Annotated in this window: 52 protein-coding genes and 1 tRNA gene; 21 read left to right on the plus strand and 32 right to left on the minus strand. The window is 61.9% G+C overall.

Going from position 1 to position 41,861, the window contains the following annotated elements:
- The 17 genes from C1A35_RS34190 to C1A35_RS34265 all read left to right on the plus strand — a co-directional run.
- On the plus strand, positions 1–350 hold a 350-nt coding region (locus C1A35_RS34190), incomplete at its 5' end, for a pentapeptide repeat-containing protein (protein ID WP_199773101.1).
- Positions 347–634, plus strand: coding sequence for a hypothetical protein (locus C1A35_RS34195; protein WP_104668677.1), 288 nt, complete (start codon positions 347–349; stop codon positions 632–634). The genes C1A35_RS34190 and C1A35_RS34195, both read left to right, overlap by 4 nt.
- On the plus strand, positions 631–792 hold the full coding sequence (locus C1A35_RS36215; RefSeq protein ID WP_158665245.1) for a hypothetical protein: 162 nt from the start codon (positions 631–633) through the stop codon (positions 790–792). Before C1A35_RS34195 ends, C1A35_RS36215 begins: the two co-directional genes overlap by 4 nt.
- 5 nt (positions 793–797) lie before the next feature.
- Positions 798–1,208, plus strand: coding sequence for a hypothetical protein (locus tag C1A35_RS34200; RefSeq protein ID WP_104668678.1), 411 nt, complete (start codon positions 798–800; stop codon positions 1,206–1,208).
- Positions 1,205–1,684, plus strand: a complete 480-nt coding sequence (locus tag C1A35_RS34205; RefSeq protein ID WP_104668679.1) for a hypothetical protein — start codon at positions 1,205–1,207, stop codon at positions 1,682–1,684. The genes C1A35_RS34200 and C1A35_RS34205 overlap by 4 nt, the downstream gene beginning before the upstream one ends.
- Positions 1,675–2,343 (plus strand): hypothetical protein, encoded by a 669-nt coding sequence (locus C1A35_RS34210; RefSeq protein ID WP_158665246.1) that lies wholly within the window; start codon positions 1,675–1,677, stop codon positions 2,341–2,343. Before C1A35_RS34205 ends, C1A35_RS34210 begins: the two co-directional genes overlap by 10 nt.
- Before the next feature lie 142 nt (positions 2,344–2,485).
- Positions 2,486–2,809 (plus strand): DUF6378 domain-containing protein, encoded by a 324-nt coding sequence (locus C1A35_RS34215; protein WP_234823119.1) that lies wholly within the window; start codon positions 2,486–2,488, stop codon positions 2,807–2,809.
- Complete coding sequence (locus C1A35_RS34220) at positions 2,806–4,188, plus strand: DEAD/DEAH box helicase (protein WP_104668681.1); 1,383 nt, start codon at positions 2,806–2,808, stop codon at positions 4,186–4,188. The genes C1A35_RS34215 and C1A35_RS34220 overlap by 4 nt, the downstream gene beginning before the upstream one ends.
- A 70-nt stretch (positions 4,189–4,258) precedes the next feature.
- A complete protein-coding gene (locus tag C1A35_RS34225) occupies positions 4,259–4,765 on the plus strand; it encodes a hypothetical protein (RefSeq protein WP_104668682.1) in 507 nt (168 codons plus the stop codon).
- Positions 4,762–5,016 carry a DUF2800 domain-containing protein gene (locus C1A35_RS37155; RefSeq protein WP_199773102.1) on the plus strand — a complete coding sequence of 85 codons (255 nt, stop codon included), beginning with the start codon at positions 4,762–4,764 and terminating at the stop codon, positions 5,014–5,016. The genes C1A35_RS34225 and C1A35_RS37155 overlap by 4 nt, the downstream gene beginning before the upstream one ends.
- Positions 5,006–5,914, plus strand: a complete 909-nt coding sequence (locus C1A35_RS34235) for a DUF2800 domain-containing protein (RefSeq protein WP_158665247.1) — start codon at positions 5,006–5,008, stop codon at positions 5,912–5,914. The genes C1A35_RS37155 and C1A35_RS34235 overlap by 11 nt, the downstream gene beginning before the upstream one ends.
- A 24-nt stretch (positions 5,915–5,938) precedes the next feature.
- Positions 5,939–6,493, plus strand: a complete 555-nt coding sequence (locus C1A35_RS34240; RefSeq protein WP_158665248.1) for an ssDNA-binding protein — start codon at positions 5,939–5,941, stop codon at positions 6,491–6,493.
- A 171-nt stretch (positions 6,494–6,664) separates the two neighbouring features.
- A complete protein-coding gene (locus tag C1A35_RS34245) occupies positions 6,665–8,722 on the plus strand; it encodes a DNA polymerase (protein ID WP_104668685.1) in 2,058 nt (685 codons plus the stop codon).
- Positions 8,723–8,740: 18 nt separating this feature from the next.
- Complete coding sequence (locus C1A35_RS34250; RefSeq protein ID WP_104668686.1) at positions 8,741–8,947, plus strand: hypothetical protein; 207 nt, start codon at positions 8,741–8,743, stop codon at positions 8,945–8,947.
- Between the two features lies 1 nt (position 8,948).
- Positions 8,949–11,126, plus strand: coding sequence for a bifunctional DNA primase/polymerase (locus tag C1A35_RS34255; RefSeq protein WP_104668687.1), 2,178 nt, complete (start codon positions 8,949–8,951; stop codon positions 11,124–11,126).
- A complete protein-coding gene (locus C1A35_RS34260; RefSeq protein ID WP_104668688.1) occupies positions 11,123–11,305 on the plus strand; it encodes a helix-turn-helix transcriptional regulator in 183 nt (60 codons plus the stop codon). The genes C1A35_RS34255 and C1A35_RS34260 overlap by 4 nt, the downstream gene beginning before the upstream one ends.
- Before the next feature lie 381 nt (positions 11,306–11,686).
- Positions 11,687–12,796, plus strand: a complete 1,110-nt coding sequence (locus C1A35_RS34265) for a site-specific integrase (RefSeq protein WP_158665249.1) — start codon at positions 11,687–11,689, stop codon at positions 12,794–12,796.
- Between the two features lie 136 nt (positions 12,797–12,932).
- Here C1A35_RS34265 and C1A35_RS36220 read toward each other — a convergent pair whose 3' ends face one another.
- From C1A35_RS36220 to C1A35_RS34400, 31 genes are all read right to left on the minus strand, one after another.
- Positions 12,933–13,331, minus strand: coding sequence for a hypothetical protein (locus C1A35_RS36220; protein ID WP_158665250.1), 399 nt, complete (start codon positions 13,329–13,331; stop codon positions 12,933–12,935).
- 9 nt (positions 13,332–13,340) lie between these two features.
- Complete coding sequence (locus tag C1A35_RS34270) at positions 13,341–14,831, minus strand: hypothetical protein (RefSeq protein ID WP_158665251.1); 1,491 nt, start codon at positions 14,829–14,831, stop codon at positions 13,341–13,343.
- 8 nt (positions 14,832–14,839) lie between these two features.
- The gene (locus tag C1A35_RS34275) at positions 14,840–15,364 is read right to left on the minus strand and encodes a DUF2514 family protein (RefSeq protein ID WP_199773103.1); all 525 of its coding nucleotides are present in this window, start codon (positions 15,362–15,364) and stop codon (positions 14,840–14,842) included.
- On the minus strand, positions 15,361–15,873 hold the full coding sequence (locus C1A35_RS34280) for a glycoside hydrolase family protein (RefSeq protein WP_104668691.1): 513 nt from the start codon (positions 15,871–15,873) through the stop codon (positions 15,361–15,363). The genes C1A35_RS34275 and C1A35_RS34280 overlap by 4 nt, the downstream gene beginning before the upstream one ends.
- Positions 15,857–16,069 carry a hypothetical protein gene (locus tag C1A35_RS34285; RefSeq protein WP_158665252.1) on the minus strand — a complete coding sequence of 71 codons (213 nt, stop codon included), beginning with the start codon at positions 16,067–16,069 and terminating at the stop codon, positions 15,857–15,859. The genes C1A35_RS34280 and C1A35_RS34285 overlap by 17 nt, the downstream gene beginning before the upstream one ends.
- Positions 16,070–16,071: 2 nt before the next feature.
- Positions 16,072–16,455 (minus strand): hypothetical protein, encoded by a 384-nt coding sequence (locus C1A35_RS34290; RefSeq protein WP_158665253.1) that lies wholly within the window; start codon positions 16,453–16,455, stop codon positions 16,072–16,074.
- A gap of 39 nt (positions 16,456–16,494) precedes the next feature.
- Positions 16,495–18,795, minus strand: coding sequence for a glycosyl hydrolase family 28-related protein (locus C1A35_RS34295; RefSeq protein WP_104668694.1), 2,301 nt, complete (start codon positions 18,793–18,795; stop codon positions 16,495–16,497).
- Between the two features lie 90 nt (positions 18,796–18,885).
- Positions 18,886–21,363 carry a hypothetical protein gene (locus tag C1A35_RS34300; RefSeq protein WP_104668695.1) on the minus strand — a complete coding sequence of 826 codons (2,478 nt, stop codon included), beginning with the start codon at positions 21,361–21,363 and terminating at the stop codon, positions 18,886–18,888.
- Positions 21,360–22,835 (minus strand): hypothetical protein, encoded by a 1,476-nt coding sequence (locus C1A35_RS34305; RefSeq protein ID WP_104668696.1) that lies wholly within the window; start codon positions 22,833–22,835, stop codon positions 21,360–21,362. Before C1A35_RS34305 ends, C1A35_RS34300 begins: the two co-directional genes overlap by 4 nt.
- Positions 22,835–25,474 (minus strand): glycosyl hydrolase 108 family protein, encoded by a 2,640-nt coding sequence (locus C1A35_RS34310; protein WP_104668697.1) that lies wholly within the window; start codon positions 25,472–25,474, stop codon positions 22,835–22,837. The genes C1A35_RS34305 and C1A35_RS34310 overlap by 1 nt, the downstream gene beginning before the upstream one ends.
- Before the next feature lie 2 nt (positions 25,475–25,476).
- The gene (locus tag C1A35_RS34315; RefSeq protein ID WP_104668698.1) at positions 25,477–25,962 is read right to left on the minus strand and encodes a hypothetical protein; all 486 of its coding nucleotides are present in this window, start codon (positions 25,960–25,962) and stop codon (positions 25,477–25,479) included.
- Positions 25,963–26,385 carry a GNAT family acetyltransferase gene (locus C1A35_RS34320; RefSeq protein WP_104668699.1) on the minus strand — a complete coding sequence of 141 codons (423 nt, stop codon included), beginning with the start codon at positions 26,383–26,385 and terminating at the stop codon, positions 25,963–25,965.
- Positions 26,382–28,721, minus strand: coding sequence for a hypothetical protein (locus C1A35_RS34325; protein ID WP_104668700.1), 2,340 nt, complete (start codon positions 28,719–28,721; stop codon positions 26,382–26,384). The genes C1A35_RS34320 and C1A35_RS34325 overlap by 4 nt, the downstream gene beginning before the upstream one ends.
- A 2-nt stretch (positions 28,722–28,723) precedes the next feature.
- Positions 28,724–29,344, minus strand: coding sequence for a hypothetical protein (locus C1A35_RS34330; protein WP_104668701.1), 621 nt, complete (start codon positions 29,342–29,344; stop codon positions 28,724–28,726).
- Between the two features lie 6 nt (positions 29,345–29,350).
- Positions 29,351–29,671, minus strand: a complete 321-nt coding sequence (locus C1A35_RS34335; RefSeq protein WP_104668702.1) for a hypothetical protein — start codon at positions 29,669–29,671, stop codon at positions 29,351–29,353.
- Between the two features lie 3 nt (positions 29,672–29,674).
- Positions 29,675–29,866 carry a hypothetical protein gene (locus tag C1A35_RS34340; protein WP_104668703.1) on the minus strand — a complete coding sequence of 64 codons (192 nt, stop codon included), beginning with the start codon at positions 29,864–29,866 and terminating at the stop codon, positions 29,675–29,677.
- Positions 29,867–29,921: 55 nt separating this feature from the next.
- On the minus strand, positions 29,922–30,353 hold the full coding sequence (locus C1A35_RS34345) for a hypothetical protein (protein ID WP_104668704.1): 432 nt from the start codon (positions 30,351–30,353) through the stop codon (positions 29,922–29,924).
- Between the two features lie 12 nt (positions 30,354–30,365).
- Positions 30,366–31,268 carry a phage capsid protein gene (locus C1A35_RS34350; RefSeq protein WP_104668705.1) on the minus strand — a complete coding sequence of 301 codons (903 nt, stop codon included), beginning with the start codon at positions 31,266–31,268 and terminating at the stop codon, positions 30,366–30,368.
- Between the two features lie 116 nt (positions 31,269–31,384).
- Positions 31,385–31,600: a hypothetical protein gene (locus C1A35_RS34355; protein WP_104668706.1), complete on the minus strand. Its 216-nt coding sequence runs from the start codon at positions 31,598–31,600 to the stop codon at positions 31,385–31,387.
- Entirely contained in the window at positions 31,597–31,863 is a 267-nt protein-coding gene (locus C1A35_RS34360) for a hypothetical protein (RefSeq protein WP_104668707.1), read from the minus strand. The genes C1A35_RS34355 and C1A35_RS34360 overlap by 4 nt, the downstream gene beginning before the upstream one ends.
- 1 nt (position 31,864) lies before the next feature.
- Positions 31,865–32,752: a hypothetical protein gene (locus tag C1A35_RS36495; protein ID WP_199773104.1), complete on the minus strand. Its 888-nt coding sequence runs from the start codon at positions 32,750–32,752 to the stop codon at positions 31,865–31,867.
- A 3-nt stretch (positions 32,753–32,755) separates the two neighbouring features.
- A complete protein-coding gene (locus tag C1A35_RS36225; RefSeq protein ID WP_158665254.1) occupies positions 32,756–33,268 on the minus strand; it encodes a hypothetical protein in 513 nt (170 codons plus the stop codon).
- Positions 33,237–33,518 carry a Bbp19 family protein gene (locus C1A35_RS36230; RefSeq protein ID WP_158665255.1) on the minus strand — a complete coding sequence of 94 codons (282 nt, stop codon included), beginning with the start codon at positions 33,516–33,518 and terminating at the stop codon, positions 33,237–33,239. Before C1A35_RS36230 ends, C1A35_RS36225 begins: the two co-directional genes overlap by 32 nt.
- Complete coding sequence (locus tag C1A35_RS36235; protein WP_158665256.1) at positions 33,515–33,658, minus strand: hypothetical protein; 144 nt, start codon at positions 33,656–33,658, stop codon at positions 33,515–33,517. Before C1A35_RS36235 ends, C1A35_RS36230 begins: the two co-directional genes overlap by 4 nt.
- The gene (locus tag C1A35_RS34370; protein WP_104668708.1) at positions 33,655–35,349 is read right to left on the minus strand and encodes a portal protein; all 1,695 of its coding nucleotides are present in this window, start codon (positions 35,347–35,349) and stop codon (positions 33,655–33,657) included. The genes C1A35_RS36235 and C1A35_RS34370 overlap by 4 nt, the downstream gene beginning before the upstream one ends.
- Positions 35,349–35,804 (minus strand): HNH endonuclease, encoded by a 456-nt coding sequence (locus C1A35_RS34375; RefSeq protein ID WP_104668709.1) that lies wholly within the window; start codon positions 35,802–35,804, stop codon positions 35,349–35,351. The genes C1A35_RS34370 and C1A35_RS34375 overlap by 1 nt, the downstream gene beginning before the upstream one ends.
- 1 nt (position 35,805) lies before the next feature.
- Entirely contained in the window at positions 35,806–36,018 is a 213-nt protein-coding gene (locus tag C1A35_RS34380; protein ID WP_104668710.1) for a hypothetical protein, read from the minus strand.
- 94 nt (positions 36,019–36,112) lie between these two features.
- Positions 36,113–36,188: transfer RNA gene (locus C1A35_RS34385), tRNA-Asp, on the minus strand.
- Positions 36,189–36,235: 47 nt separating this feature from the next.
- Positions 36,236–37,738, minus strand: coding sequence for a terminase (locus C1A35_RS34390; protein ID WP_104668711.1), 1,503 nt, complete (start codon positions 37,736–37,738; stop codon positions 36,236–36,238).
- Between the two features lie 210 nt (positions 37,739–37,948).
- On the minus strand, positions 37,949–38,473 hold the full coding sequence (locus C1A35_RS34395) for an NUMOD4 motif-containing HNH endonuclease (RefSeq protein ID WP_158665257.1): 525 nt from the start codon (positions 38,471–38,473) through the stop codon (positions 37,949–37,951).
- 212 nt (positions 38,474–38,685) lie between these two features.
- Positions 38,686–39,249: a hypothetical protein gene (locus C1A35_RS34400; RefSeq protein WP_210202588.1), complete on the minus strand. Its 564-nt coding sequence runs from the start codon at positions 39,247–39,249 to the stop codon at positions 38,686–38,688.
- 120 nt (positions 39,250–39,369) lie between these two features.
- Here C1A35_RS34400 and C1A35_RS36240 point away from each other — a divergent pair, with 120 nt between their 5' ends.
- From C1A35_RS36240 to C1A35_RS34405, 4 genes are all read left to right on the plus strand, one after another.
- Positions 39,370–39,546, plus strand: coding sequence for a hypothetical protein (locus C1A35_RS36240; RefSeq protein WP_158665258.1), 177 nt, complete (start codon positions 39,370–39,372; stop codon positions 39,544–39,546).
- Positions 39,547–39,747: 201 nt separating this feature from the next.
- Positions 39,748–39,921, plus strand: a complete 174-nt coding sequence (locus tag C1A35_RS36245) for a hypothetical protein (protein ID WP_158665259.1) — start codon at positions 39,748–39,750, stop codon at positions 39,919–39,921.
- Complete coding sequence (locus C1A35_RS36250; RefSeq protein WP_158665260.1) at positions 39,918–40,091, plus strand: hypothetical protein; 174 nt, start codon at positions 39,918–39,920, stop codon at positions 40,089–40,091. Before C1A35_RS36245 ends, C1A35_RS36250 begins: the two co-directional genes overlap by 4 nt.
- Positions 40,092–40,461: 370 nt before the next feature.
- Positions 40,462–40,944, plus strand: a complete 483-nt coding sequence (locus tag C1A35_RS34405) for a hypothetical protein (RefSeq protein WP_104668714.1) — start codon at positions 40,462–40,464, stop codon at positions 40,942–40,944.
- A gap of 17 nt (positions 40,945–40,961) precedes the next feature.
- Here the strand turns inward: C1A35_RS34405 and C1A35_RS34410 are convergent, their stop codons facing one another.
- Positions 40,962–41,549, minus strand: a complete 588-nt coding sequence (locus C1A35_RS34410; RefSeq protein WP_104668715.1) for a helix-turn-helix domain-containing protein — start codon at positions 41,547–41,549, stop codon at positions 40,962–40,964.
- Positions 41,550–41,861: the final 312 nt, after the last annotated feature.

Raw genomic sequence — 41,861 nt, forward strand, 5'->3', positions numbered from 1 at the left:
TGCGCGGCGCGGACCTGAGCGGCGCGGACCTGCGCGGCGCGGACCTGCGCGGCGCGGACCTGAGCGGCGCGGACCTGCGCGGCGCGGACCTGGGCTGCGCGACAGGTAATCTGAAACAGGTCAAATCGATCCACACCGAACGCTGGATCGTGACGTACACCGACGACACGATGTTCATCGGCTGCCAAACTCACCCACTTACGGACTGGTGGGGTTTTGACGACCGCACGATCAACGCGATGGACGTGGGCGCGCTGAAGTGGTGGCGCAAATGGAAGCCGATCCTGCAGGCCATTATCGAAGCGCCGCCGGCCGAGCCGACGAAAACCAAAACCGAAGCAACGACATGACCAAACGCATCAAGGGCGCCGGCAAGCACGGCCGCCCGACCTACAACCAATCGGCCAAGATCATCGCCAAGTTCGGTGGGGAAGCCGCGCTCGCCCAGGCTATCGGCATCAGTCGCATCACCGCCTACAGGTGGGGATACGCGAGCCCTTATGGCACGAACGGCATCATCCCGGGGCCGATGGTTGACCGCATCGAAAAAGCCGCGCGTCTACACGGCGTGCTTCTGACTCCGGCGGACTGGCTGCCGGAGAAGACCAACTACGAAGAGAGGGAGGTGGTGTGACCATCTTCGAAACCATCGCGGCCTGCACCGCCCTCGTAATCGTTGCTGCTGGGCTCATTGGCGCACTGTTGGCCAAGCTGGGCGACGATTTTCACGACGATTTTCCCGACGATTTTCCCGACGATTTTCCCGACGATTTTCCCGACGATTTGGACTGACCGCCATGGACCGCCGCATCGTGAACGCCACTGCTGCGCCTGCCATCCTGCGCGCGTTGCTGCAAAAACAGCGCGCCACCACGTCGCAGCTCAACGAAATCCTGCAATACGACATGCCGCGGATTCTGCGCGCGCGGCTTCTCAAGCTGGTGGAAAAGGGCTTGGTGCGCCGGGAGCGCAATCTGGCACCCGGCAAGACGCGCTGTAGCCGCAGTAACCCGGACATCTGGAGCATCCCCAACGTTGCCCGCGTGCACGAGTGGTTGGCCGAGTACGACCAGGCCACCACAGGCGACACGACGTTTGGCGACAACCCATTCGAGCCACTGCAAGCCATCTTCGGCGGGGCAGCGCGCGTTCTCAACCATCTACCCGGCCGCCAGCACGCGCTTGGCGTCGGTGTGACTGAACTATGACCCTCATCATCGGAATCGACCCCGGCGTATCGGGCGCTTGGGCGGCAATGACAGAAGACTGCTCGATGGTCAACGATATGCCGACGCTAGCGGCAAAGCGCGGCAAAACAGCGCTCGACGTCGATGGCCAAATGCTTGGCGACGTGTTGCGCAAGTATCGCGGCTACGCCTCCGCAGCCTACGTCGAACAAGTCCAATCCCGCCCACGCCAGGCGGGTCAATTCGCCTTCGGCATGAACTACGGCCGCGTGCTCGGTGTTCTGGAAGCGCTCGGCATCCCGATCGTTCACGTGCCGGCGTCGAAATGGAAGCCGGCAATGGGTCTGCGCGGCCAGGATAAAGCCACCAGCGTCGCCCTGGCTGCGCAACTCTTTCCCCATCTCAAAGATCAGCTGTACGGCCCACGCGGCGCGCCTTTGGATGGTCGAGCCGAAGCCCTGCTGATCGCCTATTACGGGAGCAAGCAATGCAACTGAGTGAAAAACGAATCATGGAATTGGCCCGCTCGATTGCTGGAAACGAGCCATGGTCTATCGGCTGCGTGAAATTTGCTCGCCTGTTGGAAGAAGAAATCCTCCGCGCGCAGGCTGAGGCGAGGCCGGTGGCCGAACTCAAGGGCGGCGTGCAGAACAGAGCAGCGCCGGGGCTAGACATCAAGGCAGCAGCAGGCCGCTTGATGGGATGGCGTCTACCGGATGACTTCAGCCCAGACTGTTTCGTTGTGTTTGATCGCGTCAAGGCCAAGTTCAACAATAGCTGGCCAGTTGGAACGAATCTGCTCACGACGATCCAAGCGGAGGAGATGCTTCGATATGCATTTGCAGACCAACTCCCCCGCGCCAGCGCCGCGACTGTGGCCGAGCCGGGGGCGGGGGAGTGGAAGATGTGGGTTGACGCCTGGATGGGCCGCCAAGATATCGCGATGCGCATCGAGGCATACGACGAACTCATCGCTGCCCAGTCCGGCCAGCGGGCTGGCGTGGCGGAGGGGTGGAAGTTGGTGCCGCTTGAGCCTACCCCACAGATGCTGGAGCAGATCAAGTTCCTGGACGACATCACCGACCGAGCCATGACAGCGCGATACAAAGCCATGCTCGCCGCCGCCCCCACGCAGCAGGGGGGCGAGCAACCATGAAACTCCTACCCTTACTAGCGCTCCTGCTCATCACCGCATGCGGTGGCGGCGAGGACGACGCGCCTCAAACCCTGCAACCCCCTGAACGCGGCGTCTGCGCGACGACCGTGCCCATTCCACCTGACTGCAACCTGACGAAGAAATGATCCGCGACCCGAATACCGTTACCTCGATCCCTATGCCGACGCCCGATACGATCGACGCCACCCTCAACGAACGCGGCCAGCGCTATGGCAAGTTCACCGGCCACGCGGAAATCACGCAAAGCATGAAATGCGTGATGGCTACGTTCAAGCACGGCGAACCGTGGGAAGCGCTCACGCCCGACCAACGCGAAGCACTCGAAATGATCGCGCACAAGATCGGCCGCGTCCTGAATGGCGACCCCAACTACGCCGACAGTTGGGTCGATATCGCCGGCTACGCGAAGCTGGTGGCGGATCGGTTGGAGGGGGTGGAACGTTGATCGTTCCGCTCGAAACACCATTCCCGTACCAGCAGGTCGGCGCGCATTTCCTGAGCAACCACCGCCAGGCGCTGTTGGCCGACGAGATGGGGCTGGGCAAGAGCTGCCAAGCGGTGGTTGGCGCAGACATCATCGGCGCCAACAACATCCTGGTGCTCTGCCCAGCGGCGGTGCGCATCAACTGGGAGCGCGAGTTCACCCGGTTCAGCCCGCTCGATCGGCCGTGCACGGTGCTGCTGACCGGCAAGGATCGCGTGCCAACGTCAGGCGTGGTGGTGTGCAGCTACGACCTGTTGGCCAACGAGAAGACGCGCGAGCAGCTTAAGCGAATCCGTTGGTGCCTGTTGGTGCTGGACGAAGCGCACGCGCTCAAAGAGCGCAGCGCCAAACGCACGAAGGCGGTCTACGGCCATCGCTCGAATGCGCCGGGCCTGATGGTCAACGCCGTGCGCACGTGGCGCCTGACCGGGACACCCGCGCCTAACAACGCGAGCGAGCTTTATACCCATCTCAAGTCGGCCGGTCTAATCGAGATGCCGTACTGGGACTTTGTGTTCCGCTACTGCGATGGGTTCGACAACGGGTTCGGCTTCAAAATCACCGGCCACAAAAACGTGGACGAACTGAAACAACTGCTGGGGCGCTTCATGCTCCGGCGCAAGAAGGAAGAGGTCATGACTGAACTACCGCCCATCACATTCCAGGAAGTCACCGTCGAGCGCACGTCGGTGGACCTGCTTCCATTCACCGAGCAGCTGCGCGGCAAGACCACCGAGCAATTCATGGCCGAATTGAAGCTGGCCGACAGTACGCTCAAGGCTGCGTTCCTCGCCATCAAGGACAGCAAGACGCCGTTCCAGGATCGGCTCAAGGTGCTGGAGTCGATGGCCAACGGCAACATGACGACGCTGCGGCGCTACCTTGGCCTGGCCAAGCTGACTCGCATCGGCGACATCCTGGAGGAAGAATTGGCGACCGGCGCCGTGCAGAAGATTGTCATCTTCGGCATCCACAAAGACGCCATCGAAGGCTGCCGCAAGCGCTTCGCCAAGTACGGCGCGGTCACGCTTTATGGCGGCACGCCCGGCGAGAAACGCCAGGCCAACATCGACCGCTTTCAGAAAGACCCGAAGTGCCGCGTGTTCATCGGCAACATCCAGGCCGCTGGCACCGGCATCACGCTGACCGCCGCGCATGAGGTAGCGTTCATCGAAGCCGACTGGGTGCCCGCCAACAACGCGCAGGCGGCGATGCGATGCCACCGCATTGGTCAGGACAAACCTGTGCGCGTGCGATTTTTCTCCTGCGCCGGCAGCGTGGACGAAGAGGTCATGGATACCCTGCGCCGCAAGACGCGAGAACTGGCCAAACTCGACTGAAAAGTTTGGTCTTTTTGTTGTGAAAATCGTAACCCGTAGCTATACTCCCAACACCCTACTGGAGAACCAAATGGAACTGAAATTCAATCTGGACACGATGTCGTCGTCGCAACTCGGCTGGCTGATCGACTCGCTCGATGCCTACCGCGCGCGACGCGACGGCTTCACCCAACACGCCCAGCCGGAGGTGGCGCAAAACACCGGCAGCTCGGAGCCCGCGCCTCCTTTCACGGGTGATCCGGCCGGCCAACCGGAAAGCGCAGCGGAGGATTCGCCTCCCACATCCTCCGCTGCGCCGGCCGTTACCGAGCAGAAGCGCGGCCGCCCGCGCAAAGAAACCGCTCAAGAATCGACGGCACCTGCCGTTGAAGAACAGGCCCCGGCCGAGCCTGCAAAAGAATCGGCCCAACCCATCACGCTCGACGATCTGCGCGCCGCGCTCCAGGTGTTCACTGCCAAGAATGGTATCGAAGCCGGCATGCCGCTGCTCGCCCAGTACAACGCCCGCCGGATCAGCGAAATGGCAGAACAGCCGGAAGACGCCAAGGCCGCGTTCATCAAGGAGTGCCAAGCGTGAATCTCCCCGCCCACAGCAAGATCGGTGCTTCATCGATGAAGCGCTGGGCGGCGTGCCCGGGCAGCGTCAAGCTGTCCGAGGGCATCGAGTCGCGCTCCAGCGTATTCGCCGAAGAAGGCACCAAGGCCCATGAGTTGGGCGAGAAGTGGTTGAAGGAAGGCGAAACCGCCATCGCAGGCTACCCGGTCGATATGGTCGAGCACGTCAGCGTGTACGTGGATGCCGTTATGGAGCGTGTCAATGGAAAATGAACTTCTCGTTGAGCAGCGTTTCCATCTGCACGAACTCCACAGCGATCTGTTCGGCACCAGCGACGCCATTGTGTGGCAGCCAAGCATCGAGCGCCTGTCGGTCATCGATTTGAAGTACGGCGCGGGCGTGCCGGTGGAAGTCGAGGACAACCCGCAGCTGCAGTACTACGCGCTCGGTGCGCTGTTGGCCAACAAGCAGTGGAAGCCGCGCGAAGTGGAGGTCGTGATCGTGCAGCCGCGGTGCCCGCACCCCGATGGTCCGGTGCGCGCGCAGGTGCTGCAGGTCGTTGATCTGCTCGATTTCGCCGCTGATCTGGTGGAAGCGGTGAAACGGACGGAAGAAGCGAGCGCCGCGTGCTTGTGCGCTGACTCAGGACCGCTGGAAGCCCAGTGGCAACGCATGTACCTGCACGCCGGCGACCACTGCCGCTTCTGCCCGGCCGCTGCTATCTGCCCCGCGCAGAAGAACAAGGCGCAGCAGTTGGCCAAACAGGCGTTCGCGCCCGGCCTGCCGTACGACGCGCAGCAGCTGGCCGAGACGCTCGAATGGCTACCGGTGCTCGAAGCGTGGATCAAGAACACGCGTGAGTTCGCCTACGCCGAAGCCGAGAAGGGCCACGACATCCCGCGCCACAAGCTGGTGGAGAAGCGCGCGACACGGAAGTGGCGCAGTGAATCCGATGCGGCGGCCGTGATTGTGCCGATCATCGGCGCCGACGCAGCGTTCGAGCACAAGCTGATGAGCCCGGCGGCGATGGAGAAGTGCTTGCCCAAGGATCAACGCAAAATCCTTGACGACCTGTGCGTCAAGGAAAGTTCCGGCCACACGCTGGTTCACGAGAGTGACAAGCGCGAGGCCATCAAAGAGGACGCCAAGTCGGCGTTCGCCAGCGCGTAGTACCCAACGGAGAAAATGGAAATCATGGCAGACAACATCATCACCCCGGAATTCCGCGGCGCGTTCGTGTCCGTGTTCAAGGCCAGCGGCATGAAGGGCCAGCCCGACAGCGCGAAGAAGTTCAGCGTGCGCGCGGTGTTCATGCCCAACGCCGACCTGGCCACGATGAAAGCGCAGGCACAGGCCGCCGCGCAGGAGAAGTGGGGCAGCAACGTGCCGAAGACCCTGCGCAGCCCGTTCCGCCGCAACGAAGAACTGGACAACCCGGTGGTGGGTGTGCCGGACGATGCCATCGTCATGACGTTCAGCGCCAACGAATACCGCCGGCCCGGCGTGGTGGACGCCAACCTGCAGGACATCATCGACGAAGCCGAGTGCTACAGCGGCGCGTGGTATCGCGCGCAGGTGCGGGCCTTCGCGTACGAGCAGAGCGGCAACAAGGGCGTGAGCTTCGGCCTGCAGAACCTGCAGAAGCTGCGCGACGGTGAACCCTTGGGCGGCCGTATCCCGGCCAGCAAGGCATTCGACGCGGCGCCGAGCGAAGGCGGTAGCAAGACGGCCGGCGGGATGTTCGACTGAGCCCGGTGTTGTGAAAATCGAAAGCGGCCCTTCGGGGTCGCTTTTTAAGGACCACGAGGGAGCGATGAGTAACGTACTCCGAACAACGATCGACCTGGGCAAGATTCTGATGCTCGCGCAGATTCCCTTCATCCCGTTCTACGTCGCCACGCTGTGGGCGATGCTCGCGCAATGACCATCCTGCACATCGACTTTGAAACCTACAGCGCCTGCGAACTGCGCGACCGCGGGTTGCACAACTACGCCACCGATTCGACTACTGGCGTGCACTGCATGGCGTTTGCGTTCGACGACGAACCGGTGCAGCTTGTCACGCAAGATGATCTACCCGCGCTGAAAGACTGGCGCAACGTTCCTCAATTGCATCGGGCGCTTAATCGCGTCTATGACGGCGGCATCGTCTACGCCCACAACGCAGCGTTCGAGTTGGCCATCTGGAACAACATCTGCGCGCCGCGTTACGGCTGGCCCGAACTGAAGCCCGAGCAGGTCCGCTGCACGATGGCCATGTGCTACGCCATGGGCTTGCCTGGCGCGCTGGAGAACGCCGCGCCAGCGCTCGGGCTCGCGCAGCGCAAAGACGCCGCCGGCAAGCGCGTGATGCTGCAGCTGGCGAAGCCGCGCGCGGAGGGCGGGTTCTGGGCCCCCGAAACCGCACCCGAGAAATTCGAGCAGCTGTACGCCTACTGCAAGCAGGACGTGGAAGTCGAGCGCGCGCTGCATCACCGCCTGATGGAGTTGTCGGACGACGAGCAACGTATCTGGCAGCTGGACTATCGGATCAACCAACGCGGTATCCGGGTCGATCTGGAATCGATCGACAAAGCCATCGCCCTGGTCGAGCAGGAAAAGCGCCGGTTGGACGAAGAGATGCTGCGCGTGACGGGCGGCGTGGTGGGCAAATGCACCGAAGTGCAGGTGCTGGTGAAATGGATTCGCACCCAAGGCGTGGAGATGAACGGCTTGGCCAAGGCCGATGTGCTCGACGCGCTGGCTGGCGACCTGCCACCGGCCGTCGAAGCGGCGCTGCGTCTGCGCAAGGAAGCCGCCAAGTCGTCCACCGCCAAGCTGGTGGCCATGAAGGAACGCGCGAGCGCTGATGGGCGTGTGCGCGGGACGAAGCAGTTTCACGGTGCCGCTACTGGGCGCTGGGCGGGGCGCGGTATGCAGACGGACAACTATCCACGGCCACGAGTTCACTCGCAAGATGACGCCGAACAAGTGCGCGCGGTAGAAAACATTGGCGATCTGTTGCGCGAGCAGCGTTACAACGAGCTGGACATGTTTTACGGCCCGTTGATGGATGCCATCGCGGATAGCCTGCGAGGCATGATCGTAGCCGAACCAGGCAACGACTTGGTTGCAGTGGATTTTTCCGCCATTGAAGCGCGCGTGCTTGCTTGGCTGGCGGGGCAAGAAGACGTGTTGGACGTGTTTAGAAAGGGGACCGACATTTATTGCCACGCGGCAAGCGGAATCTACCACCGCGTCGTCACGAAGAAGGACAAGGCCGAGCGCCAGATCGGCAAGGTGGCCGTGCTGGCGCTTGGCTATGGCGGCGGTGTGGGCGCGTTTCAGTCGATGGCCCGTGTCTACAACGTGAAGGTGCCGGATGCCGAAGCCGACGAAATCAAGAGCGCTTGGCGCGCGGTGCATCCGGCGATCGTCAGCTATTGGTACGACCTGGAGCGCGCGGCTATCCGCGCGCTGACCGATGGTGGCGTGCAGGCAGTTGGCCCACGGGGGCGCGAGGTCAAGTTCCGCAAGGCGGGTTCGTTCCTGTGGCTGCAGCTGCCGAGCAAACGCGTGCTCTGCTACCCGTATCCCGAACTGCGCATCGTCGACACGCCGTGGGGTGAGCAGAAAGAAGCGCTGACCTACATGACGGAACTGGACAGCACCACGCGCAAGAAGCTGGGCAACAAGGTGCTGCCAGACCCGAATGCCAACGGCAACTGGTGCCGCATCTCCACGTACGGCGGGTCGCTCGCGGAGAACGTGACGCAGGCTGTAGCCGCCGATCTGTTGCGTTACAGCATGGAAACTTTGGAGAGCGCCGGGTATCCTGTGGTGATGCACGTCCACGATGAGGCTGTTGTGGAAATCGCATCGTCATGCGACGATCGCACGCTCGAACGAATCGAAGAACTGATGGCGCAGACGCCCGCCTGGGCCGCTGGCCTTCCTGTGTCCGCTGAGGGGTGGCGAGGCCCCCGGTACCGCAAATGATTTTCAAGTGAGGGGAGCATGGCCGATATCATCGACCAAGCGCAGGAGCAAGCCGAACGCATCCTGCAGGCAGAATTGAGCGCGCAACGAGCCGCGGGCCCGGAAGCCACCGGCTACTGTCTCGCATGCGGCGAAGCCGTGGCGCGCGGCATGCGCTGGTGCAACGTGATGTGCCGGGACGACTATCAACGGATGGAAGCCGCGCGCCGCCGCAACGGGAATTGACATGAGCCGGTTGGAACACGCGCTCCGCTTGGCGGAGAGGGGGTTTTACGTCTTTCCAGTCGCCCCGGACGGCAAGCTGCCGGCCATCAAGGACTGGGTGAACAAGGCCACGCGGGAGCCCGAGCAGATCAGCAAGTGGTGGTCGAACCGGGACTACAACATTGGGATTTCCACAACGCGTTTTGGCGACGACAAGGCGCTGTGCGTGGTGGATGTGGACACGAAGGATGGCAAAGATGGAGAACGATCGCTGCTGCAGCTGGAGCTGCAGGGCCAGGAACTGCCTGTCACGCTGGAGCAGGCGACTCCTTCGGGGGGCCGGCACTTGGTCTATCTGGTTGATGCGCCGCTGCGCCAAGGGGTGGACGTGCTCGGAAACGGGCTCGACATCCGCAGCCGCGGCGGATTCATCCTGGGCCCTGGGAGCGAAATCGGCGGCCGCAAGTACGCGCAGATCAACGGCCACGGTGTTCTCGCGTCTGCTCCTGGCTGGCTTGTTGACCGTTTGGGCCATGCTCCTGAGCGTCGCCCTGCCGTTACTGATCCTCTTGCTGGCGTTGACGCTAGCCGTGCGCAGGCTCGCGCGCGCGATTGGCTGATGACCCACGCGCCGCTGGCGCGTCAAGGCGACGGCGGCGACATCACCACTTACAAGGTGGCGGCGCAGTTGAAGGACTTTGGGCTCACGGAAGAGGATGCGTTCGGGTTGATGCTCGACACGTGGAACGAAGCCAACGAGCCGCCATGGAGCGCCGATGAGTTGGCTGACAAGGTGGCGCACGCGTTCCGCTACGGCAAGGATCAGCCAGGCATCGCCGCGCCCGAAGCTGTGTTCGCTGCAGCCGAGCCGCCGGCGCCGGCCGAAGGCGACGAGCAGCATCCGCTCGACAAGGTGAACGGCGAATATGCGTTCATTTTGGCCGGCGGTTCTGGCGCCATCCTGTGGGAAACCACCGACCAGCAGGGCCAGTTCACTTTCCACCTGCTGAACAAGGAAACGTTCAAGGACAAGTTGGCCGCCAAGAAGCTGCAGGTGGGCGATAAGGTGCGGCCCCTTGCGCAGGCGTGGATGGAATGGGACGGCCGCCGCAGCTTCGACGGCATGACGTTCCTGCCGGGCAAGGACGCCGGATCGCGCTGGTACAACATGTGGCGCGGGTTCACGGTGCAGCCGGCGGCGGATGCGGCCCATCCGATGGTTGCGCGCTGGTGCGAACACCTGCTGCAGAACGTGTGCAACGGTGACGCGAAACTGGCCGACTGGTTGACCAGCTGGTTCGCGCAACTTATCCAGCGCCCGTGGGAGAAGCCGCTGGTGGCCGTGTGTTTCCGCGGCTCCAAAGGCACAGGCAAGAACGCGCTGGTCGAGCGCGTGGGCAAGCTGCTCGGCAGCCATTCCATCGTCACGTCGCGCCGGCGCTACCTCGTCTCCAACTTCACGATGCACCTGCAGAAGTGTCTGATGTTCGTGCTCGATGAGGCGTTCTGGTCTGGGGACAAGGAAGCCGAAGGCGTCGTCAAAGACCTGATTACCGGCGATCGTCACCTGATCGAGCCCAAGGGCAAGGAAACGTACGAGGTCAAAAACCTCACGCGCGTGGTGGTGATCGGCAACGAGAAATGGCTGGTGCCTGCCACTGAGGACGAACGTCGCTGGGCGGTGTTTGATATTGGCGAAGGGCGTAAGCAGGACCGCCGTTACTTTGAAGAGATGCGCGTTGGCTTGGACGACCAGGGCGGAAACGCCCACCTGCTGCGCTACCTGCTCGACTACAAGATCAGTCAGGACGTCAACCAAGCGCCCAAGACCAGCGCGCTGACGGACCAGAAGCACGCCAGCCTGGAGCCGGTGGAGCAGTGGTGGTTCGACTGCCTGTCGCAAGGCGAGATTGGCGGCGGAGACTTCGGCGCGCAATGGCCGGAGCTGGTACCCACCAACCGTATGCGAGACGCGTTCGAGCGCTGGGCGCGCCGGCGGAATATCCGCAGCCGCTTGCCAGCCGATAACGTGTTCGGCGCCACGCTCAAGAAGGTGGCGCCGTCCATGGTGTCCAAGAAGATTCGGCCCGATACGCCGGGCGACGCAACGCGCGGCTACGTGGTGCCGGCGCTAAAAGCCGCGCGCAAGGATTGGGAAAAATTCATCGACGGTTTGGTCGATTGGGAGAACGACGAATGAACCTGCTACCGAAAGAGGCAGCCGAGCGCTTGCGCGTCCACGACAAGACGTTGGCGCGCTGGCGCGTCACCGGCGAGGGGCCGCGCTATATCAAGCACGGGCGGAAAGTGCTGTATCCGGTCGTCGAGATTGAAGCGTGGGAGCGCGATCGGTTGCGCGTGAATACCGCCGAATGCTGATCGTCCAATGTGCGACCAGCGCTACTACCGTTGGTCGCCGCCAACACTATAACCCGTTGATTTTATTGGTGAGCGCGCTGGGGCTCGAACCCAGGACCCCGTGATTAAAAGTCAAATTTGACAAGGTAGCGCACGGTAGTCTACAGTATCCCTTGTAACGTTTTCAGTAACTTAACGGAGCGAGGGGTATGACTCAACAATCGACGACTGCGGCCAGTGTGCGACCAGGCTGGAGATACGGTAGGACTGGCCGCGTGGTTTGCCGCGGATGCGGCCGGGGTTATGGAAGCGACTTCGATGGGCTGTGTATCTTCTGCCGAGGCTGCACAGGGTGGGAGGCTAGACGCAAAGCGTTGTCTCCGGCCGGGAGGGCTTTTGCGGATGTCTGACCTGAACGAACGCTCCGCCAAAGCCGCCCAGCCCGGCGACGTGCTCCGAGACACCAGCGTGCGCGGCCTGCACCTGCGCTGCTTCTGCGAGCGCAAGTCCTTCTACCTCTACTACCGAACCAAGGCCGGCCAGGAGCGCAAGCCGAAGCTGGGCGACTACGGTTCCATCACACTCACGCAGGCGCGCAAGATCGCGCAGGAGCTGCTGGCACGCGTGGCGGTGGGCGGCGACCCGCAGGCCGAGCGCGAAGCGGCGCGCGCCGAGCGCACGCTGGCCGAGCTGTGGGGCGAGTACTGGAAGCGCCACGGCAGCAAGAAGAAATCCGCCGACGCCGATCAGGGGATTTGGGATCGGTATCTGCGGGACAAGCTGGGCTCGCGCAAGCTGTCGGCCATTGCCTACACCGACATCGCCGATCTGCACGAGGGCATGGCCGACAAACCGATCATGGCCAACCGCGTGCTGGCGCTGGCCAGCAAAATGTTTTCGTTCGCTCACAAGCCGCTGGAGTGGACGGATGGCCGCAACCCCGCCAAGGGCGTGCAGCGGTACCGGGAGACGAAGCGCAAGCGCTACATGCGAGCCGAGGAAGCCGCGCGCATCGCCGCGGCGTTGGCGGCCGAGAGCACGGAGAATCCGGCGTCGGTCGCCTTCATTTATCTGCTGATCCTGACCGGCGCGCGCAAGGGGGAAATCGCCAGCGCGAAGTGGTCGCAGCTGGACGGCGCAAAGCTGGTGCTGCAGGAGCACAAGACGGACGCTACCGGCCACGATCGCGTCATCCACCTGCCGCCGCAGGCGATGGCCGTCATCGATCGCCTGCCGCGCACCAGCGGTACCATCACAGGTATCCAGTCGCCGCAGGCGCTGTGGGAGAAGGTGCGCGTGACCGCCGGCTGCCCGGACCTGCGGCTGCACGATCTGCGCCACAGCTTCGCCAGCGCTGCCATCGCCGCCGGCATGACGCTGGCGCAGATCGGCGAACTGCTCGGCCACACGTCCACACAGACCACCGCGCGCTACGCGCACCTGGTAGAAGAAGCGGCAGCCAAGGCCGCCGCTGAAACTGCAAACCGGATCGGCTCGACGATGGGGCTCTAGGCGTCGCGCCCTCGTCGGTCGACCCAGCCGTACGTCACCACCAACAGCGTGGTGCTGGCCGCGGCCTGAAGGCCGGGGTATCCCGCGCAATCTGATGACGCGCAATATACTGCGGTCTGCAAAACTAAGCAATAGATCAAGCCGGCTCGAAGATCTGGTACGCAACTACACCAGAATCGGTAATAACGCTAGATGTAATGGTAAACGAAGTACCGGCAGTTCTAGCAGATACACGCAAAACTCCGGTTGAATTATTGTCCTGAGCTGTGAGGAAAATACGGCTGTTCGCGGTCACAGATGTATTGCTTACCACTGCGACACCAGAACTGAGCGTAGCCACACCCTGTTTTGCGTTTGCCCCCTCCACAACACGATAACCAGCGCCCACTGCAGTGACTGAGACTGAACCATTAAACTGGCCCTGGGTACCGTTGTAGTCAGCCGGGAGGCCGGATAGCAGCTTTCCAGCGATGGCGTAGTTGCCGCTGTTGTCGAGTTGCTCTACCACCGTCGAGCCGATAGTGAGTTTTCGCATGCTCTCTCCTTACGCTAGCTCAGCACGCGACACGATGGCAGACCATTTCGTGCCAACTGCTGAATCAACACGTTGTTTGACCGTGATATTGAGCGCAGCACCGGTGCTGGCATTTATGCTCAGCGACACATCTACCGCATTGGCGCCAGCGCCGAGACCTGGATCCACATAAGAAAAGTCGACAGATTGCGCAACGATTACTGCCGGCGTGCCAGCAGCCAGTACTGCAGGAGCCTGCACTACCGCTGTGAGCGTCCACCATCCTCCGCGAATGTTGCCACCGCGTGCTTCTACGCGGATTTGATACGTCGTCATCGAACCGGCCGTCACCGGAATGTCAGTGGTGACGCCATCGACATGGTTTGGTAGGAGATGGGTGGATTGGTCCGAGAAGTATGCCCCCATGTATATGCGGTCGTCTTGGATCAGAGGATTGGTGCCAACCGACGAATCCCGATAGGCCCAGTTGACTGAGTTTCCAGCCATTACCGAACGCGCCTTATATCCACCCATAAGCGCGGAATAGGCATTGGAAGAATTGACAGTGCCAGTGTTTCCCAGGGCAATGCTGTTGTCTGACGACACCTTGTTGCCTTGGCCGATAGCGAGCGCGTTTGCGCCGCTTACGGTATGCCCACGGCCGAGCGCCACAGAAGCGGTTCCTGAAACTGTTTGACTCTGCCCAGAGGCGACGCCATAAGTTGCAGTGACCTTGCAGCGTTCCCCTGCGAGAACGGCAGCAGTGGTCCCAGAGACTTTGCTATACAGCCCCCCCAGAATCACTGAACCATTACCCGCGCCACTACGTATCTCGTTGCCCGTTCCACCCAGAATTGAGCTATAGGCGATATTGCCGGTGATGTAGTGTGCTGACCCACCGAAAATCATGGTATGGCCTGGCGTTCCATCTTGATCATCGATGTGCGAGTGCGCGCTTGATACAATATGGTTCATCAGGCCAGACTGGATGCTGTTGTCATAGCCGCCATGGATCGATCCATAGCTAGGTGCTTGACCACCAGTGGCGATAGCTGCGTATGGATCTTCCGCTCGGATATACTCGCCGCTATTCAGGGCCGTACCCAGCGTGATGGCCACAGCGCCACCACTGATAGCGCCGGTCCATTGCGTGCCTGTCGGCCCACTGGCAACATAAGTCAGCACTGCCACGGTGCCATCAGAAATCTTGCGCGTCAACTTCAGATCAGACACACTCCCGCTAACGGGAAGCGTATTGAACGTATAAGAACTGCCGGCGCCAAGGAAATATTGGGTGGCTTTGGTGTAGCCGATCAGTTGCGTATCCAATCCATCGCCGCCGCCTGTGATCGTGACAGAAGACGTGGTTGGAAGGATCGATGCAAACGCGGTGTTGGGCGCTACATTGTTTGCGCCAGCCGCCTGCACAAAAATAAGGGCGCTCTGATGATCTTGCAGCGCCGTGATCTGCGCGGCGGTGACGCCCTCAACCGTCATCCCTGCGGGTACTTGTTGTGTCATACGCCCCCCTATTTAGCGGCGGTCAATGAGTCGTAGGCGCGCTCGCAGGCTGTTCCGGCGACGCGGGCGGAGTCAGCATAAGCCGCCAAGTCTCCCGCTCGGCGGTCAGCGCGCGTGAGCACGTTGGCAAGCACATCGAGGGGATCGCCGGCTGCCGCGCCTGCGCTGGCAACGGCGGAATTGCGGGATGCTCGGGCGGCAGCGACAAGTTGGGCGACTCGTGCGCGCAGCCCATCAGCAGCAGTGTTGGCAGCAGCAGCGTCAGCGCGCGCTGCGTCAGCTTGTTTCGTGGCGTCATTGGCAATCTCCGCTTGAGCCTGGGCGCGTCGTTGTTCTTCCGCACGCGCCGCTTCCACATCGGCCAGGCGCTTCGCCTCAGCCGCTTCTTTTGCAGCGTCGAATTGCTTCTGCACGGCCGCTGCGCCCGCTTCGTACCCTTGCTTGTAGACGTGGTGGTGCAGGCCAATCGCGCCCATCACCAGCCCGAACACCACGGCAGCGATGCCGCCGAGTTTGATCCAGTCGAACGTCATGGCGTATCTCCAAGGCACGCGGCGCGTGCGGCGCGCCGGCGCTCCGCGATGCCGCGGCATTTGTTGGCCGGGTTGAAACAGTCCTTCGTGCCGCCGGCGACGAACCGCCATTGCAGGAACGCGTCGCACGCCGCCGGAAAATCCTTGGCGATGTACAGCCGACGCAGCGTCGAGCGCTCGTAGTTCTTGGGCCCGGCGTTGTAGGCGAAGTCCACCACGGCCACCTTCTGGCCATCGGTCAGGCTGTCAAACCCCGGCGTCATATCGCGCACGCGGGTGGCGTAGTCGGCCAGGCTGTCGGCCAGCATCTGCTTGCACTCAGGCAGCGTGTACCGGCGCATCTGCACGTTCGTCTCGCCGTAGCACACGGTCGCCAAGCCGTTGGCCAGGTGGTCGCTGTACGGCGTGAGCGACACGCCCTCGCGTGGCGCAGTGAACGCCACCAGCGCGGCCGCGGCGCTCGCGCCCATCACGGCCGCCAGCGACTTCTTCTTACGATCGAGGGCCATGCTTCGGCTCCTGCTTGATGATGCGCGCAACGCAATTGGCTGCGAAAAGCACAACGGTCAGAACCGCCAGATGCCGCGCCGGTAGCATGTCGCGCAGCTGGTCATAGAACATCACATACGCGCTGCCGATCGCCGCGCCTGCGGCGTTCACGCGCTGGCTGTATAGCCGGTGGCACGTTTTCCAGTCTTCGATCAATTTCATTTCTGCCCCACGTTCATGAGACGTTCGAGAATTGTCACGCGCGTGATTAGGTCGTAAAAACTCTGGTACTGCGTGGACGCCCAGCCTATGACGCCAAGGCACGCCAACAGGCCAGTGCCTACCAACTTCCACAGCCAGCCCTGATGCTTCACGTCCGTCTGCAGCTTGGCGATCTGGTCTTTGGTGTCGTCCGCAATCAGAGACAGGCGGGACGCTTTGCTGTCCACATGGCTGATCTTCTCTTGCATGGTCGCCATCACGATCAGCGCTGATTGCACTGCGCTGATCTGACCCTTCATTTCTTTCAGGTCATCGAGAGCATTGCCGACGCGCTCCGTCAGAACCTGGATAGCGGCATCAGTTGCCATCGGTTCGCTCACTGGTTGACCCCGTTTCATGTTTTTGTCATGGAGCGTTTGCTACGCCCCTTGGAACACCGTAAGTAAGAAGAAAGCGGGATCGGTGACCGCCAAAGCAGAATTGAGAAAGATAACGCTAAAGGAAGTCGCGGTTAAACCGGTGATGCTGAAATAGCATCCTTGGCTTCCAGACGTTACATTCACCATCGGCGTGCCAGCGCTACGCGCAAGAGTGACGTTGTAAGTTCCAGTGCCGCTTCGGACTATGGAAGCAATCCCGGAGTTACTAGACATCGCGCCGGTAGAACCCGTTACGTATGCTTGCGCCACGAGCTGCCCCATATCCCCCAGCCGAACGTCTTTCACCGGGTCGTAGCCAGGGGTTTCTGAGGAATCGGTATATACATTCCCTTCGTCATAGACGGTGAAAGAATTGTAATTAGCCCCGCGAATTAGGTTGACGTATCTACGTCCAGAATTTGCCGCGTACGACCCGGCTCGAAGGAACCCGTTTCCTCTGAAATGCAGCTTGAATGGCGATGTATTTGCTGCCAACGAAGAAGCATCGACCGCCACGTTATTTGTTACGAACTGCACGCTATCTATTCGATTGAAAGTATTCCCGTCGAAGATGGCCGTGCCCGTGCCGGCGACTGAGACGTACACATCCGCCGATCCTGCGTTGTGCTCAAAGTAAGACCCACGAACGATCAGCGACGCCGCGCCGTTGATACCGTTATTACTGAATGCAATACCGGTAGCTCCAGCTTGAACATTACCGCTGTTGTCTAAGCCGTTGGCTTCCGCTGTGCAAGCGTCGAACGTTACAGTCACGCCGTTTTGGATGACGCATCCGTTCTGGTAATTGCTATTGAAATAGCAGGCGCTAAACAACAGCGCGTTCGGGTAAGTGTTTGTGCCAAACCGGGCGACCACCCCATCGCTATTGTAGTTAAATACGCAGTTGTCGAATTTGCACGAATTGATATCTGTGCAAGCAAGCCCAGTCGTCATGCGAAACACGTTGACGTCTCGGACAACAGCGTTCACGGCGGAAACGATCTTTATGCCAACCCCGTTGCTGGTGACGCTTGCTTGGTCGGTGTGCTGTACTCGAAAGCCCTCCAATACAAGCCGATCAAAATAGTTTCCGGTGAACGTGAACAGCGTCGGGCCGGCGCTTCCAGAATAGATGAAAACCGTATTCCCAGGCCCGTCGCCAATCAGTTGCAAGCGCTTGCCGCCAGTGTTCAAGGACGTACCGTTGTTAAGCGTAGCGCTTACCCCGGCAGTCATTACGTAGACACCGGACGTAGCTCGCAACGTTTTGCCGTTCGTTGCCGCCCAACTCAAAGCCGCTTGAATGGCGGCGGTGTCATCCGTCACGCCGTCCCCTTTTGCGCCAAAATCATACAGAGTCGCCATGTCTCGCAGACGTGTTTGAACGTCTCGGGTAACGGCCCCTGTTGCGCCTAAGCCAAAGGACAGCTTTGTTGCTTGAATGGCTGCAGCAGGATCGACGTTTGCATCTTTTACGGCGTTGGCCGCTAGAGCGGCATTTCCGACAGCACCCGCTGCGAGATTTGTCGATGTAACCTGCCCAACGCCAAGCGACCCGATAGGCAGCGCCTGCGTGTAACGCACCAAAATGTTGTTCGTACCGGACGGGGGCGCCGTCGTGAACGTCAGCGTCGTGCCCGCCGTCCACGTGTAGTCGATGCCCGGACGCTGCGTGACACCGCTGATGGATACGTCCAGGTTATTGATGCCGCCGGGGTTAGCCGACAGGTTGAAGTTGACGGTCGCGCCGTTGCCGCTGAACAAATCGCCTTTGGCGTTGCCATACGTCACCGACGTGGCGATCGTGGTCGGGTCCACGTTTTGCAGCGCATTGGCTGCCTGGTTCCAGCCGATCAGGTTGTTTGCTGCAGGCAGCGGCAGGTTGGTGCTCAAGCCCGTGGCGTTCGGCGGCAGCGTGATGGAACGCGACAGCCCCTCGTTGAGCTGCTGCGTCTCCATCGTCAATTTGTCCAACGCCTGCTCGTGCGAGGCCGCCGGGAACGGATCGTTGGGGACGTAGTGCGTCAGCTGCGTGAACGGCACGTTGCGCAGGATCGACAGCTTCTGCGTGGCGGTCGGCGCCACCGTCGTTGTGATCGAGCCCCCAGACTGACTGCCCGAGCCCGTCACCACGTAGTCCGTGGTGAGCGCCAGCGTGGCCACCGTGGGCGGCGTGTACGCGTTGTCGGTGCGGATGACCAGCAGGTCGGCGTCTTGCAGCCAGTAGAACGGCACCGGGAAGTTCGTCGTGGCGCCATTGCCGGTGTAATCGACCCGCGTAGTCTGGCTCTGGATGGTCATGGACAAGTCCTCATTGAGTCACGTGGGCCTTGTCCGAAGCGGGGGCCGGGCTACCGGGTATTATCGCAACCGGTTTCGATTATCACAACACTACTCGAATGCCTTTGACAAGTCAGGCGTGTTCATTTCGCTGTTGGCGCCGGGCGCCCACCAGTATGACGCCCCGCGCATTTCCATGCGCTGGCGCTGCTTGTCAGACGTTCCCGGCGCCAGCGTGTCCTGGATGTTGTCGTACACCAGCCGGTTGAACGCGGCTTTCAGGTACCACAGGTTCATGAGCGGCGTGGCGTTGCGGCGCACCCACTGCACAGCCTTGAGCGCATACGGGTGCTTCGACTCGCCGTTCTCTGCGTCCGTCACTGCCTGGCGCGCTTCCTTGACCAGATCGGACATGGCCGAGAAGCCCGGGCCGAACAGCGTCTCCAGGCCGGCGCCTGCTGCGGTCTGACCGTTGGCGAACAGATCGCCGTAGATGCCCAAGCCGCCGCCGGCTGCCAGCGATTCCATCCAGAACTTGCGCCCCTCGGGCGTGTCCGGGTTCATGTTGCGCGGGTTCTGTCCGTTGATGAGCGCCTTAATCTCGGTGGCCAGTGCCCCCATCATCATCGAGTACGCGGCGAACTTGGCCATGTAGGCGGTCTTCGCGCCCCAGCCGTCGAGCGTCTTGGCGGCTTCCCACTGCTGACGGAATACCCCCAGCGGCACTGACTTGAACTGCAGCATGAAGCGGTTGAGTTCGCCTGCCACCGTGCCGGCCACGTATTTGTCGGTGCCCAGCATTACCTTGTCTTCGACGGTGGATGGCGACGCGCCACGCGCGCCATACTGCATCTCGCCGTACGCAACCTCCAGCAGCTTTTCTGCCGCCGCGTCTTTCATCTGCAGCGTGACGCTGGGGTCTTTGATGTCGTAGATCGCCTGGGGCGTGAGCAACCGTTCGTTGCCGCTGTATCCCTTGTCGAGTTCGGCTTTCTTCCACACGGCCCAGTGGTCTTCGGTCACGCCGCGGCGCTGCAGCATCCGCGCCTCGCCTTCGGCAGATGCCAGCGTATCGTGCTCACGCGTGAACTTGCCCAGCGTGTCCATCACGGTGCGGCCGATGCCCGAGCGCATGCCACGGTCGAACGCGTTCAGCCCCATCATGCGGTGCGTCAATTCGTTCAGCCAGTTGCCCCAGCCGTTGTTCAGGCCGTCTTCTACCACGCGATGCTGCATGTGCTGGAAACCTTCCTGCCACACGCCCAGCTTGTGCAGGAAATCTTTCTTCTCCGCGCCGGCGGCCATGCCGTCCACGAGATTGCGGAACACGCGCATGGCAGGCAGGCCGCTGTAGTTGGCGGCCATCTTGATGCCGGCTAGATCAGGCAGCGCGCCGAACAACGAGCCGAGTTGAGTGGACGCGATCAGCCCGCGCAGATTGGCCATCGCGTTGGCCACGCCGGCGTTCTGCGGGCGTTCCGGATTGACGTAGGCATCGAACAGCCGCTCGGTCTTGTTGCGCAGCGTATCCAGTCGGCGGAAATCCTTCTCGCCCGAGAGCGTTCCGTGGTCCGCTTCGTAGGCTTGCGCGAGCGCCTGCTTGTAGTTCTTGTCGGCCTGGCGGCCGAACGTCTCGGCCATGGCGATGTCCTTGGACATGCCGCGCACGTGCGCGCCGAGCAGTTCGTACATGTTGCTGGTGCGGCCGTACTTCTGCATCGCCTGCGACCACGCGTCGGAATTCTTGAAGAACAACTGGCGCGGTGCGTTCTTGTTACCGCCCACCAGGGCTGAACCGCCGGAGGGGGGTGCCTCGCCGCGCTTGTTGGCGCCGTCGGTGGCGATTGAGCGCCACGATTCCTCCAGCATCGAGCGCAGCTGATCGTCGCTCATGCGGGTGCCATCCGCGTTCACGTACGCGCGGCGGTCCGCCCATTGCATGTGATCGTTGACCCACTGTTCCTTGCCAGCGGACGACGCTTTCATCGGGTCTTGTGGCTGCGGCGTGCGGTAGTCCTCGCGCTTGTTCAGCGTGAGGCCGGCGCGCTGGAAGCGCTCGGCCACCGTGTTCATCAGCTGCTTGATGCTGTCGGCGGCGCGCTTGGCTTCCGGCGTAGTCGGCTCACCAAACAGGCCGCGCGCGATATCGCGCTGCTTGGCAGGGTCTTGGAACATGCCGAACAGCTTGCCGCCATCCGCTTCATGCAGCCCTTGCAGCTGCCGGAAAAAGTTGGCGGACACGGCGTTGGTGCGCTGCTCGATGTTCACCAACTCGTTCTTGAGATAGTGCACCTGGCCTTTCAGCCCGGGTTTGACCGCAGCCGTATCGGCAAACAACTTGGCTTTGCGCGACGCTTCGGTCAGCGCCTGCTCGTGCGCGCGCACCGTGTCGCGCAGCATCCACTCCTTGGCCAGATTGGCAGCTGCGGCGTAGCGCTCGTTCGGCGGCATCGACAGGAAGTTCGCCTCGTCCGTCATCGACAACTCGCGCAGCGCGCCGCGGATGCGTTCTTCGATGCCGTCGAGTTCTGCCTTGGACAGCTGGCGGCCGGCGGCCTGCTGGATGGCGTCAGCGCATTCTTGCTTCATACGGTCCTCAGAAAACAGGCGACAGCCACATCGTGCAGTTTCGCGTCACTCTCGGCCTGCGCCATCATCTGCTGCATTTTCTGCGGCAACTCGGATGCCCTGACCGTGCTGCCATCCGGCAACTCGATGTCCATGTCGGGGTGGCGCGCGGCCAGCTGGTCGATCGTGGCCTGCGTGGAAGGTTCGAACGTCGGGCCTGTCTGCTCGCCGGTAGGGCGCTCCATCGAGGGCGGAACTTCGACCCGCTCCCGCTGGGCGGTTTCCGGGCGCATGACAGGTGGCGTCGGATCGGCCAAGTCGCCGTGCACAACCTTGGCGGCGCTCTCGATATCCTGCGCCAGTCGCACTTTTTCCGGGTCCACGATCGCGCCGTTCACTACGCGATTGGCTTCCTCCGGCGTAATCTCTGGCGTCTTGCCCTGCAGTACTTCGGCCACCGACCGGTCCTGCAACTCACGATCCAACGCACCCGTCACCGGGTCGGATGGGATGCCAGCGGCGCCACGGTTGATCTGTTCTTCGCGACGCACGTCAAAGGCGCTTTCCACCATCGGCTCGGGCGGCCGCGCATCAGGCGCGGCGCGGCGAGCGGCGTTCCCTTCCACGTGCGCCCAGCCGCCGAACGCCAGACCAAGGATGGCGTCGGCGGCGATCGCTTCGCCGTCAAGCGCGCGGTATTGGCGCGCCATCTCGTGGTAGCCGCCAGCTTCCAACACGCTGCTGGTAAGCGCGCGCGAGGCCATGCCGAAGCCGGTATTGACCAACGACGAATACGCTGCATTGCCGACGATGCTGGACGACGCTGCTGCAGAGAGCCCGGCCACGGTGTAGAGCGACTTCGCCGCTGCGCCAGCGCCGGCCGCTTCGGCGGACATGGCGGCGCCGAGCGCCCCGCGCGCGAGCGCGCCTGTCATCTTGACCGGCAGGTACGCGCCCAGCGCGGCCATCGCGCCGGTTGTTGCTGCAGCTTCACCCGCGGTCTTTTCGTCCACGCCCGCGTCACGCAAATCCAGGTAGTTGTTGTAGCCTTCCGTCACCCCGAGCGTGGCCGCACCGCCAGGCACACCGCCCATCAGCGAACCCATGCCGAAGATGGTCAGGCCGCGGGCCGTCTGCCCGAGCACCATCGCGCCCGTGCCGGTGGTGCGCGGGTCGAGGCGCGACCACTGCTGCACCGCCTTCAACTGATCGTCGTAGGGCGCAATCGGTTTCAGGTTTTCCAGCTCCTGAATCTGCTCCTGCGTGACTTGGGGATTGAGAACCATCCCCTCCATCATTTCCTGCTTACCGGCCTGCATGGCGAAATCGCTGACAGTGCGGCCGACCGCAGCCAAGCCACCAGTTACGCCCTTGCCGACCGCGCTGCCCAAGTTCGAGAACAGGCCGTCCGGCGTGATTTCCGTAGCCGGATCAGCCGCGCCCATGGCATCTTGACGGTAGCCCTCCAGGGGCGAGAAAACGTCGAGGCCCATCAGCGTTGGCCCCCGTACCAATTCGTTTCTGGCACGACCAAGCCGCGGCCGGCGCCCGCGCCTTCCTGGGGCCGGCTCATGTCCACGATGACAGAGCGGCCATTCGCACCGACCAGCGCCTTGTTGCCAGTCATGACAAGGTACTTGCCGTCGCCAACGTTGGAGTATTGGTAGGCGTCCGGCGCGTCCAGCTTCGTGCCCTTGATGCCGCCTTTCTGCAGCGCGGCGTCGAGCGCCCACGGAAACTGCGTTTGAAACTGACTCTTGGCCATGCCCCACGGCATGAACAACGTGCTGCCGTTCTGTTTGGCCGAGCCCCCCGTAACAGCAGTGATCGCGTTTTGCACCAAGTCCTGGTTCAGTTTGTCCGGTGTCATGCCCCGATGGTACATGTCCGCCACGAGGTAGTTTTTGACCGCCTGGTAGGTGTCGGCCGCCAGCTGGTTACTGTGCTGCGCATCGGGGCTCGCAAACGCGTTGGCGCCAAGCGATGTCCAGAACATCGTGCGGATTTTGTTGTCATCGATCTGCAGCGGGCGCCCCGTTTTTTGCGGGTCGTCGATATCCTTGCCCTGCAGGATGTGCGCGCCCTCCAGGATGTACTGTCCGACCTGATCGCCACTCTGCGCGCCGCCGGCGGTTTGCACGCGGCCTGGTTTCGTCGAGGTAGCTGCAGCCACGGCCAGCATCGTGTTCTTCGGCGCGATCTGCGACAGCGTATCGGTGAACCAGTCGTCATGACCCTGCGTGGCTTGGCGCACCTGTTTGAGGTAAGCCATCTGGTCTTGCGGCGGCAGCTTGCTCACGATTCCACCAAGCTGCGACGCCTCGTCTTGAGACAGCAGATGTGCGTCTGCGCCGTAATCCGTGCGGCCGGCGTTGGCCACGCCGATGCGCTGGCCCAGCGATCGGCCGAATGCCTGCGGCGTGGTGAAGTCCATGGGCTGCGCGTTCAGCCGTGGCTGCGTCCGTGCCCACGCCATGTAGTCGTCGTTGCGCAATTTTTGCAGCCGTGTGTACGCTTCCACTGCCTGCTTGAACACCGGCGCCTTGGATGCATACTCATCGCCGCCTTCTGGCGCCAGCGTCTGCAGCATCGCTTGCGCCTGCGCATTCGGCATCGTGGCCATCTGGCCGATGAAGCCCCCCACCTGCTTGGCGTACTGCAACTGGTCGGACGCGCGCCGCCCTTCGTCGGGCCCGAACACCCGCACCAGATTGTTCTGCGAGAACCGCGGATCATCCAAGCCTGGATAGTCCTTGCCGGCCAGCAGCGAGGCGCCGGCATCTTTCAGCTGGCGCTGCAACTCGCCGCGCTCCGACGCAAGCTGACTGCCCATCGCCGACTCGGCCTGCCGCACCGCGGATACCTTTTCGGCCCACGTCAGCTTGCCCCACCCTGCGATGTCCGGTGAAGCGTTGGCGACGGCGTGATCGTCCAGCGGAGCCACTTGCGGCAGATCGCCACCATCCCCGCCGCGGCCCTGGCTTGGATCGCCGGGGATGCGCGACAGCCAATTCGACAGGTACTTACCCTGCGACGGGTCGCTCGCCACGATGCTGCGATAGCGCTGCTCTCGCAGTTGGTTGAACTTGGCCACATCACCGCCAGCCTGCTGCAGCGCGGCTTTCGTCCACGGCACGCCCTGGTTGACGGCTGCATCGAATGCGGTTGCGCGAATCCCGGCAGGCAAGCTGTCGCCACCGATCGCATCCCAGTAACGCGACTTGTACAGCTGCACCGCTTGATCTTTCGTCAGGTTCTTGACATCGATGTCGGGGTTAGCCCGCTGGTTGATGCCGAAGTTGACCGGCGCGCCTGAGTTGCCGTCGGTGGCCGAATAGCCGCCTTCTACTTTCAGCGTGCGTTGCACGATCGAGTTGAAGTCCGCGCCGCCACCGCCGGGCACTGCGCCCTTGACCCCGCCTTTCGTGAGCGTGCCGCCCTGGGCGTTAACCATTGACAGAAAGCCCTGCGGGTTGACGGCGGCCAAAGACTGCACCTGCGTGACCGCCAACGCGTGCGTCATGCGGTCCTGCCACTTCATCTTTTGCACGGGGTCAACCGTGCTCAGGCTCCCTAGCATGCCGCTACGCGAATCGACGATGCGCTTAAAATTGTCGTTGCTCGGGTCCGCGGCGATCTGATCCTGGTCCTGCTTGATGCCATCCTGCACCAGCTGGCCGGTGTACTCGCCGGTGATGCGCGCCTGCTCGCCCATCGCGCTATTGATAAGCGCGCGGCCATTGGTCGCCATGTGCGACGCAACCACACGCGCACCGATCCGGTTCGGCGCGGAATTGACTAGGTTCTGCGTGGCGTCGTTGACTTGCTTCTCGAAGTCGCTGGTGAGGTTCGCCACCTTCGCAGTGAACCCCGGGTCGTTCGGGTCCAGCGAATTGACGTGATCGTTCAGCTGCTGCTTGAGCGTGGTGTACTGCTTGCCGGCCGCGTCGTACGCCCAAATGCGCGCCTTGTCTTCTTCGACACGGTTGACGTTCTCGGCCGCCGTTGCCATCGCGCCGCCGAGTTGCTGCGTGGCTTGACCAATTTGCGAGCCGAAGTCGCTCCCGTTGGCAGCAGCGTTGATGCTGCCCTGCGGAGTCAGCTGGTCGGTGTATGTTGGGATTTGCGGCATGGTCAGGCCAAGGAGGGTGTGCCGGTCGCGCCGCCACCGGAATACATGCGATAGGCGCTGCTGCCGCCTGACAGGAGCGCTGCGGTCCCGGACAGCACGCCGGCAGAAGCCGAGTTTGACGCGTTGGCGCTATCCAGATTGCTTTGCATCTGATACCCCATCGCGCGCATCTTGGCGTTGTATTTGATCGTCAGGTTGTCGAGCGTTGCGTCTCGCGCGCTCTGCGACAGCACATCTGCCGGAGAACCTGTGTCGGTTTCCACGCCGGACGCGCCGTACGAAGCCAACGCGGTGCCGATTCGGCGCTGCGAATCGCGCTGCTGCGCTTCCGCTGCAGCTTCACCCTGCTGGGTAGCCGCCTGCGCGTTCAGGCTGGCCACCTTGGAGTTGTAATCGGCAGCAGCGGACTGCGCCTGCGCTGAACGCACGGCGCCCACCGCGCTGATCGCGGCAGCTGCTGCCGTAGCGGCGACGGCTACCATTGCCATTTACTTCACCCTCGCGTACAAAGCGCTGTCACCCCCGTCCACGCGAAACGCGCGCATGCGCGGCGCTTCCAGCGTGAACCCCAAAGCCTTAACCCAACGGTGGCCCGGCTCGAAATCGACATCTACTTCCGCTTCCACCCGGCGGTACGGCAGCGTTTCCAAAAAGCGCTGCACTGCGCGGTGGACGGCGACGAAGTGCGGGCCTGCGCGGCGATCAACCAGCGACCACAGTAGCGCGCGGTGCTCCCACAATTCGGTTGCGCCGCCGACGCCGATCGGCCGGTCATTAACCATCGCCGTGAACGAAAACTGCCCCTCCAGCATCTTGGCGTATTCCGCAGTGATATGCGGCCCGCAGTACGCCTGCGCGTCCTGCAGCTGCAATTGCTGCAGGTGCTCTGCCCGGAATGGCACAACTATCATCCGCCGTCCTGTGTCTCAAGTTGCGCTGCCAGCATTGTAATGTTGCTCGGCAGCGGGTCCGTCTGTTGCCACGAAATCTGCCCGTCCAAATCCCACGAGCCCTCCCAGGCGTAGCGCTGGTCACCGCTGAATAGGCCAACCGCCTGATCCATGTGCATCGAACTGTCGCGGAACGGCTCCGGGATCGCCGGCGAGCCGTTTGCATTCGCCGTCAGGATGTGCCCCACCGTTTGAAAGAACCTGAAAATTGCGCGATGGATGCGCTTGTACTTGCCTTGCGCCGGGCCGTCCGCGCTGCCCGCTTCAATCTTCATCGTCTTCGCCGCGCTGGTGTACTTCAAACCGACCTGCGCGATGCTGACCTGACGCTGCAACGCGACCGTTCCCGTGTTGCTGACCGTGACATCCGGGTGCGTAGCGCCATCCCCCAGCACTCCGACCGTCTGACCAGCCAACCACGTCAGCCCCGATATCGTACTCGTTGGGCTGCCATTGTACGCTGCGCTCGAATCCAAGAACACACCGTTACGAATATCGTCACCGTCTTCCCAGAACTTGGTCATGACTTCGACGTAGCGCACGGTCTGCCCGTTCACGTAGCGGCGCACCAACAGCCACACTTCGTCGCGCGTCGTGTCTGGCGATGGGATGCATGCGACGCTCTCAACTACTGCGGCCTGCGTCTGCCCGGCATCGGAGTAGCCGCCGATGATGTGCTGATGCCAGCCGGCGACCTCCTGGTCCTTGTCGTAGGTCATGCCGATCAGCACGCCGTCGTTGCGCACCATCCACACGATCTGCTGCGGCGCAAGCTGAACACCCAGCTGCTTGAATCCGGTCTTGGTCAGGTGCTCGGAGATGAGCGAAATGTCCGGTGCCTGGAACGTGCTGATGACGAACTGGTATGTCATCTCGCGCAGTTTGCGCTGCGTGCGCTGCACGAACAGCGTGGACTTGCCGACGCGCACTGCCGGTACCGGCGCCACGCCGTAGCTGGTCGTCTGCTTGGCGTTGATGTTGGTCGGCGTGATGGCCTGCTGCAAATTGGATGGCGAAACAACCCATTCGCCGCCAGCAGTGCCAACCAATAGCCCCCATTCATCCGACACCATCCACCGGATCGCGTTGACCGTGTTGGCGTTCAGCGAGAACGAAATGGCGTTGGAATCGACGATCGTGCCGTCGATGTTCGAGGGCGCCATGTTCTCGTAGTCGCTGACGTTCGATCCATCGATGCGGTTGGGGTAGGCGGGCGACCCCGCCCAAATCAACCGATCCTGGTTGAACACCACGCAGGCCGGATAGTTCGGCAATCCGCCGATCGATTGATTACCGACGCTCCACACCCCCAGACGCCAGAATGTCGTCGTGGACGGCACAATTGCCACCGGCGGGGAAATGGTGACCGTCGGCGCCGAGGAGTACCCGGTGCCTGTAACGGACATCGTGATCGAAGTGACTACGCCGTTCGTCAGGGTCGCATAAGCGACCGCTCCACTGCCGCCGCCACCCGAAATAGTCACGCTCGGCGGGCTCGCCCCGTAGCCACTACCGCCGTTGGTCAGTGTGATCGAAAATACGCTGCCTGCGGAGATGTTGGCTGTGGCCGTCGCTTGCGTAGGAACTTGAGACCCGGTCTGCGCGGCCACGGTCCAGGTGACCGTCGTTGTGTTCGTGACGGCGGTAATCGTTCCCCACAGCCACACGCCACCCGCCTTGATGCGTAGCGGCCGCCCGATGTCCTGGTAGGAAAACCCGTTGCCACCGTTAATGCCTGCGGTGGAGCTCGCCGTAACCGTCACCGCTCCTGTGCTGCCGCTCGGCGTCAGCGTCGTGCTGGTGATGTTGATGGGCAAGTACGGGCCGTCCAGGAAATTGATCGTGGATAACACCCAGTTGGTCGCGCCAAAGCGTTGCAGCTTCATCGGCGGGTGATTCGGATGCGCGATATACAGCGTATCGGCGGACTGCGCGAATGACAGATCGAACAGCTCTGTGCTGTTATACGGCGTAGAAATTTCGTACGGCACGCCGCCGCTCAACAACTGCCCATCGTTGGTATAGAACCGTAGATAGCTATTGCCGAATTCCAGCACATACGCCTGCGTGATCGAAAACTCAAACCGCTGCAGGCGGGCCGGACTGGCGCCGCCGTACTTCGTGGCGGCCACGTAGCGCGTACCTGGGCGACGGGTCAGCCCGCCCTGCAGCTGCGTGACGTAGTTCTGGCACAGCGCCAGCGCGTTCTTGTACTTGGTGATGTCGATGCGCCCATACGTCAACGGCGACCATTCGCCGCCGTTGAAGTTTGTTTGTGTCCAGGTTGCGCGCGGCATGGTCAGGAGTACCGGACCAGCCAGAAGCTGTCATCCGGTGGATCGGTTGGAATCGTCTCGAACGCGTTCATGCGCTTGGCTTCGGCCAGCGCGTCCTTGTACTCGGCCTGCAGATCACTCTTTTTCTGGTTCGACTGCGTGAGCGCTTCGCAGATGTCGATGCCCAGCGCGATCGCCAGCATGTCGTAGAAGATCGCGTCGAACTGCGAAGCGTCCGTGATATCTGAGATGTAGCGCAGGTACAGCGCCGGCGAGCCGGGCGCCACCGAACCGTTCGCGTTGGCGCCCAGGTACGGCGACTGCATCGTGTTCGTCAGAATCTTGCCGCTCTCCACCGACCAGTCCAGATAGGGGTCAGTCGGCAGCAACACACGCAGGCAATCGGCCGGCAGGGTGTATGCGTACTGAAACTCGAAAGCCGGCGGCGTAACGTCGGGCGCGAGCACGGCGCGCTTGGTGGCGAACTTCCACCGGTACTTCATCAACTCCGAACGCCGGTTCGAGTCGTAGGCCACCGCGCACACCCGCGCCTCGCGCGAGTTGTCCGTGATGTCCATGATGCGTGCTGCACCAACGCGCTGGAGCGCGCTGTTGCAGACGTCGGTCTGAGACTGGCCGGCCATGAGCTATCAGCCGATCCCGACCAGCCACGCGTTGGTGGCGGAAATCGTGCCTGCAGTCAGCGCCAGGCGCACGCTGCCGGCCGGCAGGTAGATGCGCGTCAGCGTACCGGGCGCCGCCGTGATCTGCAGTGGCGTTGCCGGCACCGACACGTCGCTGACCGGCGACCACGTGACGCCATCGGGCTGCAGCATCTGCAGCTGCAGCGTCGCGCCCGTCAGCGTGCCGTTCACGGTCAGGCAATAAATGCCGCCACGAATCTGGACCTGCGGGCCCGTTGCGCTGGCGTTGGCCAGCAGCGGGTATGAGAGCGAGTCCGCGCGTGCCATGGCTTACAGCGGCGCGTAACCGAGACGGGTGATGAAGTTCTCCAGCTTCTCGACTGCCAGCAGGAGGTCTTCGCGCGACGGCACGTTGGCCGACGTGTTCACGACGACTTCAACGTCCTTGCCGGTCGTGGTCGAACTGACCGCGGCCTGGTACTCGTTGTCGCCGACGTTGACGCCGTAGAAGTAGGTGGCCATTGCCAGCTCCTAAAAAGAGGACGGGGCCGCGGCGAACCGCAGCCCCTGGCGCCGATCAGTTCGGCAGGGTGGCGAACACTTGCACAACCAGCGTACCGGACGCCGGGAGTGCTGCCGTGCCGACCGTCAGGAAGATGCGGTCGGTTGCGGTCAGTGCAGCCGCAGCCAGCGCAGCGGCGCTACCCACCGGCACCGGCACGTTCGCGGTCGTGAACGTGGTGGCCGCCATGAACGCCGTGGCGCTCGATGCATCGCCCATCGAGAGCGTCGCAGTGCCAAGCGTCACGCTCGTCGTGATCTGCGCGCCGGCAAACAGATAACCGGCGGGCAGGTCGCAGATGACGATCGTGTCGCCCGATGCTTGCGACGCCAGCGTGATGGTTGCGCGGAACACACGCTCGCGTGCGCCATAACCGGCGGTGGCTTGCGGCTTGATGACAGGCGTGCTGGAGACGCCCGACATTTCATTGGAGAAAGTCTGTGCCATGTCGTCGGCTCCTTATGCGCAGTTGATCTGGACGCAGCGCTTTTCTTCGGTGCGGCAGGCACCGACCGTTGCAGTCACGTAGACCTGCCACGAGTTGCGCTTGTCCGGACGCTTGTCCACCGACGCCTGCACGTCGTTCCACATGCCCAGCGCCAGGCCCGACTTGGCCCAACACGGCACGTAGTACAGACCGCCGGTGCTGATCGAGCCAGCGTACGACGGGCCGCCCGGGATGCGTTCCGAGTGGATGAAGTTGAAGCCCATGAAGGAGCGGATGCGGCCTTCCACCAGCACCGGACGGTCGGTGTAGTCGAGGCTGATCGCCTGCACTTCGTTGAGCAGGTTGTCGTGCTGTTGCGCGGTGATGGCCACGAACAGCTGGTCGTTGTCGATATCGACTTCGGCCTGCATCAGCAGCTTCTTGGCAGCACGCAGCTTGGCCACGTTCAAGCCCGTGTTGGCCGAAGCGCCCACGTTGGCTGCCACGATCTGACCGGACGGGAACGTCACGGCGGTCGTGCCGTTTTCGCCGGTGTTGTTGGTGCCGAAGAAACCGTTGATGATTTCGTCGTCCATCGCGCGGCCCATGGCCATGACGCCGGCTTGCGTGTACGGCCCGGTCGGGTCGATCAGCATGCGCAGCTTGTCCTGGCTGTCGATCAGGTCGGCCCAATCGTAGTCGGTCGGGTAGACCCAGCGGCGGTCTTGCGGGGTGGAGATGAGCGGCGTGTCCGAGTGGCGAGCCAGGTTCTTCACCGGGGTCACCGCACCGAACTGTTCAACCACGGTCGCGGCCTTGCCGACGAAACCGTGCTCCATGACAGCGCCGCGCAGGCGGGAGCCTTGCTGTTGCAGCAGCATCGCAATGTTGGTGCTGTACTGCTGTACGAAGGCGGTCGTAACAAACTGGGACATTTTGGCCCCTCCAAGTCGAGTTCAAATCGAAAGCGGTGGCCTTTCAGGCGCCACTGACTCCCGGCTTGTCCTCGGCACGGAGGGGCCAAGTTGTGCTGCTGATTACCGCTGCAGGGTCACTTGAAGATTTCCGGTGACTTGTCCGCTGCGGTCCGGCCGCGCTTGCCTTGCGCCTTTTCAGGCTCAGGCGGCGTAGCCGGATCAATCACGATGCGATTGTAGAACTGCGTTGCGATATCCGCAATAGCATTCCGATCAGAATGCAAGCCCTCGCGTTTGGCCTGCTCCATGGCCAATTCCAGGCAGCGCAGACGGATTTCTGCGTCGGTCATGTCGCTTCCTGGTTCTCGATGGCGACGATCGGATCGCCAGGCGCCAGATCGATCGGCGCCGGCGTTGCCGGATCGACGCTGGCCGGGGCATCCGCCACATCGTGGATGTAGCCGTAGACGAACCCCGTGCTGTCGTCCTGGCGGACTTCGACGGTATAGTTGGCCATGTTCGCCACGTTGCCGGTGCGACGGGCCCAATCCAGCAGGTAGTTCTGCGGGTTGTTGGCAAACCCGTCCAAGCGGGAAAATTCCTTGATGGCCATGTCAGTTCTCCGAAGGGTAGGCGTATTGGTGCAACTGGTTCCACTTCGCAGTGGCTTCGGCGTCCTTGTTCATCAGACGCGCCACGAAGTTCTTGTCCGCACGCAGCAGCCCGATTTCCGCCTTGGCTTGGCCCGGCGTGAGCGCGCTACCGAAGCGCTCGGTCTTGTCGCCCGTGACGAAGCTGTCTTCGCCCATACGCGAACCGATCTTCTGGAAGAACTCCATCGTGGCCTTGTGGCCCATCGACTGCGACAGCGCGTCGATCTGCTCGGGCGTGACGCCGAGCCCGCGCACCGCGGCTTGCGCCTGGTTCAGGTTCTGCGTATAGGCTGCGCCCCAGTCCTGCTTGAGCGCCATGTCGTCCGCCGAGAACTTCTCCTGCGCCGTCGCCTGCTGCGCACTCACGGCGCCCGTGGCCTGTTCGTTCCACCATGCTGCCAGCTGCTCGCCCTGCTTCTGCGTCAGGCCCAGCTCATGGAATTTGGACGCAGCAGCCTGCGCGAATTCCTTGCTGCCGATGCCTTCCGGCACGTCCACCTTGTAACCCGCTGCGTCCGCCGGGCGACCCAGACGGTCGTAGAACTTGCCGAGTTCTTCCGGCGTCGCATCGGACTTGGGCAGGATGACGGCGTTGCCGGCTTTGTCCGCGCCCAGCAGCTTCTCCAGGTTGCGGTAGCCATCGAGCACCTGAGCCGGCTCGGTCCAGCCCTTGTTCTGCAGATAGCCGACCGTCGTGTCGTCGGCGCTCGGCAGCCACGGGATCGCCGGGCCAGCGGGCGCGGTGGCGGGAGCCGCCGGAGCAGGCGCGGGTGTAGCGAGGGCGGCAGACGTGCCGCCATCGGGGGCAGCACCTTGTCCGCCAGCGGCGGGGGTTGCGGTATCGGTCATTCTTCAGGTTCCTGATGCAGAGAAGTAAAAACGCGCGATAGCGAGCAGCTCTGCAACAGTCGCGTCGCGTTTCAATGAATTCACTCGATTGCTTACCACCACAACGTTGCCTTTTACGTAACCCAATGCCGGGGTGATACGGTCCACTGACGGGCTACGCTCGCTTTGTTTCCCCGTCCCAATTTCCAACGGCACGCCCAGCACTGGGCACTTATCTGGTAGCACAAGGTCGGCTTCCACTAAATCGAAAGGCACCCCTTGCTTTGCTGCTCTACAGCGCAACTCAGCCAACTTTACTTTCGCCCAACGAGATTTGCGCCTGGCCGCCATGTAAGCGGTTCGCTGCGCTATATACTCCGGCGTCTTTCGTCTAGCAGCGTCGTAAATTTTCTTGCGTTCTTTTCCGCCGTTTTGATATCGGACTCGCGCATTTGCGTTGTCTCTTGCCTTTACATCCGACTGGCTTCGATACTGGCGGTTATATTCAGCTCGTGCTTCCTGGTCTGCTATTGGCATTGCTATCTCCGTATAAACGCCACAGGTCCTCTTCAGACATGTTGACGTGATGCATTATACGAAGAAACACTTCTCTACGTCCTTCTGCTACTGCGTGCGCTCTGGCGTCAACGTGAAACGTAGAGCTGTGCGCACGGCAGAAGCGCGCCAAGTCGCGCAGCACTTCATCGCCGTACGGGTTCAGGAATGTCTTGACGTACGCCGTGCGCCGGCGGAACAGATACTGCTTGGCGCGTTCGAGCAGGCTCATTTCAACTCGTCAGGCGCGGCTTTGACAGCGGTGATCGCGTCGCGCCACAGCTGCACAGCGCCTTTCAGGATCAGCGCAAGCACGGCGATGCCGCCGGCAGCCATCACCGTGTAGCCAATCGTCAGTGCGAGGTTTCTCATCCTGGTTGACCCTCCGTGGGTGTGGTGCCTTGGGGCGCGGCGGCCTTCATCATTGCGGCCATGCCGGGGAGCGCCTGCGTGACCTGCGCCGCCTGGTTCTGCTGCTCGCGCGACTGGCGGCGCGCCATCACGTCGTCCGGGCTACGCAGCCAGCGGAACGGCGCGCCGTTCACGTCCGCCAACTCCGGGATGATCTGGTCGGTATCGAACCAGTCCATGATGGACGGGTCCTGGGTTTGGGCCGCCATCTCGGCCGCCCATTGAAATGTGCGCATGATGCCGGACGCCGACTCGGCGCGCATGGCGCGGTTCAGCGGCGCATCGTATTCCACCTGATACTCGGCGCCGGCTTCCACCAGTTCGCGCGGCGGCGGCGGCAGCAAACCCTGCCACATCAGCAGGTCGAACTCGCGCTCGATCATCGGGCCGATCGACTCGGACTGGAAACGGCCCATGGTCGGACTCAGGAGCGCGCCCTTTTCGCGCGCCCGCTCCAGCACTTCGGTGGCCGTCATCTGGGGCGTCTCCACCAGAATCTGGAAGAGCGTCACCAGGAACGCGTCGTTGATCGCCTGGCGCTCATCGTCCAGCAGTTCCTTGCCGATCGCCACATTGCCCGTGTCGAGCGTGTGCACCAGCTTCTGGCCCTGCGAGTTGACCCCGCCATAGTTCACGGCGCCAGGCTTCAAGCTGAACGCATCGAGCGCGCCATCGTCGGCCGCCAGCAGCACCGGGTCCACCACGCGGTGGCCCTGCTTGATGAGAATCTTCTTCTCTTCGTTGAGCGTCTGGATCGCCGGCAGCACGTTCATCGCCGGGCTGCGGCCATAGATTTCACCCGGCGCGGTGATGTAGCGCGCGGTGGCATACGGGAAGCAGCGATATGCGCCGCGGTGCAACAGCGTCTGCGTATCCTTGAGCAGGTAGTAGCTGACGAAGCGCTTGCCCTTGGCGTCCACACGCCCCGGCTGGAAATCCGGGTTGGGTTTGACCACGTGGATGACAAACACTTCCCGTTCCGGATCGTTCTTCAGGATCGAGTTGTAGTTGTAGGGCAGCTTGTCCTCGCCCCATTTCTGGGCGATCTGCCGCAGCGTCATCTTGAACCGGCGGTACACCTTGTCCACCTGGCCCTGGAAGTTGGTCGCAAAGAACAACTCGCCCAGGTGGACGTTGCGGTAGCGCAGGCCCTTGACGTTGGGCCGGGTCGGGTCGTTGAATTCGTCGATGAACAGGCAGCTGGTGCCGAAGGCTCCGATGCTCACGTAGCCATCGTGCTGCTGCGCATGGTAACCCGAGTGGGCGCTGTAGCGGTAGCGGAACAGCAGATCGTTGACCTGATCGAACCACAGCGCGATGTCGCGGTTCTTCATCAGGTCCTGATCCAGCGGACGCAGGCGGTGCCACTGGCTGTTGGCCGGCGTCAGCATCGACTCCATGGCCGCCGCGAACTTCCACAAGGCGGCGTTGGCCGTGACGTCGAACTGCTCCTGGCCACGTTGCTGGCCGGGCACCATGTTGCCCTGGCTGTAGAACGTCGTGCTGTAGTAGGGCAGCACCTTCTGCGCCACCGTCTCCCAGTGTCGTTCCCAGATGCCGCGGCGACCGGAAATCTGGCCGAACTCACGCATCAACTCGGTGGCGAGTTCCGCGTCAGCGTCTTTGGTTTTGGGGGTATCAGCTTCAGCCATCAAACGTGCCCCCAACGATCGCCGCGGCGGATTTTGTACGCACCGCTATAGGTGATGCCGAATTGCTCGGCCAACGCACGCAGTTCTGCCGTGTCCGCAGCTGCCCGGATTCGTTTTACCTGCTCTGCCGTCAGGCGAGAGTTTTGTTCACGCGGCACGAAGTTGCGGCCCTTGCGAACCATGTCTTGCGTGTTGTCAGACATCGTTCCCAAAAACAGATGGTGTGGGTTTACGCAAGCCGGGTTGTCACAGCGGTGGAGAACTTTCTTTTCTCCCACTGGGCCACGATACAACCCGTACGAAACGCGATGCGCGCAATCCACCCGCTCACCGTTCCAGAAGTTGCCGTACCCCAGTCTCGAAAGCGCGCCCGTCCACAGCCAGCAGCCTGTCAAAGCTTCCGGGATGAATTTGGCTTCAAAGCGTTCTGTCAATCCGGGCGCGGTGCGTGCCATCTTACTGACCCAGCAGCGTCTTGGTGGTCGTGCCAGTATTCGAGAGGCCCGCGCCGCTCGTCAGGATCGTGGACGTGCGCCCACGCTGCAGCGCCATCTGTTGCTGCTGCGCGGCCACGTCGGTCTGGTTGGCGGTATTGTCCACAGTCGGCGCCGGCGGCGGTGCAGCCGGCGGAGCGTCCGGGGTCTTGGGCTTGGAGAACAGAGCGGACATGTGGGCTCCGATTTGAGTTGGTGAGGGGTCGTGTATCCGGCCCGGGCAAACCCCCACTGGAATGGAAGCCGGCCGTTACGACGCCCCTCAAGACTGGCGACGACTAGGGGGCTCGAACCCCTGACATCCGGATAGACAATCCAGCGCTCTGCCAACTGAGCTAAGTCGCCACTCTTGAGGAAATCGCATCGCGTGGAGAATAGCACAACACTTCACCCTAGCCAAATATGTTGTAGTCCACGTCGGCCGCCACCCGGTTGCGCGCCTGGCTGCGGCTGGTGCGGGTATCCGTGCGCGCCACAGGCCGGGCGAAGGTCAAAGCCAGCGCTTCGCCGTAGTCGGGAGACGCCAGGCCGCGGTCCTCCATGTGCTCCTTGCCTTCCAGGATCAGCTTGTTGCTGACCGGGTGGTAGCTGTACTCGGGGCTGATGAGGTCGGTGCGCAGTAGTGAATCGTCCGGAATGCTGCCGATCAGCAGCCACTCGGCCATCAGCGCCCACATCTCCACGCGCTTGTTCAGGAACCGGTTCGGGTCGTTCGGCGTGGCGCCTGCCTGCACTTCCACCACCCGGTGGCCCCAGGATTTCAAGATATCCACCACGCCGCCGCCCACACCGTTGCCGTCCACGAATATCGCATCAACCTTGAACTTGGTGGCCGCATCCGCGATGTGGGTGGCGAACTGCACCGTATCGATGCCCTTGTACGACTGCCACGGGATGGACACGGCATCGCGCCCCTTGCGGAAAGCGATGACGGAACGGGCGTTGCCGTTGCGTGCCACGTCGCAGCCCATGAGCAGCGGCGCACCCGGATCGGGGATCGGCTTGCGTTCCTGCGCGCCGGTCACCTGATCGGTCGGGATGAACTGGTTGGCCGACTTGTTCGGGAACTGGCCCTTGACTTCCACCCGCGTGACGTCGCTGTCTTCCCCATACTGCGCCACGATCTTGTCGAAGGTCGCGCGGTCCGTGCCCTCCACAGTACGGCTGTCGATGTTGCGCGTCTTCCAGAAGTTGCGGTCGCGGTGGAAGCACTCGAAAAAGCTGCCACTGTTGCGCCGCGGGTTGCTGAACACGAACCAGTAGCGATCCGGGATGGGCTCGGTGAAAAACCCCTCGGACACAGTCCAGATGGGTGTTGGGATACCGGACGCCTCATCGAAGATCAGCATGAAGCCGTGGTGGTTGTGGATGCCGGCGAATGCGTCCGGGTTCTCTTCGCTCCACAACTGCGCCTGGGCGTAGTAGTACCCCAGGTCGATTTTCAGGTCGCGCTTGACCGCTTCCCCAAACCACTGCGCCGGGCGCATCGAGAGCGCCATCATTTCCCACCAGTGGGCGTTGATCGCCAACGACACCCACTTGCCCAACTCGGCCCAGGTCCGGGACTTCAACTGCTGCTCCGTGTTGGCCGTCACCACCGTCGTGCCGCCCAGACGCGTCGTCTGGAACCAGTGGGTCAGCCACGACACCAAGGCGGACTTGCCGATGCCGCGGCCCGAAGCATCGGCCGATCGCCACATCTCGTAGATGGCCTGCTGCGCGGCGCGCAGTTCGTTGGCCTTGATGTGCCGGGTGATTTCCTCCAGCGTCTCTTTCTGCCATCCGCGCGGGCCGGATTGGTGCTCCAGCGGCGTGTTGGCTCTCCCCCATGGGTAGGCGAACTGCACGAACTGGAGCGGATCGTTGGCCAGCTGCGGGTCCCACAACTCCATCATGAGTTGCTGTTCGCCCTGCGCGCCGTAGATGGGTTGGGGGGATGGCATTTAGGGTTTGAATGCAGCCAACAGGAAGATGCCGGCGAGCATGAAGAGGATGAGTGGGAGGGCCATGGTCAGTGGATCGAAGGGGTGGGCGGGGTGAGCAACATGATGCGGCGTATCAGGGGCCGGTGATGCGGGATGCGTGGATCAAGGAGGATGGGGCGCTCAACCGGCGCGGCGAAAAGTGTGGCCACGGTGTGCATGCAATCTCCCTTTCAAACAACTGCTGATCCCGGAAGCCGTAAACCCAGCGTCTATTGCGGCCTTTACTGTAACAAACACGCGCTCTGTCCCGTCCGCCCCAATCGCCACGATCGCCATCGGTTTGGGTCCGCGAGGTGCGGGCGCGGAAGGTTTCTTTGGCTCCCAATGCGGGTTCTTGTGCCGATGGTAAGCGTGTACGTTTTCGACGCCCGTGACGTATTCCAAATTTGGCAACCGATTGTTCGCCTTGTCGTGATCAATGTGGTTGACTTGCACGCCATCCGCCCGCGGACCGATAAATGCCTCTGCGACAAGGACGTGGACACTACGGGTAAACTCTTTGCCCACACTGTCTCGTAAGTGAACTTGAAAGTATCCGCGCTTGGTCTGCCTGGCTACCAAGCGCCTTTGCAGACGCAAAGAAAACACCTCGCCTTCGTCCGATACTTCATACCGATCCTCAAACCCTACCACTGGTTTCTTCACGATTAATTCCTAAAAAAATTTTAGGAATCATAACACGTTGTGAAAGCCGCAACAGTTATATTTTCAAAATATTTTTAAATTTCCCGAGCCGGGCCCCCGGGGAAAACCATCGCGTCCCAAATCCGGCCCCCACCCCGCCCGCCACCCCCTCCCGCGTCATGGGGCCCCCGCGGTAAACGCGCGCGTCGAATGGGCCGCGCGTGCGCGTTCAGTCAGCTGAAGATGTCCGGGGTCGGGTCGTCTGCCGGGGGCGTTGCGTCGACCGTACGTGATTCTTCATCACGCGGTTCGATGGGCGAAACATCTTGTAAATCAATGGCTTGCGGTTGTGGTGTTGGCAGCTGGTCGATTACTGGACGCACAACGCGCGCTCTTGCCTCTTTCAGCGCTTCGCTCACGTCGATTGTCTGGCTCACGTTCAGGTCGATGCGCTCGCCGTATCGCTTCTGGTTGAACTTGCCGGCGGCCCAACGGTGCATGTTGGCGATTTCGCGCGCTCGTTGAACATCAGGCTCGTTCTTCACCACGTCGAGCGCTTCATCAACCAGGAAGTCGGCCGATATTTCGCGCGCTCTGGCGTATTCGAGAGCGAGTTCTCGCACACTGGAGAGGGAGGCAGCGAACAATTTCCGCGTCAAACCAAGTTGTTCAAGCGCCACTTTCAGCGTCGTTCCTTCGCACACCATGGCAATGGCTTTGCGCGCGAGCTCAACAGCGCGCTCATCGGAGCCAATCAAACGATCTGTAGGGACGAAGGGAGAGCGCTGAATTTCCATGCCGCGCAACTTAGGCAGAAAGCGACGGGCGGTCAAGCGATTTCAAAAACATGTTGCGATATTCGTAACACTGAGCTATAGTGCAGTCATCGCAACGCAGTAACCCACTGGAGAAACGACATGGCAACCGCCGCTCAAATCCTCGCTTTCATCAAGGCACACGGCTTCGTGTGCAGCGACAACAACGACGGCACACTGCGCGTGGTCGATGTCTACTACAAGGACGGCAATGCGTACGAAGAAATCGAGCACATCCCCGCCACCGTGAAAGCCGCTCGTGACTGGCTCGGCTATTAACCCGCTGACGAGCCCGTGAAAGTCGGGCGAAACACCGCACACGCGGTGTCCGGACAAAATTCACTGCTGACCTACCATGAAAGCCTACGCACTCTTTTTCGCAACCATCGCGCCGGCGCTTGCCTACGTTGCAAGCCAGGCGCTGAACGCAGGTGCAGCCGCTCTGTTGCTGCGCTGATCTTCCATCAGGGGGAGACAACCGTGCTTACAACCGAACAAGCCATCAACCGGCAAGCTGACCAATCTAATCTGCTGCACGAAGCGCTGCGCCTGCTCAAGATCGTGCGCAACGATTACAACTCAGCCTATCCCTTCGGCGTCGATTGGGCGCAGCAGGTGGACAAGCTTCTCGACCAACACAGGGCCCAACAATGAACCGCTACCGACCCAACGACTACCGCACGCCGCGCACGATCTACCACGCGTTCGGCAACCCGTACGCAGAACTGACGCCCGTGCGCCCCAAGGCCGATCTGGCCGACCGTCTGGCCTGGATCGCCGCCTTGAGTTTGGCGGCGCTCATCACCTGGATGCTGCTCAGCTAACCCGCCACCGCCCGCCCAACAGAAAGCCCGCCATCGAGCGGGCTTTTTCACATTTGTAACCTGGCACATGGCACGCACCCCGGAACTTCGCTAACCCTTATACTGCTTACCTTTACGGCCTATTTCCATATGTTCCTAGTAAGTAGTAGTAAGTAGTAACAGTAAACCTACACAACTAACCGGTCACCGCCCCCACGATTCTTCCCGGCGTTGGGGGTACTCTAGTGCATGGCACAATGTGGTTTGCCCTCACAAACTTAAGCCCTGTAACGCTTATTTCAATTTTACCCATTTTAACAGCATCGTGTGATAAACTGGCGCAAACCTAACAACCACGCGGTGTTCCATCCCGGAACAAGCGCCCGGAACAATGTCTTACGCCATCAACCACCGCAAGCACATCGCTGCTTTTCTGAAAAAACATCCGCTCGCCACTCCCGCTGCGATTGCAAAGGCATTGCCGCCCGCCAAACGGCGCCGTAGCTCGGTCAGTACAATCGCCGCCACGCTGCTGGACATGGTTTCCAAAAAAGAAGCCGTGCGGGTGGCGCACGGTGTGTACGCATCCGGTCTGAACCCGGTTACCGCGCATCAAGCTGCCTGCTTCGGTGATCCGTTAGCTGAGGAACTGCTGCTAGTGTTTGAGCGTCCGATGACGGGTTATACATTGGAGGATTTATTGCCTGCGGCTCGCAGAGCAGGCGCAACGGACTACGAAGCAGTCCGCAAGCTGCGGGCGCTGCGCGCCAAGGGGTTGCTGACTGGCGGCACGCGCCAGTCGCCTTTGTGGGGGCTGACAGAATGGGGATACAGCGGGCGCGTGTACGAACCTGAAATCGACATTTTCAGCTGACTGACCTTAGCGCGTCGTTACTGCCTCATCCACAGCACCGGCGCAGCGCTCTGCAACCTGACATGCTCCCTGTCTCCTCCCAATAAACACCCCAACACGAAAAATCCCGGCTCATACCCACGGCTCACGACACGCAATAAGTCCTCGCCCTCCGCTGTCCTGACGACACACAGCCGCCCGACCGCTTCCAGCGATACCCCGTCCATCGGGTGGTAGAACAGCAGCCAGCCGTCCAACGCGCCGCCGTTCTGCACGCGCAGCGCCCGGCACCCATCCGCGCAATCCGCTGGCGCCACGGCCGTCCTTGGGCCCAATGCACGCCCGAACGTGACTTCTCCCGATGGGCCAACGTATCCGGCGACTGGCACGCTTCTGCGCTTGTCTACAGCCACCGGCGCGCCGGCGTGGCGCAATACCTCATCCACTGGCACCCCAAGCAACCCGGCCACGTCTGCGGCTTCCTTGGCGCTCATGCGCCGTTTTCCGTTCAGCATGAGGCTCATGGCTGACGCATCCATGCCCATAAGCTTCGCAAGCTGGCGCTGGCTGGTCCGACGCGCACGAATGCGATCCTCGAACCACACTTTGTCAATTCCGGCAACCATGAGAACCGCCTAATCAAAATAAGGTATGCCCTCAGGTGTAGCGTTTTTCGTAACATGTTGCAACCCTCTCACCCGTCAGTACTAGTGTTGGCGCGGGATTCATCCCCCGAAGCGATGAGAGTCAACCCGCGAATCTGTCGTACCTGCCTTGCCTGTAGGCATTTGCCTGTAACCGAAGCAGAAAACTTGCATATTCGTTGTGATTTTCGTAACATGATGACAAGGCAAAAACGCCTTACCTCACTGGACAAAACTATGGCTATCGAAATCAGAAATCGCCGGACCGGCGCTGTCATCTTGGCAGTAGAAGCC

The sequence above is a fragment of the Ensifer adhaerens genome (assembly GCF_002940685.1).
GTDB classification, from domain to species: Bacteria; Pseudomonadota; Alphaproteobacteria; order Rhizobiales; family Rhizobiaceae; genus Ensifer; species Ensifer adhaerens_E.

What these genes read in the sequence shown, in the direction of transcription:
- C1A35_RS34195 (WP_104668677.1), top strand. Translation starts at nt 347, where the DNA reads ATGACCAAACGCATCAAGGGCGCCGGCAAGCACGGCCGCCCGACCTAC.
- C1A35_RS34200 (WP_104668678.1), top strand. Translation starts at nt 798, where the DNA reads ATGGACCGCCGCATCGTGAACGCCACTGCTGCGCCTGCCATCCTGCGC.
- C1A35_RS34205 (WP_104668679.1), top strand. Translation starts at nt 1,205, where the DNA reads ATGACCCTCATCATCGGAATCGACCCCGGCGTATCGGGCGCTTGGGCG.
- C1A35_RS34210 (WP_158665246.1), top strand. Translation starts at nt 1,675, where the DNA reads ATGCAACTGAGTGAAAAACGAATCATGGAATTGGCCCGCTCGATTGCT.
- C1A35_RS34215 (WP_234823119.1), top strand. Translation starts at nt 2,486, where the DNA reads ATGATCCGCGACCCGAATACCGTTACCTCGATCCCTATGCCGACGCCC.
- C1A35_RS34225 (WP_104668682.1), top strand. Translation starts at nt 4,259, where the DNA reads ATGGAACTGAAATTCAATCTGGACACGATGTCGTCGTCGCAACTCGGC.
- C1A35_RS34235 (WP_158665247.1), top strand. Translation starts at nt 5,006, where the DNA reads ATGGAAAATGAACTTCTCGTTGAGCAGCGTTTCCATCTGCACGAACTC.
- C1A35_RS34240 (WP_158665248.1), top strand. Translation starts at nt 5,939, where the DNA reads ATGGCAGACAACATCATCACCCCGGAATTCCGCGGCGCGTTCGTGTCC.
- C1A35_RS34245 (WP_104668685.1), top strand. Translation starts at nt 6,665, where the DNA reads ATGACCATCCTGCACATCGACTTTGAAACCTACAGCGCCTGCGAACTG.
- C1A35_RS34250 (WP_104668686.1), top strand. Translation starts at nt 8,741, where the DNA reads ATGGCCGATATCATCGACCAAGCGCAGGAGCAAGCCGAACGCATCCTG.
- C1A35_RS34255 (WP_104668687.1), top strand. Translation starts at nt 8,949, where the DNA reads ATGAGCCGGTTGGAACACGCGCTCCGCTTGGCGGAGAGGGGGTTTTAC.
- C1A35_RS34260 (WP_104668688.1), top strand. Translation starts at nt 11,123, where the DNA reads ATGAACCTGCTACCGAAAGAGGCAGCCGAGCGCTTGCGCGTCCACGAC.
- C1A35_RS34265 (WP_158665249.1), top strand. Translation starts at nt 11,687, where the DNA reads ATGTCTGACCTGAACGAACGCTCCGCCAAAGCCGCCCAGCCCGGCGAC.
- C1A35_RS36220 (WP_158665250.1), bottom strand. Translation starts at nt 13,331, where the DNA reads ATGCGAAAACTCACTATCGGCTCGACGGTGGTAGAGCAACTCGACAAC.
- C1A35_RS34270 (WP_158665251.1), bottom strand. Translation starts at nt 14,831, where the DNA reads ATGACACAACAAGTACCCGCAGGGATGACGGTTGAGGGCGTCACCGCC.
- C1A35_RS34275 (WP_199773103.1), bottom strand. Translation starts at nt 15,364, where the DNA reads ATGACGTTCGACTGGATCAAACTCGGCGGCATCGCTGCCGTGGTGTTC.
- C1A35_RS34280 (WP_104668691.1), bottom strand. Translation starts at nt 15,873, where the DNA reads ATGGCCCTCGATCGTAAGAAGAAGTCGCTGGCGGCCGTGATGGGCGCG.
- C1A35_RS34295 (WP_104668694.1), bottom strand. Translation starts at nt 18,795, where the DNA reads ATGACCATCCAGAGCCAGACTACGCGGGTCGATTACACCGGCAATGGC.
- C1A35_RS34300 (WP_104668695.1), bottom strand. Translation starts at nt 21,363, where the DNA reads ATGAAGCAAGAATGCGCTGACGCCATCCAGCAGGCCGCCGGCCGCCAG.
- C1A35_RS34305 (WP_104668696.1), bottom strand. Translation starts at nt 22,835, where the DNA reads ATGGGCCTCGACGTTTTCTCGCCCCTGGAGGGCTACCGTCAAGATGCC.
- C1A35_RS34310 (WP_104668697.1), bottom strand. Translation starts at nt 25,474, where the DNA reads ATGCCGCAAATCCCAACATACACCGACCAGCTGACTCCGCAGGGCAGC.
- C1A35_RS34315 (WP_104668698.1), bottom strand. Translation starts at nt 25,962, where the DNA reads ATGGCAATGGTAGCCGTCGCCGCTACGGCAGCAGCTGCCGCGATCAGC.
- C1A35_RS34320 (WP_104668699.1), bottom strand. Translation starts at nt 26,385, where the DNA reads ATGATAGTTGTGCCATTCCGGGCAGAGCACCTGCAGCAATTGCAGCTG.
- C1A35_RS34325 (WP_104668700.1), bottom strand. Translation starts at nt 28,721, where the DNA reads ATGCCGCGCGCAACCTGGACACAAACAAACTTCAACGGCGGCGAATGG.
- C1A35_RS34330 (WP_104668701.1), bottom strand. Translation starts at nt 29,344, where the DNA reads ATGGCCGGCCAGTCTCAGACCGACGTCTGCAACAGCGCGCTCCAGCGC.
- C1A35_RS34335 (WP_104668702.1), bottom strand. Translation starts at nt 29,671, where the DNA reads ATGGCACGCGCGGACTCGCTCTCATACCCGCTGCTGGCCAACGCCAGC.
- C1A35_RS34340 (WP_104668703.1), bottom strand. Translation starts at nt 29,866, where the DNA reads ATGGCCACCTACTTCTACGGCGTCAACGTCGGCGACAACGAGTACCAG.
- C1A35_RS34345 (WP_104668704.1), bottom strand. Translation starts at nt 30,353, where the DNA reads ATGGCACAGACTTTCTCCAATGAAATGTCGGGCGTCTCCAGCACGCCT.
- C1A35_RS34350 (WP_104668705.1), bottom strand. Translation starts at nt 31,268, where the DNA reads ATGTCCCAGTTTGTTACGACCGCCTTCGTACAGCAGTACAGCACCAAC.
- C1A35_RS34355 (WP_104668706.1), bottom strand. Translation starts at nt 31,600, where the DNA reads ATGACCGACGCAGAAATCCGTCTGCGCTGCCTGGAATTGGCCATGGAG.
- C1A35_RS34360 (WP_104668707.1), bottom strand. Translation starts at nt 31,863, where the DNA reads ATGGCCATCAAGGAATTTTCCCGCTTGGACGGGTTTGCCAACAACCCG.
- C1A35_RS36495 (WP_199773104.1), bottom strand. Translation starts at nt 32,752, where the DNA reads ATGACCGATACCGCAACCCCCGCCGCTGGCGGACAAGGTGCTGCCCCC.
- C1A35_RS36225 (WP_158665254.1), bottom strand. Translation starts at nt 33,268, where the DNA reads ATGCCAATAGCAGACCAGGAAGCACGAGCTGAATATAACCGCCAGTAT.
- C1A35_RS36230 (WP_158665255.1), bottom strand. Translation starts at nt 33,518, where the DNA reads ATGAGCCTGCTCGAACGCGCCAAGCAGTATCTGTTCCGCCGGCGCACG.
- C1A35_RS36235 (WP_158665256.1), bottom strand. Translation starts at nt 33,658, where the DNA reads ATGAGAAACCTCGCACTGACGATTGGCTACACGGTGATGGCTGCCGGC.
- C1A35_RS34370 (WP_104668708.1), bottom strand. Translation starts at nt 35,349, where the DNA reads ATGGCTGAAGCTGATACCCCCAAAACCAAAGACGCTGACGCGGAACTC.
- C1A35_RS34375 (WP_104668709.1), bottom strand. Translation starts at nt 35,804, where the DNA reads ATGGCACGCACCGCGCCCGGATTGACAGAACGCTTTGAAGCCAAATTC.
- C1A35_RS34380 (WP_104668710.1), bottom strand. Translation starts at nt 36,018, where the DNA reads ATGTCCGCTCTGTTCTCCAAGCCCAAGACCCCGGACGCTCCGCCGGCT.
- C1A35_RS34390 (WP_104668711.1), bottom strand. Translation starts at nt 37,738, where the DNA reads ATGATGGAGTTGTGGGACCCGCAGCTGGCCAACGATCCGCTCCAGTTC.
- C1A35_RS34400 (WP_210202588.1), bottom strand. Translation starts at nt 39,249, where the DNA reads ATGGAAATTCAGCGCTCTCCCTTCGTCCCTACAGATCGTTTGATTGGC.
- C1A35_RS36240 (WP_158665258.1), top strand. Translation starts at nt 39,370, where the DNA reads ATGGCAACCGCCGCTCAAATCCTCGCTTTCATCAAGGCACACGGCTTC.
- C1A35_RS36250 (WP_158665260.1), top strand. Translation starts at nt 39,918, where the DNA reads ATGAACCGCTACCGACCCAACGACTACCGCACGCCGCGCACGATCTAC.
- C1A35_RS34405 (WP_104668714.1), top strand. Translation starts at nt 40,462, where the DNA reads ATGTCTTACGCCATCAACCACCGCAAGCACATCGCTGCTTTTCTGAAA.
- C1A35_RS34410 (WP_104668715.1), bottom strand. Translation starts at nt 41,549, where the DNA reads ATGGTTGCCGGAATTGACAAAGTGTGGTTCGAGGATCGCATTCGTGCG.